This window comes from Protofrankia sp. CiP1_Cm_nod1, from assembly GCF_920888515.1.
Lineage (GTDB): Bacteria > Actinomycetota > Actinomycetes > Frankiales > Frankiaceae > Protofrankia.
The window spans coordinates 1-57,587 of record NZ_CAKKTM010000451.1 but is presented as its reverse complement, the minus strand read 5'-3'; the positions used below and the strand labels follow the sequence as shown (position 1 = coordinate 57,587).

The following is a 57,587-nucleotide window of genomic DNA, read 5'->3' as shown; positions in this document are numbered from 1 at the left end:
CTGGTATGGATGGCCGTTGCCCGGCTCGAAGTACCAGGCCTTACCGCCGGTTGGGTCCTGAAGCAGTTCCCGGTACTCGTCGAGGTCCGACACGCAGGCGAAGCGCAGGGTGGGCTGGACTCCCCGGCTGTGGTACTCCCGGCGCACCGTCGCCACGAACATCGCGCCGTCGCCGGCGGTTGGACCCTTCTCCCACGGGGTCAGGCTGACCGAGATGCGCTCGTCGAAGTGCCGTTCGCCAGTGCGCAGCACCTGGGTACGAAGATCGCTGTAGACGTCGTCGGCCAAGGCTTGGTCGCCGAGCTGGATGGCCAGGGTGTTGCGGACAACCCGGTCAAGGGTCTGCGGCGAGGCCACGTTGACCAGGGCATCGGGCGCGAAGGCGAAGCCGTCGATCACGGCGTCGCGGATGGCCGAAGCCTCTTCCTTCAGGACCTTGCGCAGGCGTTCGTTGGCCCGTTCGTCAGCGTCCCGCTCGTTGATGTACTCGAAGGCAACGACGATCAGGCCGCTGGCGAAGAGGGTGGAGCCGAGGTCGGCAAGTAACGGCAACTCCAGCCAGGACCAGGACCGGAGGGCCACCGGATCGTATTTCAGGATCATCAGGGCAACGCCGACGAACATGAAGCTGACGGCCAGCAGGGTCAGCTTGGTTTTGTAGAGGCGTTGCAACGGGCTTTGCATAATTATGAGTTAATTATACCAAACTCTGATTTCATTAAGCTACTATTCGGATACTCGGAGCTACGTATACTCGGACGACGCGAAGCCCCGAGCCGGGCGGTCCGGCTCGGGGCTTCGCCGTAGGTCGCACTCCCAGCGTCAGCCGCCGGTACCGCCACCGCCGCCTTCGCCACCGCGCCTGGTGAGCTGAGCCGTCATGGTTGCCTCCTTTGAGTTCACGGGGTGCGTCAGGACGATCTGGCGAGGCGGCTTGACGGCCAGCCTTGCCAGTCCGGTCGCGGCCGGTTGAGCCGCAACAGGTGGCAGCCTAGACGCAAGGTCATGGGACGTAAATGCATGGGATGTATCGTCTCTGGATTCAGAGGTTCTAGGCGTATGTGCTTGGGTCGCCATGGTGACCCCACCGATCTCGGCAGCGACGCAGGCCTTCGGCGCGCGGGTCCGGACCCGCCGGCAGGAGCTTGGCCAGAGCCAGGAGCAGCTTGCCGACGAGGCCGGCCTGCACTGGAGCTTCGTGGGCCAGGTGGAACGCGGTCGGCGGAACATCTCGCTGCACAACATCCTGAAGCTGGCGACGGGGCTGAAGATCGATCCGGGCGAGCTGGTGCGGGGGTTGAGGCCGCCGGCGGAGGAGTGACGATCTTTAATGGTTGATGGCGGAGCTGACATCCGCCGGTCGCTGGGTACGTCGTGGTGATGAGGTACGGACAGGGGGGCGGGCTGGACGCGGCTCTGTTGACGGTGCGGATGCGGGCGGCCGAGCGGTTCGCCGCCGGTGACAAGACCATCGGCACCGCCCTGTTGGACGCGGTCGGTAGCGAGGTCTACCGCCTTCAGGGCGACGTTGCGCACGGACACCATAGGGTCAAGGGCTGTACTCGACCGACCCCCGACCGGGTGCGGCCGGATGACCGCACCGTTGAAGATCCGTTATCCCCGGTCAGCCCGGGCGAGAATTCAATGTCGGCGCCAGCGAGGTGGCCCTTGGCACAGGAGGTTCCGCCAGGAGATCCAGGGGCGCTCGTGATTCGTTGAGCTATGAGATCTTCCAGAGGGTCGCCTCGGTAATGAAGTCGAGTGTGTCGCCGCGAGCCACGACATTGATGATCTTTACCATCGCCAGGTTGTCGTCAGTGGTGAGGGTGCAGAGCACCGTGTTCTTGGGGAGCATCGTCGCTAGATCCTTTCCGACAATCCGCGACTGCAGAACGTTGGTCTCGGCCCCCGACTTGCACGCCTGCGGCGTCGTGCCGTCGCTCTTGCCGGTGGGTGTCAGAAATGTCAACAGAGAGCCTGACTCTCCCGTCACTTCCACCGCGTCGGCATATTCGATCTCGGACGCATTTTGGTCCCCGCTTGCGTAGCCGGGTCTGGGCGTGATCTTCGGAATGTCCAGGTTCACATCGCTGTACTGCCGGGAGCTTGGCGCACGGATGATGAGTGACTTGCTCTCGAAGATCACGGTGTAGTGGTCCGTGGCGGTGGCGGTCTGGGACGTGGTTTCGGCTGCCGCATCGGTGGGGCCGGCGCTTGGCGCCTGGGACTGGCTCGTCGTTAGGGCGTTCCTGCTCGTGCTGCCGCCCGTCGCCTCAGGACTCTTGTTTTCGCCTCCCGCCAGCTTCCAGGTGGCGGCCACCGCCACGATGACGGCCAACACGGTGGCGCTGAGGAGCAGCGGCGTCCTCCGCCCCCGGGTTGGAGCCGGCTTCGGGGCCGATTGCCCTGCCGGAGCCGATCCGTGTTGTGGCTGCTGTGTCGGGTGCTGGGATGGTTGCGGGATGTAAGTCGTCTCGTATCCGGGGCCTGCGGCTGCAGGCGGAACCTCGGGCTCGGGCAGATGGAGGGAGGCCTGCTCACGGCGCGTGATCTCCGTAGCCAACGGGTCGGGGAGCCACCCGGCGAAGTCCCGCAGCGGCCAACCGTAGGCCGCTTCGCACAGCTCGGCCAGCTCGGCGGGCGTGGGCCGCAAGGCCGGGTCGGCGGCCAGGCAGCGCTCCAGGATCGATCGCAGCGGTTCCGGGTAGCCACTCAGGTCCGGGGGACGGAATTCGGTATTGGCGATCTTAGTGCCGAGGGTGTACGCGGCACCTTCGCCGTAGGGATGGCGGTTGGTCGCCGTGACTGCCGCGATCAGACCCAACGAGAAGATGTCGGTGGCGGGCGTGAGGGGCTGCCCGTTGGCGTGTTCGGGTGACATGTACTGGGGAGTACCGACGACCCCACCGCTGCGGGTGAGCTGGGTGGCGTCGGCGGCCCGCGCGATACCGAAGTCGATTACCCAGGGCCCTTGGGAGCCGAGCAGGATGTTGCCTGGCTTCAGATCGCGGTGGATCACTCCGGCCGCGTGCACCGCGCGCAACGCTTCTGCCGCGCAGCCGGTGAGTTGCAGAGCTGTGGGTAACGGCAGTGGCCCGTACGCAGCGAGCGCCTGGTCGAGTGACAGACCCGGCACGTAGATGGTGGCAAGCCACGGCAAGGTCCCGGTTGTGTCGTGGTCGACAACCGGGACGATGTGATACCCCTGCACCCGGCGTGCTGACCGGATCTCCTGCTCGAAGCGGCGGCGGAACTCCGCGTCCTGCGCGTACTCGCGGCGGATCACCTTTAGGGCGACCGGCTGGTTGCCGCGGGTACGCGAGAGGTAGACGGAGCCCATACCACCCTCGCCGATCTTGGCGAGCAGTCGGTAACCAGCTACTTCGCGCGGGTCGTCGAGGCCCAGCGGACTCAGGTAGCTTCTGGCGTCGGTCGTGCTGATGCGATCATCCTCCCCCGTGACATCTCCGAGGGGAGATGGTATCGGTGACCGATGCAGAAGCAGGAACCACCCTGAACCGGCAGTGGTCGATCTCGTTCGAGGTTCGGGTTTACTACCGATTCCGGTAACTACCTACAGGACATGATCCAACACCCGGCCATACCCAACACTCAGCCATACGGGGGCTTGATGGAACGTAACCTGGCGACCTCAGCGGACCAGGCCGACTACCTGGTTGACCTCTCCAACGTCGTGCGTCAGCAGTCGATCGGAGGACCGGGGCTACGATCGCTGCGTCGACTCCACCTCGTGGTGCAAGCATTGGCGAAGCTCACTGGGGATCCCAACGTCCTCGTCTATCTGATTGCCGACACCAGCCTGTTGAGCGGCCACCGGGAGTTCACAAGTCAGGCGGACGTCCGCCGGCTTCGCCGCTGGGTCACCGACGGCCTGGTCGAGGAGGTCGATGATGCCGACGAGCGGGTTCTCGAAATTGCCGGCATGACCGGTCTTCAGGTCATCAGCAGTGACCATTATGTCGACCACCGCCTCGAGCACACCTGGATTCAGGGGAACACCTGGCAGTTCCTCAAACCCGAGCCCGGATCGGGCGGCATCGTCACATTGGTCTTGATGGACATGGGTGTCCGTACACCAGCCGAGATCTCCCGCCGTATGGAACTCTCCGCTCTTAAGAAGCAGGGTCTGCTGGATGGCTCCCAGACCCCCCTGATCGACGTACTCAAGCGAACCTGGCGCTGCCCGGAAGCCCGTTGTTCGCTCTATGATATCCGCCGTGGCGATCGGGTGTTTCTGCCCCGCATGCGACAGGGCGTGCCCACATGTGAGGTGCACGGCACGCCCCTGCTAGACGACGGTCCGCGCCCAGGCGCCGCGCAGCTCAAAGCCGTTGTCAACGGTGCTTGCGTAGGCCGCTACACCCTGAACGAGGACTCCGAGACTCGCGTAGGACGTAACCCTGCTCCGTCCGGCATCTCCCTGTACAACCTGCTGGATTCGACGGCCGCACCGAGGGTCAGCCGCGAGCACGTGGTCGTCTCGGTCAAAAAGGGCATGGTTCTGATCCGTGACATCAGCAGATACGGCACCCGGATGCGGACCGCCGGCAAGCGGGGGCGGCTGGGACCCTGGGAACCATTACCTCCGCAGGTTGACCGGCGCTTTCATCCCGGTGACGAGGTCGAACTTGCTCCCGGTGTGATCATCACTCGCAGTGGCCGACGTTTCCCTCCCGAACTTGCCGACGCCTGGCGGACCCCGACCCCTCAAACCTCTCTCCCGCCGGGCGCCGCCGCAACCACTCGGTTGAATTAACCTCGGGCTCCACCTCGCTGGCCGCACCGCCTGGTCAAGCGGCGGCGACCCCCACAAGGGTTCACGGTGCTACATTTACCTGTCGATCGCCGACAAGCAGCAGGAGCTCGGGTCCGTCCGACCAACTGTCCACGGCTGCGTGCCTGAAGGGATTCGGCGAAGACCGTGCTCCTGCTCTTGCGGTGGACGGGCCACTGTGTATCGGGTGCCTCTCTGCGCACAATTGCGAGGAACCGCAACCTGCTGCCGTGCCAGCCACCGCCGGATGGTGGGCACAGCGCTCGGTGCGAGTGTGTCAAACGCAGCCGAAGACTTCAGTCGGGCGGCGCGGTGAGCAGGCACGCTGAAATCTTGGAGTTCGCCAGCATGAACGCCGATTGTGCAATGGATCTTTCGGTTAGACAACGACCAGGCAGCACACGCTGCGGCCGAGGCGGCCGTGGCCCGTCTCGCCGCCCTTGACCGGGTATCGCCGCGCAGCCGACCGGCTACAACACCCCTGCCTGCCACACCCCCAACGCCGCCGCCTGCTCGTCGAAGGCGCGCACCACCGGGCTGTCCTTCCACAGCTCCAACTGCCGCCGTACACCCCGCAGTTGTGTCGCCAGCCGGGCCGATCGGTTACGGACGGCCAGCTCGCCGGCCCATCCCAGGGTCCGGGCCCCCTCCTCAACCTCACCCTGCCGGATGTAAGCGGTCGCCAGGTCGACCGTCGTCATGGCCAGGTTGCGCACCGACACCGCCGGATCCATGGCCGCCAGCGACGGCCCGATGACGGCCACTGCCTCAGCGGGACGCCCCAGCCTCAGCAAGCACTGACCACGGATGCCGGCCAGGAAAGCCTCGTCGTACCAGTCAACGAGCGATGGCACCCGGTCAGCGGCGGCCAGAGCGGTTTCGGCACGGTGCAGTTCCTGCATGGCGGCGTCGTAGTCGCCGGCCGCCGCAAAGGCCCGGGCAGCGATGTCACCGGCGTTGGCCCGCAGGACGTGGTCCGGCGTGCGCCAGGCCCAGGCCACAGCCGCCGAAGCGTGGTCGACGGCCAGGCGGGGCCGGTCCTGCCAGATGGCGGTCTGGGCGAGGTTGCACAGGATCAGCGCGCCGAGCTCGGTGTTGCGGGCGGCGTGGGCGGCCGTCCGGCCTTCCTCGAAATGCGGCACGGCGGCATCGAAGTCGCCGAGGTCGAAGATGAACCAGCCGGTGGCCCGGCAGAGCCCGGCGTAGACCGACAGCAACCGGGGACGAAGATCGGACGGGCAGTCTTCGAGCAGATGCCGGGCCAGCTGGCGCTGGTCCAACACCGTCTGGATCGCGGCCTGCGGCCCCAGAGCGGCGTCCTGGCCCAGGGCGCGGCGCAGGACCTCCTCGATGTGGCCGATAATCACGGCGTCGACCCGCGACGGGTTGCCCAGCGCGCCCAGCAGCCGATCCGGTTCCAGCGACAGGGGCTCGGGCAGCAAGGGGACGGCCGCCGCAGTCGCGGCCCACCCGACGGACAGCAGGAACTGGCGGCGTTTCACGGTGTCGGCCCAGGCTTGCAGGACCCGCACCAGGCCGTCATGGGCGAGCGGATCCGGCCGGACGGCCGGTTCCCGGCCGTCCGTGGCTGGTGCTGGCGGCTCGTTCCAGGGCTCCCCCAATGCGGCGGCAACCACTTCCTCTGGCAAGTGTAGGTTGCGCAGCGTATTCGCAAGCCCCGAATGTTCGGCTGCCACGGCCATCGGGACGTTCGTAGCGGCTGGCAGGACGTCGCGGCCGGTTATTCGGCGCGGATCCCTGCCGCCGTGCCAGTCCTCGGCCAAGCGGCCATGAGTGCTGGTGGCTGCTGGCCCATCCGTCTCCCGGCGCCGATCCGGCAACCTGAACCACAACAACGTCTCGGGGATACGTAAGACCTCGGCCCAGCGGATGAGCTTGACAAGATCAGTGATCGGTGCGCCGCTCTCGATGCGGCTGAGCTGGGTCTGGGTGAGGCCCATCCAGCCGGCCACGGTGGCCTGGGTGAGCGACGGGTGGTGGTAGGGGTGGCTGCGGTAGGCGGCGATCACCCGGCCCATGTGCCAGGCATGCAGGGCGTCGCGTAGCTGCTCGGACGACTCCCAGAAATCCGGCGGCACGTCCGGCGCCCGGATGATCCGGTCCCGGACGGCTCGCTGGCAGGGGGCACACAGCACGCCGTGGTTGTCACGCGCCAGCCGGGCACCGCAGCGGCAGTAGCGGCGCCGAGTTGCGGCGTGGTCCATGGGCCTGGTTCCCGTCCGGATGGAAATAGATCATCTGTTCTGGCAGCGCAGTGTATCCGTCACTTTGCGTGCCAACCATCCCCGGCAATATGCGTCCGGCGCATGATCCGGAAACCCGCTGCCCCTTGGGCGGGAAGACCTGGTCCGCCACGGTGTGCCCCAGGCGCCCGGGGCCGGGTCGAGCCCGTCGTTCCCTCCGCTCCCCGGCCTCGGGCGTCAGCCACGGACCGGAATCGTGAAGATCGGCTGACGGGAGGACGCTGGTGGGATGGGTGAGCGGAGGCTGCGAGTCGTGGCCGGAACCGCCGGGCGGGCTGCCGTTGCGCAGCATCGAGCTAGGGCTGCAAGGCGCGCTGGAACGGATGGAGGCGGTTGAAGCCGGCCTCGGCCGTTGCGCCGGCAATTGGCCGGGCGGGCCTTTGGAGCACGCCGCCCTGCTGGAACGCGCCGAGGCGGTCAGCGGGGAGCTGCGGTGGTTGCGGGAGCGGCTGGCGAAGCTGGCGGGCCGGATGGAGCGGGCGAAACAAACCGATGGTCATCGCAGCCGGAGCAGCACACACGATCACGAACCGGCCGACGATACAGCTTCCCTCACCCGACGATCATGCATGAAGCCGTGGCCAGGAACGGCGGCCCGGTGGGCTGAGCGGCCTGGCGGGAGCTGTGGCCGTTTCGAGGGGCCGGTGTGATGGAGGAGCGCTTCTCGCGACCGGCCAGGCCGCGACACGACGAGGACTCGGCAGCGCGTCCTGCGATGTACGGTTACATCAGCCTGCAGCACGACGACGAAGACGAGACTGCGGCACTGCGTGACCGGCTGACGGTGTACGCCGAAGCCGAGGGCTTGGCGCTGGTGGAGATCTACATCGATCGGAACGTCAGGCCGGGACAGATCATCCGGCCGGGGTTGACGGTGTTGCTGGACGCGGTGCTGCGCACCGAGGGGTGCGGGGTGTTGGTACCGACGGTGAATCATTTGTCACCGGCGTCTGCGGTGCGGCGGGCGGTCGAGGTGGAGATCGAACTGCTCGGGGGCCGGCTGATGGTGGTGGAGCCGGAGGGCGAGGTGCCGGATGTCGGTGGCCTGGTTCCTCCACCGCAACAGTTGGATCAGTGTGGTGCCCGCCAAGAGAAATGATCGATTCTGGCCGTCCAGGCTGGGTTTCCCTACCGGCGGACGTGCTCTGCCGGGGAGGGCAATTCCGGGAGCAGATCGACCAGCCCGGCCCACACCTGCCTGGCGCTGACCGGCACCAGTCGGACCGTCACCTGAAGGTCGATGTCCTCGGCGCGCAGCGGCTCGGCCGGCGCTTCCCGCCGCCAGAACCCGGCCGGGCCGGCGTCAATAACGACCAGCGAGCGCAGCTGGAGATCTTCGGGGGCTTCCGGCGGTACCGCCGGCCTGCCACCCCAGCTGGCCGTCACCCGCCAGGACAGCTTGTACCCGGACAGGACCGCGGCGAGCTGGGTGGTGTCGGCCTCGGAGATCGGCGGCTGATGCCGGCGGCCGGCTTCGCGGATGACGGTGACGGCCTCGGGCCGGTCAGCGGTACCCACGGCGTCCAGGGCCGTGAACGCCCGGTCGATCACTACCTCAAGGGCGTGGTGTGGTGCGGCCGCTGCGAACGGCGGCTGATCATCGCCCGGGCCCAGGGCCGCCACGGCGGGCAGTATTTTTACTACTTCTGCCGCGGACGGCAGGAGCGTACCTGCGATCTGCCCTACATCGTGGTGGAGCGGATCGAGGAGGCCGTGCTCCGGCACTACTGCCAGGTGCGCATCCCGGCCGAGGTCGGCGACCGGCTGCGGACAGCCATGGACCAGACCGTCGCCAGTGGCGCGGACAACACCCGGCAGCTGCGGGCGCAGTACGCCAAGCGCCTCAAGGAGCTGGATGCCCGGGAGGACCGCTATCTCGACTTGGTGGACGATCCGGACTGGCCGCGGGAGAAAGTCAGCGGGCGGATGCGGGCCATCCGCGACGAACGGGCCAGTTTGAAGCGGCAGCTGGACGACACCGATGGTGAGCTGCAGGTGGGCTACCAGGTCGTGACCGACATGCTGGAGCTGCTGGCCGACCCACAGGAGCTGTACCGGGTGGCCCAGAAGCGCACCCGGGCCATTTTGAACAAGGCGATCTTCACCAAGCTGTTCATCGACTTCGAGGGTGAGGGGCCGTATGTGACGGCCGACGAGCTGACGGAGCCGTTCGAGACGGTGGTGTATTTGCGGCGGGAGGCACGGGGCGGGGTGGTGATGCCTGGTGCCGGGGGTGAGGTGGAGCAGGTTGCCCGCGAGTCGCTCACTGGCAGCGGGGACGGCGGGATGCCAGCCGCACCGGAAGATCCGGAACTGGCCGGCGAGGACGGCCGGGATGCTGTTGGCAGCGCACGGTTGCGGCGGCGGTTTGCGCTGACCGGTGGGCGGTGGTATGAGCGACGGGACGACAGTGGCGTCCTCCTTGCGGAGGATGCCATGATCGATGATAAGGTTACTGTCCCGGGCTTGCTCGGCCACTCTTTGTGGGGAGTGGGTTCGAGTAAGACCGGGATGGTGGAGGTGAGGGGACTCGAACCCCTGGCCTCCTCCGTGCGAGGGAGGCGCTCTACCAGGCTGAGCTACACCCCCTGGAGCACTTGCAGCTTACAGCAGACCGGACGGATGTGGTGGACGGCCCCCGCTGAGCAGTTCCTGCCCCGCCGCGGCCGGTGCCGGGGATGGCTCACCCTTGCGCGCCCTGGGTACCAGCGGGGTCAAGGCAGGGCCGGCGGCCGGGTCCGCCTCGCACATCAGCCGGGTGAAGAAGGTTGCCGCGGCGGCGGGCCGCAGGAGCCCTGCCTCGTGGCCGCGCCAGCCGTATTCCCGGCCGCCGTCGAGGACGGCCCGGAAATCCGGTGTGTCCTCGCGGTCGAACACCATGCGGACGCTGTCAGAAATATGTCCGTTGCCCACCTGGATACCGGTATGCGTACCATTATCCGTGTTCGGAAGGGAGGGGGCCGGATGTCCGGAGGACCAGCGTCCGGATGAGGGGCTGTCCAGCGGGTAGTTTACCCAGAGTGACAAACCTTCCTCTGGGATCCATCGTGGATCCCAGAACGGCAGCTGCCACATCGCGCGGCCGGGGCGGAACAACGACAGTTCCACCCGCACTCCACGGCACCGTAGATGGAACCCGACCCCGTCCGGACGTAGTCCACGCAGTTCAACCGGTACGGCGCAGCTACGGGGGCACAGCCGGAAGCCCGCGGCCCGCAGGCTCGCGGTCCACTCCTCGAACGTCGGTTCCCGCGAGCCTGAGCTGCCCGGCGTCGTCCCGTACCGCTGACCGCGGTGGTCATTACTCACTGTGACGCCCCTTTGCGCTCACGTTGGTGATGACAGGCGGCGGAACAAGTCACGGAGAGACGTCCGTGCTGCCGGCGGGCCCGGCTTTCAGCAACCGCGTCGTATGCTGGAGCGCATCGGGCAAAAACAGCCACAGCGAGTCGAATCGGGCGATTGCGAACCGTACGGACAGGATTTTCCCGAAACGAACTGGACTTCTCCGGCTAACAAGCCCTCGCGTGCATGACCGGTGACGCAAAGGCGGTCATGGACGTCGGAAGAAGAAAGCGGACGTCAGCGCACGCGAGGGCGCGGACAGCAACATCCCGTGTTCGTGCGCGTGACAGCCCCGGCAGGCAGCTCGAGAAGCTGGGGCGCGCGCATGGTCACGGAGCCATTATGCACAGCGCACCCCAGCACGAGTCCATATGATCTAGGCCAGTTCCATCGCGGTTGACAGCGCCTCCCGCGGGCTGTCAAGCCACCCGCCGCCGGGCCGCTCCGGCCGTGTAGCCGCCGGAGCCCGCAGGTACGAGCCCAGCCGCGTGCGCCCTCTGTACTTCGGCCGCCAGCCGCCGCCCGGGCAGCAGCACAGGCCCCAGCGCAGGGCCTTCAGCCAAGGGTCGGCACCTCTACGACCCGTAGACCCGCATGCCTGGCCTTGTCGACGAGGTCGTCGGTCACCGACGCCCGATGTGAGACGACCGGGCGCAGCACCAGTGCGACGATCTCCTCGTCAGGGGCCTGCCGCAGCTGCGCCGCGCGCTCAAGCAGGCGTGTGTTCGTCCGGTGGTAGACGCCGGAGTCCCTGACCTCGTCGAGAATCTCCAGTTCGTCCGGTTTCAACGAGCTGATCAGCTGGTCGTACCGGAGGCACCACTGCGGCCCCCGGTCCTCGACCGACGTCCGCCTGAACGTGGGCACGTCGAAGGGCAGCACCACACGTACGGGAAGCCCCTTCGAGCGCGCGGCCGCTAGTACCACCAGGTCGGCTCCGGACGCCGCCGCGCCGACCAGCAGCCGTGGACGCAGCGCGTCGAGCGCTTCAGCGGTCCGACGTTCGACGTCGGGGATGTCACGCTCACGGAACCGCGGCGGGCTGGTGGCATGGCTGTCGATCTGCACACCGCCGAAGACGACGATCTTCGAGGGTGTGCCACGGTCCCGATCGGTCATGATTCTTCCATCTGTTCACCGGATACCCGGCACAAGGGTGCCCGGGGATCGAGGGTATCCGCCGATCGCGCAACCATCAGCGGCCACATCTCACTGCCGCCCCAATGGTTCACTGCCGTCCCAACGGTCACCTGGGCAGAAACGGGTGCCACGGGCAGCGGGGCGTCCCCAAGACGGCCCCGCGCAGGACAGCGGCCCCGTCCGGAACGACATCCGTCGGCCCGGCGGCCGCCTCGGCAGGGCAGCCGCGCCGGTGAGGATGTCGGGGCCGCCGGTGGGGCCGCGGCATCCGGTGGGGGATGCCTCGGTGGTCAACCGGTCAGCTCCCGACCGCGTGCCTGCGCAACAGTTCGTCGGCCTCGCCCGGATCGTCGCTGCCCGACGCGGGCTGCTGCGGGCCAGGTGCCGGTGTCGATGCCGGACCGGTCGATGCCGGGCCAGCGGTCAGACCGCCATGTGTCCCTGGGGGGTTGACCTGCACTCGACCCGGCCTGGAGGTGTTCGGGCGCCCGGCCGCGCGGGCAGCCGGGCGGGCACCGCCCACCGGCCCGGGCGCCTGCCCGAGGTCCGGGGCGCCATCCGTCTCAGCGGCATCCGCAGAGCCGTCGGCATCCGCGAAGCCATCGAGGTCGGCATCGGTGACGGCATCGAGGTCGGCATCGGTGACGGCAACGTTCCCAGCGGCCGGGGCGTCGGCCACGGATCCGTCGTCAACGGATCTGTCGACAGCCGTGCCGTCGATGACGGCGCCCTCAAGGATCTGCCCTCGTGGGGAGCCACCGGCCGCCGTGATCCGGGCGGTGGCAGCGGCGGCGCTCCGTGAAAGATCCACCGTCTGCGCGTTCGCCATCGCAAGATCGTCTCTGGGGGTGCCTCGGCCGGCGGGCGCGCCGGGGCGAGCCACGGCCTGGTCGGACAGCCGGAACGGCTCGCTGCCGGACACCCAGGGCTCGCCCGCGTCACCGCCCACGCCACCGCCGAGGCCAGTGCCGGCGGCACCTGGGCCGGGCATCCGGTAGCCGTACCGGACGGCGCGCTCGGCGGCGATCCGCCGGTCCAGCGCGAAGCGGGAGGCGCGCAGCCGCCGGTCGGCCTGGGCTGCCCTGCGCAGGTGCACGACATAGCTGACGACGGCCGCGTCCGCCAGGATCTGGACGGCGATCCACACGCCGCCCAGCAGCCCGGCGAGCAGCGCGGTCACCAGGATCATGGCCAGCAGGACGAACAGCCGCCGCCTGCGCAGCTGGATCAGCGCCCGCCGGTCGGCGTTGGTGCCGGCGGCGGCATGCGGACGAGGCGGGGAAGCCGGCGGGCGTGCCACGGGAACACCGCGCCACTCACCGCTGGGGCTCCCGCCGGACCCGTGCGTGGCCCGCGCCGACCCGGGAGGCCGAGCCGACGTGGCGGGCCGAGCCGACGTGGCGGGCCGGGTCGGCCCGGTCACCTGGATCGGCTCACCGTCGTCCGGATCGTCGTCATCCGGACCAGAAGAAGCAGCCGGCCGCATCGCGAGCTCCCTGTCCGGCCGCGACGCCCCTCGGCGTGACAGGACGCGCATCGCCGTAGTGAAACGTTCCGCCGATCGCTGTTCCAGCGTGCTGTCATGATGCCTCACCCACATAGGGATAAGCACGAAACCCCAGACCGCGACGATCGCGAGCCAGATCAGCGCGCTCATGACAGCGTGTCCGGAAGACGGCATCGGAGCGCGGACCGCGAAGCGCCCGTACGAGCCTCAGGCGGCGCGGGCTGCCGTACAGGCGAGTTGACCATGGACGGTGGCCTTCCTGCCGACTCGGATATCGAAGATGACGTTGGCGGACCCGGGCCCCGCATGTCGACCGCGCCGAAATACGAGGGGCTCCGGCGGCCCGATCATGGGCGTTCGCGCCGCCGGGAGGATAGGGACGCCCAGCGGCGCGACGCCGCTATCCTCAGGCGCTCCGAGGAACGCTAGTGAGCGAATACCGTCCGGTCACCGACCCGAAGAGCGCGTGTCGCGGCATCGCAGCCCACATCACGTTCACGCTTAGTAACTGAATTGAGGCCGAGAAAAGCTCATCGAGCCAAGCTCGATCGCGAAACGGCGACGCACACACCACAAAAGGATCTTAACGGACAGACAAACCATGACAACCATCCCTACGTGTGGCCGACGTCACATCTGAAAGTAGACGCATGACTACTCTCAGTTAATGTCGAGTAGGTGTTGTTGATCTCAGCTATGTGGCGCGCGGACGCTGTGCCAGCGGTTCAGCAGCCCTTCCGGAGCGTCCTCCGTGGTGATGGCGTAGCTGATGTGGTCCCGGTAAGCCCCGCCGATCGCCAGATAGCGCCGGTGGAACCCCTCCTCGCGGAACCCGAGCTTTTCCACCACCCGCCGGCTCGCGGTGTTCTCCGGCCGGACGTGCGCCTCCAGCCGGTGCAGTGCCACCGCGGTGAAAGAGTGATCCACCACCAGCGCCAATGCGGTCGGGGTTATCCCACGGCCGGCATACATACGGTCAACCCAGTAACCGACATGGCCGCTGTTCAACGCGCCACGGACGATCGTGGAAACGGTGATCTGTCCTACCAGCCGGCCCTCGAACGTCACGGCGAACGGCAGGGCCTGACCGACACGCGCCTGCTGGCGCAGCCGCCGCACCATCTGGATGTAGACCCCGACGGTCTGGCGCCGCGCCCACGCCTCGTCGGTGGCGGGCAGCGCCTTCGCCGTCGCCTCCCACGGCGCGAGCCAGTCGCCGTTGCGCAGCCGGATGTCGACCCAGGTGGCAGCCTCGCGCAGCCGCAGAGGACGCACGGCCACCGGCCCGTCCGTGAGACTCGCCGGCCACCCGGGCGCCCTCATCCCCTCTTCTCCCGCGGGCTCCGGCCGGCGCCCGCCGCGTCACCGGCATGATCGTGGGAGCCGGCGTGACGGTGCTCCCCGCCGCCCCTGATCTGCGCGACGGCGTGCCCGGCCACGCCGGCGAGCACGGTCATCCCGTCGGCGACGCCACCGGTGGAGCCCGGCAGGTTCACCACCAGCGTCCCCTCCCGCACACCGGCGATCCCGCGGGAGAGGACCGCCGTCGGGACCGTCTCCCGGCCGGCCGCGCGCAGTGCCTCGGCGAGCCCGGGCACCTCACGGTCGATCACCAGCCGGGTCGCCTCCGGCGTGACGTCCCTGGGCGCGAGACCGGTGCCGCCGGTGGTGACGACCAGATGGATCCCGGCACGCACCGCCGCCGTCAGCGCGGCCACGATCGCGTCGGGCTCGTCCGGGACGACGACCACGTCGTCGACGACGAAGCCGATCCGGCCGAGCGCCCCGGCCGCCAGCGGCCCGGACCGGTCGGCGTACCCGCCGGCGTGCACGCGGTCCGAAACCGTGATCACTCGGGCACGGGCACCGGCCGGTACCCCTGACGACCCGGCCCGCACTCCCGTGTCCGGCGGTGCGACGACCGGGTGGCGCCGCCAGTCACCCGACCGTCCACCGGTCTTCACCAGCAGCTGGATGTCGGTGAGCGTCGCGGCCGGATCGACTGCCTTGACCATGTCGTGCAGTGTGAGCCCGGCCACCGCCACCGCGGTCAGCGCCTCCATCTCCACGCCGGTGCGGTCCGCCGTCCGGACGGTCGCGGTGATCTCGACACCATGGTCGTGGACGTCGATGTCGACCCGGACCCCCGACAGCGCGATCGGATGGCACAGCGGGATGAGCTCGGACGTGCGCTTGGAGCCCATGATGCCCGCCACCCTGGCCACCCCGAGCGCGTCCCCCTTGGGCACGCCGGCCCCGCGCAGCAGGTCGACGACGGCGGGCGCCACCCGCAGGCAGCCGCGGGCCGTCGCCGTCCGCGCGGTCACGTCCTTGGCGGAGACATCGACCATCCGGGCGGCGCCGGTGGCGTCCACATGGGTCAGCTTCGGCCCGTCCGGCTCGGTCACCCGCCCACCTCCACATGCCGCCGGCCGGCCGGTGGCACGCCGCCGCGGCGGCTCGCCACCGTCACCTCGTCGTCGAGCAGCAGCGCGGTCAGCTCCCGCCCGGCGGGCAGCTCACCGCCATCCGCCGGAACGATCAACAGCGCGTCCGCGGCCGCCAGCGCCGACATCTGGTGGGCGCCCTGGCCGCCGGCGAGATGCGCCACGGGCGGGCGGCCCGCGCCGCCATCGGCCAGCCGGACCCGCAGGTACGAGCGCCGGCCCGCGGCGGCCCGCACCGGCTGGGCCGTCGTGACCACCAGCGTCGGACGGTGCACGGACGCAAGCCCGCGCATCCGCCGCAGCGCGGGCCTGACGAACAGCTCGAACGACACCAGCGCGCTGACCGGGTTGCCGGGCAGGGTGAACACCGGCACGCCGTCGAGCACCCCGAACCCCTGCGGCATCCCGGGCCGCATGGCGAGCCGCTCGAAACGGACCGTCCCCGCGGCGGCGAGAACCTGCTTGACCACGTCGAAGGCGCCCACGCTCACCCCGCCGGTCGTGATCACAGCGTCGGCGTCGGTGCGGACGTCGTCGAGCAGCGCGGCGAACGCGTCCGGGGAGTCGGGCACGCCGGCGAACCGCCGGACCCGCGCGCCCGCCTCCCGCGCCGCCGCCGCCACCGCGTGGCTGTTGGAGTCGACGATCTGCCCGGGCCCGGGCGTCCCACCGGCCTCGACCAGCTCGCTGCCGGTCGACAGGACCGCCACCCGGGGACGCGGGTGGACGGTGGGCGCCGCCACGTTCAGGGCCGCGAGCAGGCCGATCTGGGCCGCGCCGAGCAGCCGCCCGGCGGGCAGGACCAGGTCGCCGACGGCCACGTCCTCCCCGGCCCGCCGGATGTTCTGTCCGGGCACGGGCGCGCGCGCCACGGTGACCCGGTCCATCCGGCCGTCGGTCCACTCGACCTGGACGACGGTGTCGGCGCCGGGCGGCAACGGCGCCCCCGTCATGATCCGGGCGGCGGTGCCGGGTGCCACCGGCGCCGGGGTGCCCGGCGCGGCCGGGATGTCCCCGGTGACCGGCAGGGTCACCGGGTGGTCGGGGCCGGCGCCGGCGACGTCCGCGGCGTACAGGGCGTAGCCGTCCATGGCCGAGTTGTCGAACCCGGGCAGGGCGGTGGCCGCGTGCAGGTCGGCGGCGAGCACGCAGCCGTGGGCGGCGCCCAGCGGCAGCGGCCGTGCGGGTAACGGGCCGACCGCGGCGAGGATGTCGGCGAGGTGCGCGTCCACCGACTTCACGTCGATCGCCTCACACCGGTCGCCTCCACCCCGCCAGGCCCGCCAGGCCCGCCAGGCCCGCCGGCCGTCTCACACCTGTCACCGGCCGGGCTCTCACGGACCGGGATCGGACTTGGGGCCGCCGGCGGAGACGTACTCCTCCAGCCACGGGTACAGCTCCCCGCCGATGTCCGGCCGCTCGCAGGCGAGCCGGATCACGGCCTTGAGATAGTCCACCCGGTCACCGGTGTCGTAGCGGCGCCCGGTGAAGACCACCCCGTGGACGGGCTCGCCCGCATCGTCGCCGAGGTGGGCCAGCGTCCGCAAGGCGTCGGTGAGCTGGATCTCGTTCCCACGGCCGGGTGGTGTCCGCCGCAACACGTCGAAAATCGCCGGTGACAGGACGTACCGGCCGATGATCGCGAGGTTGCTGGGCGCCTCGTCGGCCGAGGGCTTCTCCACCAGGTCCCGGATGCGGACGGTCTGGTAGCGCTCCCCCGCCGGCCCGACGGCCGTCGGGTCGACCGTCGCCACCCCGTACAGCGAGACGAGTTCCTCCGGAACCTCCATGAGGCCGACGACGCTGCCGCCGAAACGCTCCCGCACCGCGAGCATCTCCACCAGCAGCGGATCACGTTCGTCGATCAGGTCGTCGCCGAGCAGGACCGCGAAGGGCTCGTCGCCGACGTGCCCGGCCGCGCACAGCACGGCATGGCCGAGCCCCCGCGGGGCCTGCTGGCGGACCGAGTGCACCTCGGCGAGTTCGGCCGACGCGCGGATGCGTCCCAGCCTGGCCGTGTCACCCTTCCGTTCCAGGGCCGCCTCGAGTTCGGTCTCCCGGTCGAAATGGTCCTCCACCGCCTTCTTGGTGCGGCTCGTGACAAGAAGCACATCCCGTAGACCGGCGCGGGAAGCCTCCTCCACCACATACTCGATGGCCGGCCGGTCGACGACCGGCAGCATCTCCTTGGGCAGGGACTTGGTCGCCGGCAGGAACCGGGTGCCGAGGCCCGCAGCCGGAATCACCGCCTTCTTTACTGACATGGGCGAAACCATAGCCGCTCGGCGAAGGCGTCGGTGGTTTCCATCGCGGCCGCAGCGGTTCCCGCCTACGGCTTCCCTACGGCTTCCGTATCGGTGGGTGGAAACGGTCGCTGCCGTGGCGGTTTCCACCCACCGGAGTGCTGTCGCAGGTGTTCAGGGCTGGCCGGCCAGCTCACGGCGCAGGCCTGCCAGCTCGCGGCGCAGGTTGGCGCGGGCCATCGGCTCCCAGTGGCGGGACGCCCACGGCGTGGCGTAGACGCGCTGTTCGAGCAGCGTGCGCAGCACGGCGGCCCGGCCGGAGGCCCAGCGCTCCGGGGAGACCCAGGCATACTCCCGCCGTACCCTGCGGGCGTAGACGTCGTACGCGGGCGCCGGCCGGGCCAGCACCCGCAGATCCGCGTCGTTGACCATGGCTTCGTCCGGGCCCGCGGACAGGTGGGCCGCGGTTGCCCGCACCAGCCGGTCGACGTCGGCGGCCACCGGCCGCGGGCAGCCCAGGGCGGTCAGCGTGGCGGCCGCCAGCTCGCCCGACCGGGCCTCGTTGTCACTCGTCCGCGTGTCGTAGACCGCGTCGTGGAAGAAGAGCGCGAGCCGGCAGGCGGGCAGCGCGGACGCCGGGTCGTCCGCTCCGCCCGGCCGGGCCCGTCCGCCGGCCCGTTCCCACCCGCCGGCCCGGTCACGGTCCTGCTCCCGGCCGCGCTCCCGGTCGGCCGTGACGAGCAGCCGCAGCGCGACCAACGTCTCACTCACGTGACGCAGCGTGTGGTAGAAACGGCCGGGCTCGCAGTAGCGGAGGACAAGATCCTCGAACGCGGACGCCCGTTCGGCGGCATCCGCCCGCGCACCCGCCGACAGCAGGGCGGCGTCGAACGACCGCGCCAGTGACGACAGCACCACCGTGTCCACCGGACCTCCTCCACCGCCATTGGGCGCGGCCCCGTTGCCTCGCAGCCGTGACTCACCAGCCGTGACTCACCGTGCCCATGAACGGACTTCGATTCGACCATGGGTACGTTCCGTGCATTTACACCCCAGAAGTAACCAAGTCAACCAACAAATGATTATAAAAATAACATTGGAACAACATCCTTATATCATCAAACCAAAAACGGATCATAGCGGCGCCGCGCGCACGACAATCACCTCGGCCAGAGATCGACGCCGATCCGACCACGGACGCGGCCGGGATCCGCATGCCGTCCGTATGCCGCGTCCGTACACATCCCGGCAGCGGCCCCGGCAGCGGCCGGCGGAAGCCCTCGGCTCTCAGCCGTCGGACGGGCCCCAGCCGCCGCCACCGGGAGTACGGATCGTGACGACCGACCCGGCCGCCAGCTCCAGGCCCGCCTTGGACGGCAGCCGCACGCCGTCCACCTCGTTGCGCCCCACCGCGCCTGGCCCGCCACCGGCGGCGCCCTGCGGGGCGTGCCGACGGCGGTCGGTGAGCAGCGACAGGGCCGCCTCCTGAAGCACCCGGATCGAGCGCACCAGCCCCGCGCCACCAGGATGCCGACCAGCCCCGGCGGTGGCCATGTCGAGCTCGTAGCGTTCGACCCGCATCGGGTACTCCAGCTCCAGGGCCTCGATCGGGGTGTTCAGGGTGTTGGTCATGCCCACGTGCACACCGGACGGCCCCGGCCCGCGCGCGGACGCGCCCTGGCCGCCGGCGAGCGTCTCGTAGTACGTCCACCCCCGCCCGCCGATGATCAGATTGTTCATCGTGCCCTGCCCCTGCGCGGGCAGGACCGGGCCGTCGCCGGGCTCACGCCGCCCGGCCCCATCGGCCGCGGGCCCACCGGCCGTACGAGCCGTGCCGGCCGTGCTGTCCGTACGAGCCGTGCCGGCCGTGCTGTCCGTACGAGCCTCACGGGCCGTGCCGGCCGCGACGGCCTGGGACAGGGCCGCCAGCACCGTGTCGGCGATCCGCTGGGACGTCTCGACGTTCCCGGCGACCACGGCGGACGGCCGGCGCGCGTCCACCAGGGATCCGGGCCGCGTCAGCACCTCCAGCGGGGCGTAGGTGCCGTCGTTCGCCGGGACGTCCTCGGGCAGCAGCACCCGCAGCGCGAAACAGCAGGCCGACCGGGTGACGGCCCGCGGGCAGTTCACGTTGCCGGGCACCGCCGGCGAGGTGCCCGCGAAGTCGACCGTCAGCGCGTCGCCGTCGATCGTCACCGCCACCCGGATCGGGATGTCGTCATCGGTCACGCCGTCGCCCTCGACCTCGCCGGCGGCGGTGTACCGGCCGTCCGGCAGCGCCGCGATCATCGCCCGGGAGCGCCGCTCGCCGTAGGCCAGCACCTCGGCGAACGCCGTCAGCACGACGTCCAGGCCCCGGCGTTCGATCAGCTCGGCCAGCCTGGTGCCGGCCAGCTGGTTCGCCGCGGCCTGGGCCCGCAGGTCGCCGCGGCGCAGCTCCGGCGTGCGCGAGTTCGCACAGATCAGCTCGAGGATGTCGGCACGCCACTCACCGTCGGCGACCAGCCGCACCGGCGGGATGATGAGCCCCTCGGCGTAGATCTCCCGCGAGTCGGCCGGCATCGACCCGGGGCGCATGCCGCCCATGTCCGAGTGGTGCGCCCGGGTCGCGGCAAAGGCGATGATCTCGCCGTTCGCCGCCAGCGGTGACACGAGCGTGACGTCGGGCAGGTGGTTCCCGCCGGCGAACGGGTCGTTGAGCACCCACACCTCGCCAGGCCTGGCACCGCGGGCGGCCACCGCCCGCACCGACTCGTACATGGCGCCGAGGTGCACGGGGACGTGCGCGGCCTGGGCGATCATCCGGCCGGCCCGGTCGAAGAGGGCGGCCGAGCAGTCGCGACGTTCCTTGATGTTGGACGAGTAGGCGCTGCGGACCAGCAGCGTCCCCATCTCCTCGGCGATCCCGGCGAGCCCGCTCACCAGCACCGACAGCGTCACCGGGTCCACCCGGCCATCTTCGCCCGCTATCCGGGCGCCTGTCACGGATCGGCCGGCCACGGCGGCCGGCCGGCCGGCCGGGACCAGCCCGCGCGACCGGATACGCGGTTCCCGCCACGGCCCGCCCACCGGTGCCGCCGACATCCGCAACATTCGCCAAATATTCGCTAAATACTCGCCAAAACATTGCCCTTCGCCCGTCCTGATGCCACCGGCGGCTTCGAAAAGGTCATTTTGTACTGTTTCACCGGCGAGTACGAAGATTTCCCGTGTGCGTACCTCCCGGGCCGGGCGGGCACTGGTACGGTCGGGCCTCGTCCCGGTCGGCGTGGGGCCGGCGGGCGGCGGCCGGGAACAGAACGGCCGGGCGCGGAACAGCCGGGCACAAACGACAGGGAACAGGAACGGCGCTTTGTCGAGCGGACCAGGACTCCGGACGGCGCGGCTTCCGGCGCGGCCGGCAGGCTCCCGCGCGTGTCCGGCCGGTCGGCGCCCGGGCCGTCCGTCCGATCACCACATCGCCACCGTCCTGGCAGGCCGGCGGGTACGGCGCGGCGCCAGCTCACGGACTGACGGGGCCGCGCGGCGCCGGCCCGCGGCCGGGCCGCGGGGAGAGCATGGCGAGTGGCGGGGAATTCCTGGGAACCGGAGACTTCTGGCAGCCGGAGGTGGGTATGCGCAAGTTCGTCATCATGGGCGTGCAGGGCAGCGGCAAGGGCACGCAGGCGAAAATGCTCGCCGACGACCTCGACCTCGTCCATATCAGCGTGGGTGACATTTTCCGCTGGAATGTACAGAGCCATACCAAACTGGGCGCCCAGGTCAGACGCGTCGTCGCCAGCGGCCATCTGGTCGGCGACGACCTCGTCGAGTCGGTGGTCCGGGACAGGCTCGCCAGCCACGACTGGAACTACGGCTTCGTCATCGACGGCTTCCCCCGCAACGCCCGGCAGGCCGAGTTCTTCCTGGAGAGCTACGACATCGACGGTGTGATCTACCTGGACCTGCCGGACGAGGAGGTCTACCGGCGGGTGCTGGCCAGACGCCTGTGCTCCCGGTGCGGGCTGGACTACAACCTCATCGCCAGCCGTCCCCGGGTGGCGGACACCTGCGACGTCTGCGGCGGCCAGCTGCTGACCCGTTCGGACGACAACCCCGAGGCGCTCGAGGTCCGGCTGCGTGAGTACCACGCCCGGACCAGGCCGGTGATGGAGATCTTCCAGCGCAAGGAGTACGTGGCGATCGTCGATGCCCGGCACCCGGCCGTCGACGTCCAGGCCGAGATCCGTGAGCACTTCGACCTGCCCAAGCTGTCGTAGCCCGGCGGCTACCGGCACGGAGCCGCCGCGGAGCCGTCGCGCGGTCGTCGTCGCGCGGTGCGCCACGACGTCCGTCCCCACGCCGTGGCGCAAGGGATACGGTACGGCCGGCGGGTCATGCTGGATTCAGGCGCGTCCTGACCGACCGGCCGGGACGCACACGCGATGCCTCACCGTATCCGGTGCACGACGTCAGGTAGTCCTCGAGAGGAGAGCGTTTCCGCTATGGGCAACGAGCAGCTCGTCCGGCCCGCGCCGGTCAGCGGATTCCCCGAGTGGCTGCCCGAGGTGCGGCTGGTCGAGCTGCGCTGGCTCGACGAGATCCGCCGGGCCTTCGAGCGCTACGGTTTCTGCTCGGTCGAGACCCCGTCCGTCGAAGCCCTCGACGTGCTGCTCGCGAAGGGGGAGACCTCCCAGGAGGTCTACACCCTGCGCCGGCTGCAGGCCGACGACGGCGACGACGGCGACGCCCGGCTCGGCCTGCACTTCGACCTCACCGTGCCGTTCGCCCGGTACGTCGCGCAGCACTTCAACGAGCTGGTCTTCCCGTTCAAGCGCTACCAGGTGCAGCGGGTCTGGCGCGGCGAGCGCCCGCAGGAAGGCCGCTACCGCGAGTTCACCCAGTGTGACATCGACGTCATCAACGTCGACCGCGTCCCGCTGTACTTCGACGCCGAGCTCCCCCGCATCGTCCACGAGATCCTCACCGGGCTCGGCATCCCCGCCTGGTCGGTCAACATCAACAACCGGAAGGTGCTGCAGGGCTTCTACACCGGGCTCGGCATCGGCGACCCGCTCGGCGTCATCCGGGTCGCGGACAAGCTGGACAAGATAGGCACCGCCGGCGTCGAGAAACTGCTCGCCAGCACCCTCGGGCTCACCCCCGAACAGATCACCGCCTGCCTGGACCTCGCCCACATCCGCGGCGGCGACACCGGCGTGGCCGACGACATCCGCCGCCTCGGCGTCACCTCCGACCTGCTGGACGAGGGCCTGGACGAGCTGTCGTTCGTCCTCGACGAGCTCTCCGACCTGCCCGCCGGCAGCATCGTGGCGGACCTGTCCATCGCCCGCGGCCTGGACTACTACACCGGCACCGTCTACGAGGGGAAGTTCGTCGACTGGCCGGACTACGGCAGCATCTGCTCGGGCGGCCGCTACGCCGACCTCGCCGGGTCGTTCATCCGCCGGCACCTGCCCGGCGTCGGGATCTCCATCGGGCTCACCCGGATCTTCGCCAAGCTCCTGGCGGAAGGACGCCTGGAAACCGCCGCGAGCTGCCCCAGCGACGTCCTGGTGGTGCTCCCCAGCGACGCCCGCCGGGCCGAGGCGAGGGCCACCGCCGCACACCTGCGCGCCCGCGGCTACAACGTCGAGACCTACCACGAGGCCGACAGGCTGGGAAAACAGATCCGTTACGCGTCACGCAAGGGCATCCCGTTCGTCTGGTTCCCACCCTTCGAGGACGGCAAGCCGCACGAGGTCAAGAACATGGCCAGCGGCGAACAGGTCACCGCCGACCCCCAGACCTGGCACCGCCCCTGACCCAGCACTGCCGCCTGACCTCTGACCCGGCGCAGCCCCTGTTCAGGCGGGCGCGGTGAACGCCCGAAGCTCGCCGCGCAGCCGGCTGAGCTCGTCGACGAGCACACCGTCCCAGGTGTCCGGCAGCCCCACGCCGTCGACCTTTACCTGCCTGCTGAGCCCTTCGCGCAGGCCACGCAAGCACTCCCGCAGCTTCTCCGCGGACGGGTGAGTGACAGCCCGGCCCGTCCGCGCGGCCTTTTCCTTCCCGTGCGAGGCCGGGCTGTCATTGCGATATCCAGCGATCCTGCCGGCTTCGGGAATACGGTTCTTGAGAGCGTTCCACCCGTTTTTGCCGTTCTTGCCCAGCGTTCCCTCGCACAGCACGGCCGCCCGCACGGCACAGCCCCAGGGATCGCTCTCCGCCAGCGTCTCCATCAGGCGGAGCCGGGCTCGCAACAGCAGGAAGGGCAGACGCTCCGGGCCCTCCGGCAGCCCGATGGATGCCAGCCACCGCGGGTCGAGCGTTGCGGACGGCCCGATGAAAGCCAGCCTTCGCGCTCTGTCGGCGAAGGGCCGCAGCCGCTGGGCGGAGCCCTGGCCGAGCAGCGCCACCGCGGCGCTGACGTCCAGGCACTCGAGCGCGGAAAGCGCGACCCGGGCCAGCTCGGCGTCACCGGCGACACGGTTGAGCACGGCCTCCCCGTCGATCTCGACGATCGACTCGTCCGAACCCGCACCGGAACGACGGATCTCCGCCAACCGGGTGGGGCAGGCGGCCGACAGGCCCCATTCGATACCCGCGAGCGTCAGCCCGAGCCCCTGTGGCTTCCGTCCGGAGCTCACGACGACCCAGACCTCCTTGACCGTGTCGAGATCGCCTTCCGCCTGGAGCGCGTCCCAGGTGTCCAAGCGGATGTCATCGAGATCGCCGAAATCGATCCCACTTTTCAGGAGGATGCGGCAATCGATGTTCTTCCCACGCGCCTTTGTCTCCCACAGCCGGCCGACGGGCTCGGTCTTTTCGGACACGAGAATCCGGATGACCGGCGTGACGTTCTTACAGGCGGCCTTCTGGATGAGCGCATCCAGGCGGGGTGTCGGCGGGTCGTCACCTTCGACCGAATCCATGCCCATCGCAAGAAGAATAAGGGCACGCCGATCATCGAGATAACGCCACCGCGGGTAACCGAGCTCCACGATCTCCTCGTCATACCTGGGCAGATAGCTCTGGGTCTCGAGAAACCGGTCGATGATCCCCAGATCCCGCGGATTGGTCCGGTTCACGTGCACCAGATCCTTGGCCGCCATTTCGGCGTCCCACACCCGCGGCTCGAGCAGCAGGTCGAGCGCGGATGTCGGCACTTCCCGCTTGGCGCGGGCGGCGCGCAGCTTCCTGATCTCATCTTTGGACAGCTTGCTCCGCGGTTCCTTCTTCTGCGCGGCGCGGATCTCCCGGTCGGGAAAGCGACGCCTGATCAGATCATCAAGATCGGCGTCGACGCCGGCCGCGCTGTCCCGGGCCGCGAGGTTACGGACGCGGGCTTCCAGCCACGCGCGGAAGAGCATGCCGTCGACCACCTCCCGCCGGTCGATCCGTTCCAGCAGGACCCGGGCCAGTTCCTCCTCGCCGGTATCGTCCCAGCCGGCGCCACCAACGCCCTCGGCCACCAGAATCTGACGGTTGAGGCGGCGCTTCCACAGCTCTTCATTGTCCTGATCATGACTGGCCATGGACGCATAGAACCGGTGCCGGACGAGCCAGCGGTCGTCGTTCTCGTTCGCGCTCGGTATTTTCTCGCTCGGCAGGATGCGGTGGCCACCACGCTCGGCCAGGAGCACCAGATGCGGCTCCACCTCGCTTTCGAGCGCCCCGATCACCAATCCCATCGCCGCGTTGGTGGCGCCGCCGCCGAAAGTGATGTCGACGTGCGGCGGCACACCGGCGTCATGAAGCTCTCGCAGCCGCCGGCGTATCACCGGCCGAGTCCCCGCGAGATATGGTCCGTGGGCTTCGAGAATTTCGACGGCCCCCGGTGGAAAACTGACGCCGTACAGGCTGTCGGATTCCAGCAGCTTCTTGATTGCTTCGCCGAGCGACAGTGTCTGGCCCGAATCAGCGGGCTGGCCGGCACGGGGCCTGGTAACAACGAGAACGACCCGGTCGTACTGTGGGGCGCCGGCCGCGAACACCGCGATCAGCGGTGTTTTTCGCGCCGGGTCGACGCTCGTCGTCAACAGGCGTCCGGCTTCGTCCGGGCCGGCCGCGACGAGCTCGGCGAGCCGTTCCCGGAACTGCTCTCCGGATGACGCGCCGAGGTCGGCGGCCCCGACGAGATGGACGAGGATACGGCAGGCGCTCATGGTCTGGCGGTCGGTGGCCATCGCGTCTCGCCCTTCACGGTTGTGGGTCGATCTGTCACCTTCCCCTGACGGACGAGGCGGCCTGTCGTCCTGTCCGTCCCCGCTGTCCGTAGCCGCCCCGTCGTCCGCGTCGCCTGTCGTCTACGTCGTCCGTCAGGTATGGACGGGGACCGCCGGTCCCGGTCCTGGCGCTTTCCGGGGGCGGGGCCGGCGGTTACGGGACCCGAGCGCCGTTTACCTGGAGCAAGCACGGTTACTTTGGAACGGCCAGACGCGGGCCTGCCGGTCTCGTCCGTCAGAGGTAGGTGGAGGCCGTCCCCGGAGGGGTTGAAACCCAGCCGCGGGCTTCGTCCGTCAGGGGTGAGTGGACGGGCAGCCGTCGTCCCGGCGCCGGGACGACACACCGGGCACGGCAACACGCGGAGCGCACGGAAGGACCAGCAGATGGGCGTCACCTGTCACGTCGTCCTCATCGAGACGTCGGGGAACCAGAGCTTCATCTTCGAGACCACGAAGCGGCGGGAGAACGTCGGCGCCTCCGAGCTCATCTACCGGCTCGAGCGCTGGACGCTTGACGCGCTGCGGGCCGAGTTCCCCGGCTTCGGGCGGGACTGGCAGATCTCCGCCGGCCGGGACGCACAGCTTCTGGTGGCCGCGGCCGGCAGCGCCAAGGTGGTCGTCCGCGACCCGGACAGGGGAAGAGCCCTGGTCAGCAGGGTGACGACACGGGCGCTGCGGGAGGCTCCCGGTCTGGACGTGTGTGGCGTGGTCGGCGAAGGGTTCGACTGGGACGGCGTCCACCGGGAGCCGGGCCAGCGGCCGGTCAGCCTGCTCGCCGGGCGCTGCCGCGAGGTCCACGAGGCACTGCCGCAGGTCCGGGCTGACCGGCCCGGCCCGGCAGGCCGCTTCCCCCGCATCCCGATCGTGGACGAGTGCGCGGCCAGCGGCCTGCCCGCCCACGACGTGATCAGGGAGGGTGAGGGCCCGCGGTCACGGCAGCCCCGGGCCCGCCCGTCCATAGCCAAGCGGGAAGCCAGGGACGCCGGATTCCGCCGGCTGGCGGGCGACGCCGGCATCCCGTCGAAGAAACTAGAGAAGATCGCCGATCATCTGGAGGGCGTGCCCGACTGGGTCGCCGTCATCCACGCGGACGGCAACAGCCTCGGCCAGCTGTTCACCGGCCTGGGCACCACGGGCGACGGCGACACGCCGACCAGCGACCGTTACGCCGACGCTCTCGGGCCGTTCTCGAAAGCCGTCGACGCGTGCACCCGCGAGGCGTTCCGCGAGGCGCTGGAACACTGCCGGCAGGTGCTCCCCCACGGCCATGCCGTCGACGGTGAGGTACCGGTGCTGCCGCTGGTGCTCGGCGGTGACGACCTCACGGTGGTCTGCACCGGTTCCGTCTCGCTGGCCTTCACCGAGGCGTATCTCGTCGCTTTCGAGAAAGCCACCCGCGAGAACCCGGTCATCCAGCCGCAGGCTCCGGACGGGCTCACCGCCTGCGCCGGGGTGGCCGTCGTCAAACCGCACTTCCCGTTCTCCGCCGCCTACGACCTCGCCGAGGAACTGACGAAGGAGGCGAAGAAGACGGTCAAGCTGTACTCGGTGGGCCAGGAGCCGCCCGCGGACAGCCCCGACAGCCCCGACAGCTCCGACAGCCCCGCGGAACCGGGCGCGTCACCGTCGGCGCCCGGGGAACCGCGGCAGCCCCGGATTCGGCCCCGGTTCCAGCCACGGGCGTCCGCGTTCTCCTTCCACGTCCTGTACGACAGCGGTGGCAGCGATCCGGCCCACCTGCGCGACCGGATGCAGGTCGCGCCTGGCGCGGCCGACATCGCGGCCGAACCCGACCCGTGCAGGCGGCGGAAACTGCGGGCCCTGCTGTACGCGCAGCCCTACGTGGTCACCCGCGACATGCGTGAGCCGTGGACGGTGGGGCGCCACTGGGACGACCTCGCCCGGCGCGTGGCCGCGCTCACCGCCGCCTTCGGCCCGGCCGAGGGAACCGACGGACTCGACGGCACGGCCGAAGTGGGTGACCGCAAGCTGCCGACCAGCCAGATGCACGACCTGCGGGAGGCGCTGTTCCTCGGGCAGGACGCCGCTGACGGCCGGTTCCGCCAGCTGCTGGCGCGCTACCGCGACCGGGGGCTCGATCTCTTCGCCGGCCCCGGCTCCCCCAACGGCCCCGGCTCCCCCAACGGCCCCGGCTCCCGCGACAGCTCCGGCTCCCGCGACGGCTCCGCCGCCGGCACGGCCACTGCTGGCGGCGACGAATCGCTGTTCTGGCGGATCAGCGATCAGGGACTGCTCGACGGGCAGCCGCACCAGGTCACCGGACCGCCGGTCACCGGGCTGCTCGACGCGATGAACGCGGTCCAGCTCATGGGCGACCTCCCGGCCCGGCACAACCACACCCAGCGAGACGACCGCCACCGCCTCCCGGCGGGAGCGGACGGCAAGCCGACGACGACGGGGACATCGGCATGACAGGCCCGTACGACACAACCACACACCCGGCGGGCACACACCCGGCGGGCGGCCTCACTCTCGAGCTGACCCTGCACATGGACAGCGACTGGCACTGCGGCACCGGCCTGGGCATCCCCGGCGGGGTCAACAAACTGGTCAACACCGACCACGACGGCCTGCCGTTCGTGCCCGGCAAGACCCTGACCGGCGTCTGGCGGGACGCCTGCGAGCTCGCCGCCGCCGCGCTCGACAGCTCCCCGGCCCCGCTCCCCGCCCCCGCCGCGCCGACCGGCGCGACCGGTGGCTGGCACGCCTGGGTCGAGTTCCTGTTCGGCAGCCAGCCGGCCCTGTCCGTGGGCGGCCCGCCCAGCGAGGAACAGCCGCGCCCGGCGGCCCTGTCGGTGCGGCCGGCACGGTATCCGGCGGCGCTCGCGGCGGCCCTGCGCCCGGACAGCCGGCGTGCACTGCGTGACGCGGCCACGTTCGTCCGCCCCGGGGTGAAGATCGACCCGGACACCGGGCGGGCGGCGGAGAAGTTCCTCCGGTTCGAGCAGATGGCGCGCTGCGGCGTCCAGCTGACCGCGCGGGCGACGCTCGCGGGCTGGTCGGGCTCCCCCCGTCCGGACGAGGCGGGGCATGGGACGGGCCGGGAGGCGGGCCTGGACGACGAGGGCCGGTGGGCGGCCGCCGCGGTGCTGCTGCTCGGGGCGCGGCTGGTGGAGTCCGTCGGCGGCAAGCGCCGGCGGGGCGCGGGCCGCTGCCGCCTCGATGTCACCCAGGCCGAACCCGTCGCGGCCCCAGCCGGATCCGTCGCGGCCCAGGGGCCGGCGCCGCTGCCAGCGCTGCCGGCGCCGCTGCCGACGCTGGAAGACGTCGCAGCCTGGCTGCGGGCGCGCGACGGTGTCGCCCCGCCCGTCCCCGCCGTGCCCGAGGAGCCGGCGGCCCCGCGCGACCCAGCGCGTCCGGACCGGGCCGACTGGGAGATCATCGCTCTGCGGATACATCTGGACACACCGCTGATCGTGCAGGAACGCACCATCGGCAACGCCGTGCGGTCGCTGGACTTCGTGCCCGGATCGGTGCTGCTGCCCGGCGTCCTCCGGCGGCTGGCCACGGCCGGCGGGGCGGCCGGCGGGGCGGCCGGCGGATGGGATCCCGACGCGCTCGCCCGCGCCGGTGACCTCGTCGTGACCAACGCGACCGTCGACGTGGCCGGCGAGCGGGGCCGCCCGCTGCCCCGGACCTGGTTCCACGCGAAGGACGACAAGACCACTGCGGTCAACCGGCTGGTCGAGACGACATCGGAAGCGGGCGCCGCACCCAGGGCGTACAAGGGCACCTATGTCGGTGCGTCACCCGTCGACCGTGTCAGCACGGCGCCTGTCGGCACGGCGCCTGTCGGCACGGCACCGCCGGAGCCGGGGGCGGCGCCCGTGCCGGGACCCGCGTCAGCGCCCGCGTCGGACGACCCGAACCCGCCAACGATCACTATCCGTGAACGGAATCTGACGATCCATACCCACAACGTCATCGACGACCGGCGGCAGCGGCCCACGGCGGACGTGGTCGGCCTGTACACCTACGAAGCGCTCGCCGCCGGGTCGGTGCTGCGGGCGGAGGTCCGGGTGCGTGCCGGCCTGCTGCCCGTGGGAGCGCACGCCGCGCTCGCCGGCGCGTGGGCGCTCGGACGCTCCGCCAAGGACGACTACGGGCAGGTCACCGTGGCGGTCGAGGGCCCGCCGACGCCGTGGACGTCACCCCCGATATCCACGACGTCCTCAGCGGTTACGGCGTCTCCGGCAACCGCGACGCCACCGGCATCTCCAGCACCGGGCGTGCGGGCCACCGGAGCGGACGCCATCCAGGATGGGACGATCATCGTCTGGCTGCTGTCGGACGTCCTGATCCGGGACCGGCGGCTGCGCCCGTCGACCGACCCTCGCGAGTTCGCCGACCAGCTCGGCGCCAGGCTGGGGGTGCGCCTGGAGCTCCAGGAGGCCGCCTCCTCCGAGCGGCTGATCAACCGGGCGACGGCGGTCCGGCGGGCCGAGTCGTGGCAGCGGAGCTGGGGCCTGCCCCGCCCGACCCTGCTGGGGCTCACCGCCGGCAGCGTCCTGACCTTCGGCGTGCGCGGGCGGCTCTCCCGCGAGCGGCTCGACCAGGTGCTGGCCGCCGGCATCGGCGAACGCACCGCCGAGGGCTTCGGCCAGCTCGCCGTCGACGACCCGCTGCTGCGGGCACGCCCAGGCCGGCTGCGAACGTACCCGCCACCACACAACGAACCGCCGGACAGCGAACCGCGGAACAACGAACCGCCGCGGACGCCGGTCGTCACCGTGCGGGATCCGGTCGCGCGCGAGACCGCGCGGGTCATCGAGCGGGAGGCGTGGCGGGCGCACATCCGACGTGCCTCGGCCACCATCGCCGCGGACGCTGATGGACGCCGGAACGCCCTGGGGCTCACCTCCGCCGGGAGGGACACCGAGCGGGTGAACCCGACCCAGCTCGGCGGGCTGCGCGCCGTCCTGAGCCGGCTGGAGGAGGACAAGGAGATCGGCTACTGGCTGAAACGCCTGGCCGAACGCTGGTCAGGCCAGGCATACCAGCAGGCGTATCAGCGGATCGACCCGCTACTACGGAAGCGTTCCATGGTCTGGGCGCTGTTCGGCCTCGGGCCGTACGACGACTCCGGCCCCTCCAGCTCCTCCGGCTCCACGGCGCCGCCCTGGCTGGCGGAGATCTGGGCGCTGCTCGGTATCAGCATCAGCCCGGACGGCCCGAACCGCCCAGCCCGCGATCTGACCATCACCGAGGACGGGGCGCGGGAGCTGCGCGAGGACACCAAGCTGTGGGCGGAGGCGGTCCGCACGCTCGTCACGAGCTGTCTGAGCGCCCACCACCGGGCGGTGGCCGGCGCGGACCCGTCAACCACCTCGGACGGCCAGCTCCACGACGGGGTGACGGCATGACCGCGTCGAACAGCGCGGCCGGACCGGTTCCGGCCGCACCCGCCGGCCCACCGCCGGTCCCACCCGCGGCCCCGGCCGGCAGGCGGGCCGGGCGAGCCGGACGGGCGATGGTCCGCCGGCTGCGGGTCCACGGCTGGCTGCGGCTGGAGACGCCGCTGCACGTCGGAGGCGTCGGCGACGACCCGTCCGTCGACCTGGCGCTGGCCGTGGACGGGCTGTCACGGCTGTACGTACCGGGCACCAGCCTCGCGGGCGCGCTGCGCGCCTTCGCCGGCCGCTCGATCGCCGACCGGCTGGTCCTCGACGACATCTGGGGCAACGTCCCGCAGAACACCACCCGGGCGAACGGTTCCCGGCAGAGCTCCGGCAACGGCTCCAGCGGTTCCGACGACGGCTCGACGAGCCGGATCGTGGTGCACGACGGCCTGGTCACCACCGGCACCGATCTCGGCTCCCCGTTCCCACCGTCCCGGGTCGAGGCCCGCACGGGCATCGGCATCGACCGGGTGCTGGGGACCGTCGCCGAGGGCTTCCTCTACGGCCGGGCCGTGCTCCCCCGCGGTGCCTACCTGCGGCTGGGCATCGACCTGGAGTCGCCCTACCGGGAGCGGGACGCCGACCCGGCCACGGCGATGCTCGGCACCCTGCTGCTCGCGCTCGCCGGGGGCCGGGTCCGGCTCGGCGCGGCCCGCACCCGCGGTCTCGGCTCCGTCGTCCTGGCCGGCGAACCGGAGATCGTGGAGCAACGCTTCGACAGCATGGACGGCCTGCTCGGCGCCCTCGGCCTGCTGCCGGCGACACCGACAGCGTCGGGGTCGGGGCCGCCGGCAGTGACGTCGGCGGCAGCGGCGGCTCCAGCCGGAGCGCCCGCCGCGCTGACGCCGACGGATCTCGGCGGCAGGGACCCGGACGCCGATCTACTCAGGGTGACCATCGTCTGGCGTCCGACGTCCCCGGTGATGGTGCGCTCCGCGGTGGACGGGCTCTCGATCGACGCGCTTCCCCTGGTCAGCGGAATCGGCTGCGACGAGGTAGCGCTCGTCCTGCCCGGCAGCTCGATCAAGGGCGCGCTACGGTCGCATGCGGAGCGCATCGAACGGACCGCCCGTGCCCGCGACGCCGCCCATCCTCTCGACGTACCGGCCGGGCCGCAGCGGTCGGCCCGGTTCCGGGAACAGCTCGACGACCTCGCGGCGGTGAACGCCCTGTTCGGCTCCGCCGGCACGGCCGTCGGCGGCGACGGATACGGCGACGGCAGCGAGGACAGCAGCGGGGACGCTGGTGGTGACGGCCGCGGCACGCGGGCGACGCGCGGTGTCGGGGCGCTCGGCGCGGACGACTGCTACTCGGAGCAGGCCATCCCCGCCGATCTCTGGCGCGCGCTGAACGGCGCGCACGTCACCGGGCTGAGCAAGCCGTCCGACAGCGGCCCGACCCGGTCGTGGGACAAGGCCCGGGCCCAGGTGCCGCCGAAGGTCCGGGAGCGCCTGCGGGAGCTCGGCATGGACCAGGCCGACCATGTCGCCATCGACCGCTGGACGGGCGGCGCCGCGGACAAGCGCCTGTATAGCACCCTCGAACCACACCATGTCACCTGGCAGGACCTGCTCCTGACCGTCGACCTGCGACGGCTGAACCGCTTCGATACCGCACCGGCGGGCTCCGGCGACCCGGCGGGCTCCGGCAACCAGGCGGGCACGGCCGGCGAAAGCGCCGGAAGCGGTACGAAACGCGGGAACGACGCAGGCAGCGGCGGCCAAGGAAACGGCGGCGGCCTGGCACGGCCGGCGCTCGCGCTGCTGCTGCTCGTCCTGCGGGACCTGCGAGCCGGCCGGCTCCGGCTCGGCCACGGCGTGAACCGCGGCCACGGCGACATCATCGTGGAATCGGTCAGAATCAGCGGTTTCCCCGGGCTCTCCGACGCGGAACGTGATTTCGACGACCTGCTCCGGGAGCCGGCGGTCGCCGCCTACACCCGGAGCTGGCAGGACTACCTCGATCGGGACCACCTCGATCGGGACCGTCTCGATCAGGAGCGCCCCGACAAGGACCGCGCGGACGGGAGGCCGCTGTGACAACCCACACCGCCGCCATCATCACCCTGCACACCGGCAGGTCGACGAAGATCTCGCTGCCGGACGCGATCCGCCAGGCCAACATCGGCGACGCCGTGGCACTGCTGGCGAGCGCGCGGAAGTACACGGTGGCCAGGCTGTCCGGCGGCCGGCTGACCATGCCCGGCAGCCGCTCGTTCGCGGACGGGGCCGGCGTCGCCGGCACGTCCACCGAACGGGAACTGCCGCTGCCGACGTCAGGCCCCGCCGCCGTCTTCGAAGCGCGGATCTTCAACCGGGACGCGGAGCTGCGCTGGCTGCACGAGCGTGACGGGCTCGGCACGGCCGTGCTCCTGTCGGAGTCACCGGCGCTCTGCCAGCCCCCCGGCTGGCTGTTCGGCGAGCCCGGCGAGCCCGATGAACCCGATGAGCCCGATGAGCCCGGCGAACCCGACAGGCCCGTCGCCCCGCTGACAGCCATCGACAGGATCAACAACAAGTACCTGCTGTGGGGCCGACCGCTGCGTCCGAACGGCTCACAGAACCCGAACACATCACAGGCCTCGGACGTTCCGCGGAACGCGGACGCCACGGGCGGGCCGCTGTGGGTACGCCTGGCCGAGGCCCGGATCGGCCTCCTCGACGTGCCGGTGCCGCGCGCTCCCCGCGAGGACGAATGCGTCTTCCTGGAAACCATCGAATACGTGACGACCGACGAACACGCGGCAACCGACGGAAACGCGACGGCCAGGCCCAGGCACGGCAACGCCTATGTCGCCGAGGAACGGCTCGTCGGTCTGGCCTCCGCCCTGCCGTCCGAGCGGTCCGAAGCCGACGACGACCCACAGCGACCCGACCCTCTCCCGGAGGTGACCCGATGAGCAGCAGCTCCGGCGTCATGACCTGGAAGACCAGCCCGGACGGCACCCGCCGGCTCGTCATCATCGAGGACAGCGGGAGCGAGCGGCGTTTCAACCGCCGCTTCCTCGACCCAGCGCTAACCACGCTGAGTGACGACGATCTGGCCGGCCGGCCCGTCGAATACGACTGGTCAGGTGGCCAGGCCAAGCGCGTCCGGGACAAGGGCGCCTCCGTGACAGCCCCGCCCAACACGGCCGGCGGCGAACCCGCCCCGACCGGAGCCGAAACCGCCCAGGGCGGATCAGCGCAGGGCGGATCGCCACCGGGCGGATCGCCGCGGGACAGGTCGGGGCCGGCCCCCGCGCCCGGCCCGTCCACACGCCCGCGGCCGGCGGCCCAGCGGGTCACCCGTCAGCCCCCACGTCACATGGCGCCGACACGCCCGTCCCGGCGCACGGCCGGGGACTGGCAGACGGGCGCCGCCGGCATCCCGGGCGAGACGCGGCAGCGCCCGCCCGAGCCGCTGAACGCGTTCGTCAACCCGTACGGGTTCGTCCCGGCGCCGCACCGCGACGAACGGCACCAGACCCTCGGCGACGTCGGCGTCCCCACCACCGACCGTGACCGCCTGCCCGGTCACGACCGGCTCCACGAGGACCGCTGGTCGGGCACGATCGGCGTCACCCTCACCGTCGGCACGCCGCTGCTACTGCTGGACACGCCCTTCCTCAAACGTTCCCAGGACACCGGGCACGCCACCTACCCGGTACTGGAACGGAAAGTGCCCGCATCCGACGGCCGTGAGGAGACCCGGCCGCACCTGCCTGCGACCGCGGTGAAGGGCATGCTGCGCAGCGCCTACGAGGCGGTGACGAACTCCCGGTTCGGCGTGTTCACCGGCCACGACAGCCGTCTCGGCTACCGGATGGCGGCTACGGAGGGGCTCAGATCCATCCCAGCACGGGTGATCGGCAGCGGTGACACCGCAAAGATCGAACTGCTGCCCGGAACTACACCCCTAGGCAGCCTGGGCCCTGGAAGAAGAAGCCGCCAGGGCCCACCCATGCACGCGGCCTGGCTGCCGAGCTACTGGCCGCAGGACAGCTCACGTAACGTTCGCGGCCACAATCACGCCTCCCGGGCCGACATCAACATCATGATGCCGGACGGTTCACGGCCCAGACACGGCCAGCCGGTCCGGGCGCGCATCCAGCTCGTTCAGCACTATGACAAGAAAAAGGGCGAGCCCGACTTCCAGCTCTGGTGGGTATGCGCGCTCGCCGAGCCCGGCCAGCAGCCGGGGCACGCGCCGCTGCCGACATCGACGTCCCGATACAGGCCGATCGGCCCGGACAAGGTCGTCGATGGCTGGGTGTGCGTGACCAACCGCAACATCGACCGCAAGCACGACGAACGGGTCTTCTTCTTCGATCCCCGCAACGACCTGCGGGAAACCTACGAGCTCGACAAGCGGCTGCGGGACATCTGGCGCGACATCATCTACAGCTATACGGCGGCGCATCGTCCCGGCGAACTGAAGGAGCCCGACCCCAAAAACCCGGGAGCACTCGTATCGAGCCGTCACCTGGTCCCCCCAAAGGGCATGGAACCAGAGAAAATTACCGACGGTGACCTGCTCTACGTCCGGCTGGACGCCCGCGGTGAGATCGACAGCCTGTATCCGGTGACGATCGCGCGCGAGCTGTTCAGCGTCCCACCGAGCGAGCTGCTGCCCCCGTCGCTGCGGCCCGCGGACTCGATCAGTGAGCTGTCCCCCGCGGACCGGGTGTTCGGCTGGGTCCGCACCGAGGACCGTCCCGGAGCCGGGCCCGACGGCCGGCGCGACCCGGCTGGCGCCTGGCTCGGCGCCGTGCGCATCGGCCCGGTGCGCTGCGACCAGGCGTCGGACGCGCCCGCCGAGAGAAAAAGCCTCCCGCCGCCGGCCGGCGGGCCCGCCGTGGAGCGTTTCCGGGATCCGGGCCTGCCGCTGGCGATTCTCGGCCAGCCCAAACCCGGCCAGGGCCGTTTCTATCTCGGCACCGAACGCAACGGCCATCCCGCGCCGCTGCCGGCCGGGCTGCCCAAGGGGAGCTGGTTCGTCTCCGAGGGCCGAATGCTGCGCGGACGCAAGGTCTACCCGCATCACGCCGGCCTGCCCGACCGCTACTGGCAGGACCCGGCCGCCGACCGCACCCAGAGCCTGGACGGCGGGCGCTACCAGGAATACCGTCGACCGCGAAAGTCCGCGGTACCGGAGAACAATTCACGCGCGAACCCGCTGAACCGCGACGGAACCGCGTTCGCCACCCTCACCGGCGGCGGGGAGAAGGACGAGAACCGCGACGACCAGAACCGGTCGATCGAGGGCTGGGTCCGGCCCGGCACGACGTTCACCTTCAGCGTCGACGTCCGTAACCTCACCGGGGCCGAGCTGGGCGCGCTGCTGTGGCTGCTCGACCTGGGCGCCGGCGAGCCGAGCCGTTTCCACCGGCTGGGCCTGGGCAAACCGCTGGGTTTCGGCAGCGTCCAGCTCACCGTCGACCCGGCCCGCACAGACCTGCGCACCGGCGAGTCGTGGGCCGAGTACTACCGCTCGATCATCCCGGACGAGCCCGTTTCCGACGGTTTCCCGGCCGCGGCCCGAGAAACCGTCGGCGAGTTCCGGCGGGCGGTGGCCGGCGGCGATGACGAGCGGTTCGAGCAGGTCCCGCACATCCGGGCTTTCCTCGCCGCCGCCACCGGAAATCCGCTCACGCCCGTGCACTACCCAAGGGTCCGCCCGAACGGCCTGCGCACCGACGTCCCGGTACCCCCCGACCCCCGCGGCCGCTCGTTCGAATGGTTCGTCCAGAACGAACGCCAGGGCCGCGATGTCCAGGGCGCCCGCGGCGTCAGTCTCCCCGACCTCGGCGCCGCATCCTCTCCCCAGCCTCTCTCCATCTATCCCGGCAAGGATCAGCCCAGCAAGGACCGCTGACGACGGGGACGACAACCACGGCCGCGATCCTTCCCGGCCGCCAGCCGTACCGTGCGCTCCGCACAGTACGGCCCCACCCCACCCGAAGTATCGGCCGATCACGAGATTGAGGGAACAAGTGGCTGTGATAGCAGCCGTTTGCACCCTCAATCCCATGAGCGGAGCGGGATACGACCGGTGGCGCTCCGGCCGCCCGGCGCCGGGGTGTGCGGTCGGGCCCGGCGTGGTCTGCCGGTGACGGGCGGGCGGCGGCAAGGGCGGGATGGCGGCGGCGGTGGTGTCATGGGCTGAGTTGTTACGGGCTGACGGCGCTGTCGCACGCTGACGGCGGTAGCCAGCCGGGGGCGTCCGGCTGGGAGGAGCGCTACCGTCGGTTACTGAAGTCATGTCTTGCGGGGGCTGGAGGGAGGGGATGCCGGTGAGTACGGCTGCGGGGCGGTTGGCGGCGTTGGCTGGCATTCCGCTCGTCTCCCGGCACGTGCAAGGCACTTTCGGGCCGGCGACGCTCCGGCTCGCCGGGGCCCGCGCGGTGCTGGACCTCGACGACGGCGGCAGCCCTCCACTGCGCCTGACCTGGACGGACGAACCCTGCCAGGCAACGGATACACCTGGCCGGACGACGGGCAGGCCGGGCCGGACGACGGTGGGCCGCCAGCTCGCGGACCTGCTGCGCACCAGGGGCACGGCCGTGTTCGCCCGGCCCGACCTGCTGCGGCTCGCCCGCCGCAGGAAGATCACCGATCTGCCGATAACGGCACCGGCCGCACCGCGATCCGTGCAGGCAACCACGGTCCGTGACGGCGTCCGCCTTGAGATCACCTCATGGCCGGACCCCGCCGCCGGGACCCGTGTCCCGCGGAACACAGCCCCTGACAGCCATGACCGCGGCCTCCGCCCGGCTGGAACCCGCGTTCCGCGGAACACAGCCCCTGACGATCAGGCCTCTGAGCCCCAGCAGGCTGGGGCCCGCGTTCCGCGGAACACAGCTCCCACGGCATCGACAGTCCCCGGCGCTGGGCACGAAACCGAGCACGGGCCCCGAACAGCCCCGACGGTTCCAGCTCCGACGGTTCCAGGTGGCGCGCCGGCAGCCCCGCTGTCGGCAGCGGGAACGTCTACGGCCCACGATCCGGATCGTGACGCTCGGGATGCCCACACGACCGGCTTCGGGGCATGGGCCGGGACACGGGCCGTCGTGCTGTCCACGGCACAGGCACGTGACCTCGCGGACCTGCTGGAGGCATGGGCCGCCCTGCCGCCCGGCTGACGGCCGGGTCCAGGTCCGGGTATGTGACGGCCAGGTATGTGACGGCGCCGGCTGTGCTGTTTCTCGGCATCACGCCACCCCGTAGCCGTCAATGCCACGCAGCAGGACGTCGACCCAACAGACACCGGCCCCGGCGACGAGGCGCGTGAAGCGGCCGACTTCGGCTTCGGCCTCCTCCTCGCCCAGCCGCAGATGCCGTCGGAAGGCCGCGACAACGTCGGCCTTCTTGCCGTACGCGGCATCGACAATCACCTTTAACAACCGAACTGTGACGGCATTGAGTACCGGTTCACGAATGACACCGGCCTCACGCGCGGCACCAGGCTCACGAGTGGCACCAGGCTCACGAATGGCGTCGGAACCCGGGGCGGGAGGAGCCGCGCCAGGTCCCGCCCCGGGCATCCGCGCATCCGGACGGCTCTTCGGCCACGTCCCTGGCCGGCCGCTTTTCGGGTGGGTCTTCGGCTGGCTCTTCGGCGCGGTTCTCGAAGGGACCGCCTTCGGCCGCGGCCCCGGATTCTCCCGCCGGCCATAGCCATCGCCATGCGTGTCGGGATGCGTGTCGCCATGCGTGTCGGGGTGCGTGTCGCGCACCCGCCCGTCATCGCTGGGACGAACAGGCGGCAGGAGTTCGGCGATGATCGCCTTTCGTGCGGTGTCGGCGTCCGCCTCGGCCGCGCAGGAATCCTCGACGGACGGCACGTGATCGCCGATACATTCGTCCGGGCCGGTCTCATCCGGAACCCCGCCGGGCCGTCCGGCGAGCGGACCGGCAACGGCCCGCGCGTAGAAGTCGGGGTTGCACCGGCGCAGCAGCGCGAGCGAGCGCCGCAGCCGCTCGTCGGTCTCCCGCTCGCTGAGACCGAACCTGAGCTGCATTTTCGGCAGCGAGAACGGGTCGGTGATCTCGTCCCGGAGACCAAGCAGGAAATGGATGAGAATGTTCTGGCCGACGGGGTCGGCGCGCAGCGGCGCGGCCCATTCAGCGGTGCTGATCGCTACTTCCGGACGGGTCGGCAGGCCGCGTTCGGCGGCCGATTCCCGGCGCACGGTCGGCACGATCCGCCCGGCCGTGGGGAAGTGGACGAGCTGCGCCCACACCGCCCGCAGCCAGCCCGGCGGCTCCGGCGAGATTCCCCCGGGGAAGGCGGGGTGGCACAGCATGGCGCCGTGAACGGCGGCCTCCTGCCATTCGGCCTCGGGCGTCACAAGATGGTCACGGACGACGATCAGCTCACGAACTTCCTGACCGGCATTCGAGCCGCCGGCGATCGTCGGTACGTCGCCCATGAGAGCGGCACGTATCCGGCCGAAACCGTCCATGAGCCGAGGCGTCCACTGGTCCATGCAACGCTGGCAGAGCGGGCCGGGTATCGGGTGGGCGGCGTCGAACATGGGTGGCCGGTCGGGACGGCAGGCGCACGTCCCCGGCTTGGCCCGGTGGACATCGCGGACGATCACCGCCCACAGCGCCGGGCCCACCAGCTCGCGGAAGGCCGCGAATGCGTTGTTGTCGTCCTCGTCCGCGATGTCGGCGAGTGTCAGGGCAGCCATCGGTCCTCCTGTGTTGGGCACGCTGAACCACGGGTGGTGATCCGGCAACAAAGCGACGCCACGAAGACGCCACAGCACTCGGATGCTCCGAGTGCTTCACAGGGGACCGGGACCGCGAAGATCCTGGTCATCGACCACACGCCGCGCGTAGTGGCCGGTCGGCAACGTACTGGGGCTCGTCAGCCCCTGTCAACACCCACCCATTCCGGACGGGACGCCCCGGCCGCCGGCCCCATGGGCCCTCGCCGTCCGGCCCAGCGCCATCGGGTTCGGCGCCGCCCAGCGCCAAGCCCCCACATCCGATCGTCACCCGAGCTCCCTCCGCACGTCAGAGCCACAAGCGAACACGGGAAGCGCACGATTGTGCCGCTTTCGGCTCTGCCCCCGACCGCCCTCCTGCTGGAGAACAGGTCAGATTAGGGCATGCCCCGTCACGCCCCGCGGCAGGGTGCCCACGACACTCCCAGTCAATCCCCTGCGCACCATCGCAAACACAAAGAGCAACGAATCGGGCCATTTTCACGATCACCGAGGACGCGCGGACGCTCTCCTCTGAGAGCCGTAGGCAGAAACCGCCGCGGTGACAACAGCCACCACCTACGCCCCCGGACCCCGTAGGTGGAAACCGTCACGATAACAACCGGAATCACCCATATCTTCCGCAGTTCCGCAATCGCCCTCCGGCCGCCGGGCCGGCTTCCGCCCGACACGGAGATCCGGCCCCATGGACCGAAAGCACCGGAACGCGGAAGTCCGGATTCTGTTTCAAGCCGATGCGGAAAGCCGGTGCTCTACAGCTCAGGGTGCACGGCGCATTCCAGATGCTGAACTAGTTTCAATCCGATGCGGAAGGCTGGGGCGCTGCGACAGTACCACCGGTCCCGGGGGTGCTGACCCGCGCTTCCCACCGCTCCGTCGTCCGTCAGGGATGGGTGGGTCGTGTCGATGCGGTACGGGCGGGGTGGGGGCGTTGGCGGGGCCCGGGATGGTGTGGCCGCTCCGGCGGCCTACCGTGAGATTCAGGTCGGGTCCTGGGCTGTGGCACGGGCAGGCCGTGGCAGGCCGGGACGCCGAGGATTGGAGAGGTGAGCTGTGCCCGCTCGCGTTGTCGTGTCCGTCAGGCCGGTGTCCCCGAGGGCGTTGCCGCCACCGTACACGGGGCCGGCGGTCAACGCCGCCGTGCTCGCGGCCGTCCGCGAGGAGTTGTCGCCCGAAGCCAGCGCGTACCTGCACGACGGGCCGCCGCCGCGGCCGTTCGCGATCACCCCGCTCCTCGACGAGCACCAGCGCGCCCCCGGCCGGTCGTCGGCCAGGGTCCGTTTCGAGGTCGGAATCCTGCTCGACGAGATCACCAGCTCGATGCTCGCCGCTCTCCGCAACCGCGACCGGTGGCGTTTCGGCTTCACCGACTACGTGACCGAAGCGGTCGAGCTCGCCGGGGGCGAGCCGTACCCGGATCTGCTCGCCGCCGCTCCCCCGGCGACGTCCTGGGCGTTCGGGCTGGTCACGCCGGTCAGTTTCGCCACCGGACGCGATGACGGCGTGCGCCGCCAGCGCATCCTGCCCGATCCCGAGCGCGTGTTCGGCACGCTGGCCTACCGGTGGCGGGCCTGGGCGCGGGATCTCGCGCCGTTACCCTCCGACATCGATGCCACGATCAACGGCCATCTGGAGCTCGTCGAGACGACCCTTTCCAGCGCCGAGTACGTCGTCAAGATCGGGGCGCCGAAACGCCGCGGCTGCGTCGGGTTCGTCCGCTACCAGCTTGCCGCGCCCGCGGACGTCCCGCCGCGGACGCGCGCCGCCCTCAACGCCCTGGCCCGTTTCGCCTGCTACGCGGGCATCGGCGACCGTACCCCCAGCGGCATGGGCTACGTCGTCGCCGACCCGGACGGCCAGCACCGCATCCGGCGCCCGGAGCGCGTCAGGCGTACGGACGGCGCGCCGTCCCGCGCGCCCGCGTGACCGCACCGGCCCGGGGCGGGGCCCCGCCCCGGGTGGTTGCGGCGGTCGAGCTGGGAAATGCTGCAAGATACAGGTGAGAAGGGAGCGACCGTATGACCGACACGAAGACAGCCTGGGACGACGTGGCAAACAGTCTCACCACGCTGGGGCAACGGGTGAAGGCGCACTTCGACGACGTCGTCGGCGAGCGTCCGTTCGACCGCAGGGGAGTCGACGAGGCGCTCGCCGAGCTCCGCGCGACCCTGGACCGGGCCTACTCCGCGGCCGGCCAGGCTGCGAAGGACCCGACGGTCCGTGAAAGCGCATCGAAGATCGGCTCATCGTTCGTGGACGCACTGTCCAGCACCTTGATCGACCTGGGCCAGCGCCTGAAGAAGCTCCGCCAGTAGCGGAACCTGATCCAGGCGAGTTTGTCGTTGTGCACGCTTTCCGGTCCCGCGGGCGTACACAACGGCAAACTCGCGGCGATCTTCCGCGGCCGGCGGGCGGCCCGGATGGTAAAGGGTGAGACCTGCGGGTAGCGTGCTTCGCCATGGATCCGGTACGGGTATTTCTTCTGGATGATCACGAGATCGTCCGGCGTGGCATCCGGGAGGTACTGGAAGATACCGGGGAGATCCGGGTCGTCGGCGAGGCGTCGAGCGCGACCGAGGCGCTGCGCCGCATACCCGCGTCCAACCCGCAGGTCGCGCTGTTGGACGCGCGGCTGGAGGACGGCAGCGGTATCGACGTGTGCCGGGACATCCGCTCCGCGCACCCGGAGATCGGCTGCCTGATCCTGACGTCGTACGACGACGACGACGCCCTGTTCGCCTCGATCATGGCGGGCGCGGCCGGCTATCTGCTCAAGCAGATCAAAGGCACGGATCTCGTCGGCGCGATCCACACCATCGCCTCGGGACGTTCCCTGCTGGACCCGGCCGTCACGCAGAAAGTGCTGGCCCGGCTGCGGGAGGGCCCGGCCGAGGACGGCAGGCTGGTGACTCTCAGCGACCGGGAACGGGAGATCCTGCTGCTGATCGCCGAGGGGCTGACCAACCGGCAGATCGCCTCCCGGGTCCACCTGTCCGACAAGACCGTGAAGAACTACGTGTCCGCGATTCTCGACAAGCTCGAGCTGACCAGCCGCACCCAGGCGGCGGTTTACGCCACGAAACTCCAGGGGCAGCAGAAAGAGCAGCAACAGGCCGTCCAGAAAAAAGCCGCCCAGAAGTAGGCCCGCCGGGCAGCGCGGAACACGGACGGGCCGCGTACGCGGGCGGCGGCCCAGTCCCAGTCCCAGGCCCAGTCCCAGGCCCAGTCCCGCCGGCCCGGATCGCGTTTCAGATCACGTTCACGCGGCGTTGGACGGCCAGGAGCGCCTCACTGATCGGCACCGCGGTCTGGATGACGCTGGCGGTTGGCCACGGTTGCGCGCGGGCCGCCATCGCCTGGTGGACGGCGAGGGTGGCGTCGGAGGGGTCCTCCCCGGCGGCGGCCCGGCGGGCGATCCGCGCGGCAGCCACCTCCGGGGAGGTGACGCAGCGCAGCTCGACGAGTTCGCTGCTGGTCTGCTCGGCGAGGCTGGCGGCGGCGGCCCGATGCCCGGCCGTGGACCACGACGCGTCGAGCACCACGTTCTCCCCCCGTTCCAGGGCGTGGCCGGCCCGGCGCAGCAGCTCGGTGTAGGTGGCGTCGGTCGCCTGGGCGTCGTAGGGCCCCTCGAACAGGCTGGCGGGCACGTGCTCGCCGGCGGGCAGGCCGGCCAGTTCCTTGCGGACGATGTCGGAGCGCAGCAGCACCCAGCCGTCCTCGGCGTCGGCGAGCTTCCCGGCCAGGGTGGACTTGCCGGTGCCGGGCAGGCCGCCGATGAGGACGAGCCGGACCCGGCCGCGCCGCAGGTGCGACAGCGCGATCCTGGCGAGCCGGCGCGCCTGCCGGGCGGCCTCCGGCACGCCCTGGCTGGCCCGGATGCAGGAGACCTTGGCCCGCACCAGCGCCCGGTAGGCGATGTAGAGATGCCGCAGCGACGGCGGGTGCGTCTCTCCGGCGAACTCCCCGTACCAGGCCAGGAACTTCTCGGCGGCGTCGGCGGCGCCGAGGCGCTCCAGGTCCATGGCGAGGAAGGCGACGTCGCCGAGCACGTCCCCGAGCCGCAGCCGGCGGTCGAACTCGATGCAGTCGAGCACCCGCGGGCCGTCGTCGAGGCAGTAGATGTCGTCCGCGAGCAGGTCGCCGTGCCCGTCCCGGATCCATCCGGCGCGCTGCCGGCCGGCCAGCAGCGCCGCCCGGCCGGCAAGGTAGCGGGGGGCGAGCCGGCCGATCTCGTCGATGACACTCGCGTCGATCAGCATCCCGCTGAACGGCGCGATCCCGGTGAGGCTCTCCCGCCACAGCCCCTCGAGGGTGGCTGGGCTGCCCGCCTCGGCGATCTCGGCGGAGGTCGGGCAGCGCTGGTGGAAGGCGGCGAGCAGCCGGGCGAGCGCGCGTAGCTGCCCGTCCACCCGCCGTCCCATGGCGATCATGCTGGACAGGCGCCGGTTCACGGGCATCCGCCGCATCACGACCATGTGGTCCACCAGCGTGCCGGCGCTGTCGCGGATGTCCGCCACGCCGAGATAGACGTCGGGGGCGAGGCGGCGGTTGAGCTCGACCTCGGCCCGGCAGGCCGCCTCCCTCGCCTGTCGGGTACGGAAGTCGAGGAAGCCCAGGTCCAGCGGCTTCTTCACCTTGTAGACGCGGTCGCCGGAGAAGTACAGCGTCGCGCTGTGCGTCTCGATCGTCTCCAGGTCGGCCAGCTGCGCCATGGTCAGCCGCGGGCCGGTGAAGCGGATGTCGGTGAACCGCGGGCTGTCGAACTCGGGGCGTCCGACCTGGAGATACATGTACGGACGCGCGTGCGGGCCCGTACGCTCCGGCACTGTCGTCCGGCCATCGACGGTCATGACACCTCCAACGTCAGAACATGTGGCGGCGGCAGGCGCGATAGTGATCATCCGAGTCGGCCGGACCAGCCGACCGGCACCGGCCCCGGGCACGCCGCCGCCGCCCGATGTCCATCCTGAGCTGGGAAGAAGGTCGAAACGACCGTCGGAAGTTTCTTCGGGGACGGGCCGTTCGGACCCCGCCACCCGGACCTCCGGCCCACGGCTCCCTCCGGATGGCGCTTCCCCGGACGGACGAAGCGTCCCAGGCGGCTCACGCATCCCGCACGGTCCAGCATCATACGAGCATGATTGATGACGTTGAGTAAGATCAGCCGGCCTGACCGGCTGTGGTGGGAACTGTGGGTGACTCAGGTCAGGGGTACGGACCAGCGCAGGTGGGTACCGCCTTCGGGCCCCGCGGAGAGGTCGAAGGTACCGCCCAGATCTTCGGCTCGGCTGCGCAGGTTCGCAAGCCCGCTACGACGCTCCGTGCTCCCGATGCCCACACCATTGTCGATCACGTCCACGTCGAGCCGGCCCCCGGCGGCCCGTACGACGACCTCGACGCTGCTGGCCCGGGCGTGCCGGGCCGCGTTCGACAGGCCCTCCCGCACCACGGCGAGCAGATGATCGCCGGCCGCCGCGTCCACCATCGTGTCCAGCGGGCCTTCGAACCGCAGGTACGGCGCGAAGCCGAAGGCGTCGCTCACCGCGTCGACGACGGAGGAGACCCGCGCCCGCAGGCCGGAACCGGCCGTCGCCCGCCGGCCCCGCAGCTCGAAGACGGTCGAGCGGATCTCACGGATCGTCACGTCCAGGTCTTCCACGTACGTGGCCATCCGGCGGGCCGGCCCTGGCCGCTCCTCGGCGGCGGCCAGCCCCTGCATGCCGAGCGCGACGGCATACAGCCGCTGCATGACGTGGTCGTGCAGGTCACGAGCGATCCGGTCCCGGTCCTCCAGGACGACGATCCGCTCCCTGGCAGCCCGCGCCTGGGTGATCTCGAGGGCTGTCGCCACATGCCCGGCGAACGCCGCCGCCATATCGAGATCACTGTCCGTGAACGGTGTGGCCCCGTGCCGCCGGCCGAGCACCACCGCCCCGTTGGCCACCTGGGAGCCGGCCAACGGGACGATCATCAGCGGGCCGATCCCCTGCGCGTAGGGATCGTTGCCACTGGCCTCGGCCGCGGCGTCCGAGACGAGCAGCGGCGCGCACATCCGCACCGCCTTGCCCCCCAGCGAGTCGTCCATAGGGATCAAGGTGCTCTGCAGCACACCGGCATCGTCACCGTCGGCAACCTCAACGGTCAGGTGCGACGAGGACTCCCCGCTGAGGAGGATCGCGGCCACGTCCGCGCCGGCGAGCTCCCGGGCCCGGCTGACAATCATGTTCAGTGGCCGCTCGCCGTCACCGAGTACGTGGCGGGTGATGTCCGCCGAGGCCTGCAACCACCGCTGGCGACGTTGCGCCTGATCGAACAGCCGGGCGTTGTCGATGGCGATCCCGGCGCTTGCGGCCAGCGCCAGGACGAGTTCCTCGTCCTCGGCCGTGAACGTCCGGCCATTGCGCTTCTCCGTGAGATAGAGGTTGCCGAAAACCTCGCTGCGGACCCTGATCGGAACACCGAGGAAGGTCCGCATGGGCGGATGGTTCGCCGGGAAGCCGACGGCCCGGGAATTCGTCGCGATGTCGTCCAGGCGGAGCGGCTGTGGCTGCGCGGTGAGCAGGCCCAGCACCCCCTGCCCCCGCGGCAGCTGCCCGATCTTCTCAACCAGTGACGGCTCCATGCCGACATGGATGAACTGCTCGAGATGTCCTTCTCTGGCGATCACCCCGAGGGCGCAGTACCGGGCGTCGACCAGCTGGCAGGCCTCCTCCACGATGCGGCGCAGCACCACCTCCAGGCTGAGGTCGGCGATGACCGTCCGGGTGGCCCGCAGCAGGCCGCGCAGCCTGCTCTGCGTCTCGATGACGTCCTGCGCCCGGTCGACGAGCTGGGTGAGCAGCTCATCGAGCTCGAGGCGGGCAGCTGCCGGGAAGGCCAGCTCTCTCACCGACTCCGCGGACGGGTCACTCGGCAGGGACGCGGATGTGCCGGAATCCAGCGTGCCCGTGGAGATCTTCCCCGTCTCCTGGTCGTCCATACCTCAGACAGACTAACGGACGTACGCCAACACCGACGAGCCCCCCGGAGTGATCGATCCACGAATTCCGCGTCCCCGCGCGGGCGCCCTGCGCCTCTGTATTCCTTGCGGAGCGGCACCGGCGGTGCCCGCCTCCCGGATATTCGCACCGAACTGGCCGGACGCGTCGAATACCCGTTTTGTTATGATGTGACCAGCCGCCAGGAACCAGCCGGTGCCCCGGCGGGCAAGCCGGTGACATGCCCATGCGCTCCGTTCGGGCCAGGCCGGAGAACTGGTGGGAGAACTGGTGGGAGAACTGACGGAGAACCGGCACGAGGCTGCCCCCCGGGCCATCTGCCCGGACGCGGCGGTGACATTTTTCGGCATGGCGGTGACGGCGTTTTCCACCGGATAGACAGCCCCGTCCAGGCGCTGTGCCGGAGCGGTAATGACATCGGCCGCGTCACGGCCCACCGCGACCGCGATCTGGTCGTCCGCCACGCTGCCGCGAGAATGCCGCGCGACAACCGTGAAGAGGTCGTTCACGAGGGCGCCGGGATCTCTGCCGGGGATGCGTGCCAGCTCGTCGGCCAGCCGCCGGAAACCGAACTGGTTCCCGGCCGGGTCGCGCGCCTCGGTAATGCCGTCGCTGTAGGCGCACAGCACGTCCCCCGCAGCCAGGCGGGCCCGCTCTGTCCGCCACGTGCCACTCCCGCCGCCGCTGCCGGCGGGCAGGATGGTGGCGACGAGAGGCCCTGTCGGCGCCAGCGCCACGAGCCCCGCCCTTCCCGCTCCGTTTTTTCCATCCCCTCTTTTTCCATCCCCTCCCGCGCCCAAGCCGTCTCCGGCGGTCAGGGCCTCCCCTTCCGTACCCGGGTCCAGATCATCCGGGTCCAGATCATCCGGGTCCAGATCATCCGGATCCAGGGCACCCGGATCCACGTCGCCCACCCTCACGTCGCCCGCGCGCACGTCTCGCTCGCCGCCCGGACTCCGGATGATCACCGGTTGTGGGTGCCCGGCGTTGGCGTACTCGACAAGGCCGGTTTCACGATCCACTGTTGCGACGAACGCGGTCGCGAACATCTCACCGGTGTCACCGAGGCATCGCTGCGCCCACCGGACCGCCTCGCCCGGGGTGCTCCCGGTGAGCAGCGCGGCCGCGAGCAGCTGCTTGACCAGCAGCGCATGCACGCCGGCGACCGGGCCGTGCCCCGCCGCGTCCCCCACCGTGAACCCGAGACGGCCGTCGGGCAGCTCGAAGATGTCGTACCAGTCGCCGGCGAGCAGGCCCTCCGCCGGGATGATCCGGCTCGCGATCCGCATGCCCGGGATCTCGGCCACGGACGCGGCCAACGCGTCCCGCAGCGCCGTCACCGTCGGTCCCTGTTGGCCGATCGTGGCCAACACACGCAGACGCATCGCGTCCAGCCCCTCTCCGAGCTCGGCCAGTTCGGCCGGGCCGTCCCGCGGCACAGCCTGGTCGTAACCGCCACCGGCAAGTTCCCTGACCGCGCGCAGCAGCCCGCGGACCGGCGCGAGGACCGACCGCCGGACGCCGACGACCATCACGGCGACGACCAGGAAAACCAGGAACACGGCACCCAGCGCGCCGGCCAGCAGCTGCCACCCGGCCCCGTCGGCCTGAGCCGACAGCCGCGCCTGGTGGCGCAGAATCTCCTGCTGTATCGCGGCCAGCCGGGTACGCATGGCGTCAAGGCCCGAGTTTGTCGCGGCAGCCGCCTCCGCCGGATGAATGACCACCGTGTTCTCGGTACGAACGGCGGCCACCGCGGGATCCGCGTGCGAGCTCCAGGCCCCGTGCGCCTCCGTCACCTGCCGCACAAGGCCGGACAGCCGCCCGAGACCGGCGACGGCGGCGGACAGCTGGTTGATCCTGGCCGAAATATCCTGGGACGCGACCAGCGGCGGCTTGAGAAGCTCGGGCCGGCCGGTCGTCAGATAACCGCGCCAGCCGCTGTCCTCGTCGGCGAGATGGTCCAGGAGAACAGCCACATCCGCGGCGGCCGGCTCCAGCCGGTCATGCTGGACGGCGGTGGCGTCCGCCGTCCGGACCGCGGCTGTCAGCGCGGCCCCGAGGCAGCCGAACGCGATGGCCAGCGTAATGGCCACCACAACGACCACCTTCCTCTTCATCGCGTTCTCCCCCGCGCCGACGGCCCTCTGTCAAGCGGTGGCCCTGGTGGTGAGAACCGCTGGGCAGCGGCGGAACGCCGGCTACCGGCCTGGGCCGCCCGTACGGGCCCGCGCCGCCGAGCGGCCCGCGCCCCCACGCGCCCTCACCTGGTTGTGGCTCCGGCCGCTCCACCAGGCCCTCTCCCAGCCTGGCGGAGCCGTCGCGGCTGTGACAGGGACCTTCGGCAGAGGCGGTGGGGTCTGTCCCGACCCGCCTTGACAGGTGCCATGACCTGGCCGGTAGGCAGGCAGCGCGATCTGGCCGGTCGGCCCCGGCGCCGACCGGCGCACGCGGCGGACGAACGGCGGTCATCCCTGGCATGGACGCGGTGGCGGCCACCGCGACGGAGCGTGCGCGGACGCGTCGCCGGCTACGGCGAGCCCCTGCCCGCCGCCACGAGGCGGCCGGAGGGCCCTCAGGATCTGAACGGATCCTTCATCTGGTGGCCGCCGGATGACCTGGTCAGCGCGTGGTACCGAGCTACGGCGTCCGTGCGGTTGGCCGCGCCGAGCTTCCGCAGAATGTGCTTCACGTGCGATTTCACGGTGCCTTCGGTCACGAACAGGCTGCTCGCGATCTGTGCGTTCGTCTTACCCGAGGCAAGGCTGCGCAGCACCTCGCACTCACGGGGGGTCAGGCTGGCGAACAGCGCGTCCTCGGGATATGCCACCGGCGTCTCCCGGAAGTTCTGCCCCGACGAGTACGCGCCCAGCGAGCGGTTCGCCGGCTTCTCCGAGTCATCGCCGATCTCCATGACGTCCTCGGCGATGTCGTCCACGAGGTCGTTGACCGCGCACACATGTTCGTTGAACATCGACCGCATGAACCGTAGCCGCCGGAAGAGCGCGTTTCTCTCGAACGCGACACCCACCCCCGCGGCGAACATGCCGATCAGGTCCCGGTCGAACTCGTCCACCCCGCCGCGCTCCACCTGCCGGTCGGCGTGCAGCAGCCCCACCACCTTGCCCCAGGAGATCACCGGGGCGGCCACATAGCCCTTGGTGTCGACCACGGCAACCATCTCGGTGTGGACGCGCGAGCTCGACTGGGGGTCGCGTACCAGGATCGGGACGCGGCGCCGTGCCATCTCGCTCTCGACCAGCGGGCCGGTCAGCGGCCGAGGGTTCGCGATACCGACCTGCACCAGCGTCTGGGCGAGCTGCTCCTCGCCCTCCATGTAGGCCGTCCGCGCGACCCAGACACCCTTGTCGATACGTGAGAACAGAATTCTGGTGAAACCCAGCCGATGGGCCTCCACCGGCGCCCGCTCCTCCAGAGCCGACAACGAGGAGGCCCCACGTAAGTGGCAGAGCGCCTGCTCGACGCCGAACATCCGCGCCGTCTGCCGCGCCAGCGTGGCCTCCATCAGCGCGACCCGGGCCAGCCCCGACTGCAGAAGAACCTCCCCCAGCTGCCGGACCGCGGAGTCCCTGGACGACTGGACGGCAAGGTTCATATATTCGGCCGCCGCGCACTGCGCCGCCCGCAACGCCGCGTCGGCCGCCTTCGAGTCACTGCTGGTGAAATTCGAATACGTCACGCCGTCGTCAAGAACCCGCTCGGCGGCTCTCAGTATCTCCCTGGCCCGCTGGACGCCGTCCTCGACTGCCAGCGGCCCCGGGCCGGCCATCTCCCCGGCCATCTCCCCGGCCGTGTCCCAGTCGGGTATGGCCGCGTCGGCCGTGCCCGAGCCCATCGCCATCATGCCCGGGCCCGACCCGTCGTCCAGCACGCGAGCATGGACACCACTGCCCATTCCCGCCTCCTCTTCGAGCTCTTCGAGTCGCAAGATCCCCTGCAGTCTCGAAGCCATGCGCCAGAGAGCTGGACGCGCGGCTGGCCGATCCTCCCTCAGCCTTCCGGCGACCGGTGTGGCACGGCTTCGACCCGTCACGCAACGGACGGTCGATGATCGACATATCACTCGACTTTGGTCGATACATTAGACCAATGGGCCAGACTGGTCCAGGCACGATGTGCGGCCGCTTCGCCGAGCGTCATGCGCTCGGCACGCCCCACCGAAATAGTCGATCATATCGCCGTGCACAGCCGGATGGAGGGTGGCCCTCGTCGGCGGGCGCCTTCCGCCAGGAAGATCATAAAGAGCATGTCGCCGGGTAGACCCACCGGGCCAAAAAAAACATACCAGCAGGAAACGCCCGGGCCGGCCGGTTTCGCGAGCCCGGCCTACAGGCCCAGCGACCTACTGATGATTGTCTTCATGATCTCGCTCGTGCCGCCGTATATACGCGTGACACGGGCATCCGCGTACAACCGGGCAATAGGGTATTCCAGGATATAGCCGTAACCACCGAACAGCTGCAGGCAGCGGTCGACCGCCCGGCCCTGCAGTTCGGTGCAGTAGAGCTTCACCTTCGCCGCGTCCACCGGGCTCAGCTCACCGGCGACGTGCTCGGCCAGCGCGCGGTCCACCATCGCCTGCGCCGCCTCTATCTCCGTGGCCACCGCGGCCAGTTCGAACTTGGTGTTCTGGAACTGGCTGACCGGCTTCCCGAACACCTGGCGTTCCCGGACGTAGGTCACGGTCGCGTCCAGCGCGGCCCGGGCCGCGGCCAGCGAGCTGACCGCGATGCTCAGCCGTTCCTGGGGCAGACCGCGGGTCATCTGCTCGAAGGCCGCCCCCTCCTCCCCCAGCAGGTTCTCGACCGGCACCCGCACGTCGGTGAACGACAGTTCGATGGTGTCCTGGATCTTCAGGCCGATCTTCGCCAGGTTGCGGCCCTTCTCGAAGCCCGGCGTGCCGTCCTCGACGACCAGCAGGCTAAGCCCCCGCCGCCGGTCGGAGCCGTCGCGTGAGGTTCGCGCCACCACGACCACCAGGTCGGCGAGCGCGCCACCGCTGATGAACGTCTTCGCGCCGTTGAGCACATAGTGATCGCCGTCCCGGACCGCGGTCGTGCGCACGCCGGCCAGGTCCGAACCGGCGCCCGGCTCGGTCATACCGATCGCCGCGAACAGGTCACCGCTCACCAGGCCCGGGAACCAGCGCCTGCGCTGCTCCTCGTCGGCGTAGTCCAGGAAATACGGAACCACCACGTCCAGGTGCACCTGTAACGTCCCCAGCGCGACCAGCGCCCGGGCACACTCCTCGTTGATCACCGCGTTATAGGTGAAGTCCGACTGGTCGCCGCCGCCGTATTCGGCCGGGAAAGCCATCCCCAGCACCCCGAGCTTGCCCAGGTCCCGGAAGAAGTCCCGGGGGACCGCGCCGGCGGCCAGCCAGTCGTCGAAGACGGGCACCACCTCGCGGGCGAGAAACTCCCGGAGCAGCTGACGGAAGCTCTCGTGGTCGGCGGTGAAACCGGTGCGCCGCATTTCCGACGTCCTCTCATGATGTCGTGGACAGCACGGTAGCCCCACCGGCCTCACCCGTCGCGAACAATCGACGACACCGAAGGGCCCCGGCCAGGTCCGCTGGCAGGGCGTGGGACAGCCGGGGGAACAATCCGGTATATACCGTAGCAAAACAGCCGAAGCCAGAAACGACAGTGCGATCAGAATTGGGCAGGAACAGGAAACAGCGGGGGCGTGGGAACGGCTGCCGGGCACCGCTCCCACGCCCCCGGGCCCGCCCGTGGTCCCACGGACGGCTCCGTGGCCTTCCGGGCTACGAGGTGTTCACTACAAGGTGTCCGCACAAGGTGTCCACCGCGCGCTCGGCTCAGCCCCGTTCGGGCGTCCAGGTGGCGGGCAGCCGCTTGACACCGTTCATGAAGTTGGACAACAGCATGTCGCGCTCGCCGACCCTGAGATCCTTCATACGGGTGTATATCTCCCGCACCTCAGTCTTGATCATCTGCTTGGCGAGCATGTGGCCCAGGCAGTAGTGCGGGCCACCGCCGCCGAACGCCTGGTGCGGGTTGAACTTGTTGACCCGCCGCACGTCGAACGTGTCAGGATTCTCGAACATCTCGGGATCCCGGTTGCTGGATATGTACCACATGACGACCTTGTCGCCCTTTTTGATGGCCTCTCCACCGATCTCGGTGTCCCGTGTCACCGTGCGGCGGAAATGCATCAGCGGCGGTTCCAGCCGCAGGCACTCGTTGACGGCGTCGTCCGCGCGCCTGTCGAAGTCCGCCAGGACGTAGTCGAGCTGCTCGGGATACTGCTGGAACAGCGCGAGCACGTGGGCCATCGAGTGCCGGGTGGTGTCGTTGGCGGCCGCGGCGAGCAGCGCGAAGAAGACACCGAGCTCCTCGACGGTCATCTTGTTGCCCTCGTACTGCGCCTGGGCGACCCAGCTGAGCAGGTCGTCACCCGGGTTTTCCCTGCGTTCCCTCGCCAGCTCGATCGCAAGGGTCGCCAGCTTCTGCGAGGCGTCGGCGAACACCTGGAGCGGAGAGCCGATATGCGCGTACTCGGGGTCGCTCCAGCACGCGAACTGTTCGGCCGCGTCCATCACGTACTGGATCTGTTCCGGGTCGGTGATCCCCATGAAGGTCGCGAAGATCCGGCCGGGCACCTCCTTGGTGATCAGCTGGCAGAGGTCCCCCTCACCCAGGGGGGCGACCCTGTCGATGACCTGATGAACGATCCCGCCGATGTCCTCCGACATCTTGAAGATGTTCTTCGGCGTGAAGGCGACGCTGACGATACCCCGCATCTCGGTGTGCCGAGGAGCATCCGTCACGATGAACGACAGCATCGTCTCCAGCTGCGGGAAGTCGTCGACGAACACGCCGTCGGCGGAGCTGAACAGCTCCGTGTCCCGGGAGACGTTCTGGATGTCGCGGTACTTCACCACCGACCAGAACCCCTGGGCGTTGTTCAGGTTCGGGTCCAGAGAATCGGGTGCCTCGTGCCAGCTGACCGGCTTGTTCTCCCGTAACCAGCGGAATGCCTCGTGATGGACGGACCGGGGCTTGGCCCAGAACTCGAGCGAGCTGAGCCGCGTGTCGACGGTGCCATCAGTAATCGTCATGGTAGCCCCTTTCTCAGGCATGTGCTACAGGCCTGACGGTAATCTTCCGAGCTTCGCCGCACTCCCCTCGTAGGAGTCAACCTGGTGCCCCTATCGAGATAAATTCCCGCGGGAGCCACCGCGCCGCCGGAGCCGTCCGGCGCGGACCGGGGACCGGGGAGTGCGCTCAAAACCACGACGAATTCTCGCCGTTCAGTTCAACCTGCTCCGACAACTGTGGCCGCGACCGCCGAAACACCGTCGCGCACCGGCACCTAACGGATGGAGCCGGCCGGGCGTCATACGATCGCCACGGCCGGCTCCTCTGGTTCTTCCATCAATTCTGTCCAGTTTTCGAGGAAGCCGGTCAGAAACGAATCAGACCGCGGATGTTCCGGCCGTCCAGCAGGTCCTGGTATCCCTCGTTGATGTCCTCCAGGGAATATTCCCTGGTCACCAGCTCGTCGAGCTTCAGCTGGCCACGGTTGTACAGCTCAAGATAGCGGGGAATGTCGTGCTGCGGGTTCGAGGAGCCGAACAGCGCGCCGCGGATCGACTTCTCGTACAGCGTCAGCTCGAACAGCGACCCACTGATCGAGAAGTCCGTGGGATGCCCGATCGCGGTCACCACCACCCGGCCGCGCTTACCCACCAGGCTCAGCCCCTCGCCGACGTACGCGCCCTCGGCGACGTCCGTCGTGATGATGCACGCGTCCGCCAGCTGCCCGCGGGTCAGCTCGCTGACCAGCTCCCGTGCCGCGTCGACGGTGGCGGCCGTGTGGGTCGCGCCGAACTCGACAGCCTTCTGCCGCTTGAAGTCGACGGGGTCCAGCGCGACGACGGTCCGCGCGCCCGCGGCCCTGGCCCCCTGCACCGCGTTGACGCCGATACCACCGACGCCCATCACGACCACGGTGTCACCCGGCCGCACCTGCGCGGTGTTCACCGCGCTGCCGTAACCGGTCGGGACACCGCATCCGATCAGCGCCGCCTTGTCCAGCGCCGCACCCTGATCGATCTTGACTATGGACGCGACCGGGACGACCGTGTATTCCGAGAATGTCCCGAGAACGCACATCTGCCCGATGTCGTGACCGCGCGTGTGGAATCGGTAGGTACCGTCCAGCTGGGGGCCGAGAATAATCGCCGCCCCGAGATCGCAGAGATTCGTCAGGCCACGCGAGCAGTATGAGCAGCGCCCGCAGGAGGGCAGGAAGCTCAGGACGATCGAGTCACCCTCCGCCACCTCGGTCACGCCCGGCCCGACCGCCGCGACGACACCGGCGCCCTCATGCCCACCGACGACCGGGAAAGGAATCGGGATGTCGCCGCTGACCAGGTGGTAGTCCGAATGACACAAACCGCTGGCGGTGAGTTTGACCAGAACCTCGCCCGCCTTGGGCGGATCGAGTTCGATCTCCTCGACCTGCCACTTCTCCCCCAGCCCCCACAGGACGGCGGCTTTGGTCCTCATTCCGGCGACCTCCTTCGACGGTGAAGGCTCCGTCTCGAGCGCGCCAGCCGGCGCCAGCCGAATGCTGCTGGCACGCTCGAGACGCCTGCTCCACAGGATGACCTTGTGACGTGGGTAACAGTACTCCCGCCGCACCCCCGACGGATCTTCCATATGAGGTGTTTCAGTACCCCTACGGGGAGAGGACGACATCGGGGGATGACAACCCGCTTATGATCATTACGGTCGCGGTAGCCACCCGGCCGAGGAGGGCCGGACCGACGACCGCGTGGGCCACCGCCGACGATGTCGCAGGCCGGCCGCCGGAGCCCACGCGCGGGCGGGCGGCGGCTGCGGTAGCCACCCGCTGACGGAACCGACCGGACAGACCTTGAGCAGATCACGAACGACCGGCGGCCCGGTATGCCCGCGCTCCAGTATGCGCACTACACCATTCACCGAGCGTCATCTCGCCGAAAGTCGTTCGAGCAGGCGGAAGCGCTGGCACGACCGGGATCGTGCCCCTGGTAGGAATCGAACCTACGGCCTACCGCTTAGGAGGCGGTCGCTCTATCCACTGAGCTACAAGGGCAGGGCTACAAGGGCAGGGCTACGAGGAGCTACAAGGGCGGGCCTGGTGTCACGAGAAGGCCTCCGACGGCACCCCAGCTTACGCATCATCCGTCGTCCCGGTCGTACCCGGTCGGCTATGCGAGTGGACCAGATGGGACGAGTCACAGGGCCGGCGGAGCCTGACCTGACCGTCTGTCACCATATGTCCCGCCGTCGATCGCTACCGTGACCGCCGCTCATACCAGCGCTCACGGCGCACGGGCACCGGCAGCGCTCGGCGCGGGCCGCGGCGAGCCACGTCCTGCCACGCACCCAGCCGTGTGACCAGGCCCGGTGAGGGACGACCGGGACGGGGCCGCCCGGGCGGTCAGCCGAGCTGTTCGGCCAGCTCGACGAGCTCCTTGCATTTCGGGCACACCGGGAACCGCTGGGGATCACGCACCGGCTCGAACCTGTAACCACACAGCGCGGTCACGCGTCCGCCTTCGATGGAAGCCCGGACGATCTCCTCATGGCGCGCATAGTGGGCGAAGTCATTACCCTCGTCCGTACTGCCGTGAGTTGTCTCCGGTGCGATCTGGGTCGAGCTCATACACCGAAGTGTATGACCCGCACCGGGAGACCGATCCGCCGATCCCGCCAGCCGTTTCCCGGCCGGGCTCCCGGCGGCCGGAACAGGCCCTGAAGCCGGTCGACGCGCAACCGGCACGGGCAGCAACCAGCACGGGCAACCAGCCTGGAAACGGCGCGGACAGGGCGGCCCGCGTACCTAGGTGGGTACGCCTTCACAGGCGTACTCTTGAGGCTGGATGAAGGAGCCCGGTGACTGGACTGATCGACAGTACCGAGATGTACCTCCGTACCCTCTACGAGCTGAGGGAGGAGGGCATCCCGCCACTGCGCGCGCGTCTGGTGGAAAGACTGCACGTCAGCGCACCCGCGGCCAGCGAGTCCACCTCACGGCTGGCCAGCGAGGGCCTGGTCGCCCTCGCCAACGACCGCACCGTGCAGTTCACCGAGAAGGGGCTGGTCCGCGCGACAGCGGTCATGCGCAAACACCGTCTCGCCGAACTGCTTCTCACCGAGGTGATAGGTCTGGACTGGGCCCTCGTCCACAACGAGGCCTGTCGGTGGGAGCACGTGATCTCCGACGAGGTGGAGGCACGGCTCACCGCGATCCTTGGTGACCCGGAGAAGTGCCCGTTCGGGAACGTGATCCCGGCAGGCCCGTTCGACCGCCCGGTGGGGCCGCGGCCCCTGGCGCCGCTGAGCCTGCTGGCCGCCACCGACTTCACCAGCGCCGGGACGGCCTCGGTCACGGTCAGCTGGATCTCCGAACGGCTACAGACGGACGAACGGACCATGCGCCAGCTCCGGGACGGCGGGGTGCTGCCC

General features: G+C 70.2%; 36 protein-coding genes, 2 tRNA genes and 2 pseudogenes. 16 read left to right on the top strand and 24 right to left on the bottom strand.

Features of this window, described 5'->3' with window-relative positions; genetic code table 11:
* Positions 1-684: pseudogene (locus NBX02_RS20890) on the bottom strand (hypothetical protein); the annotation flags it as partial.
* 391 nt (positions 685-1,075) lie between these two features.
* Here NBX02_RS20890 and NBX02_RS20885 point away from each other — a divergent pair.
* Positions 1,076-1,321, top strand: a complete 246-nt coding sequence (locus NBX02_RS20885) for a helix-turn-helix domain-containing protein (RefSeq protein ID WP_250285568.1) — start codon at positions 1,076-1,078, stop codon at positions 1,319-1,321.
* Positions 1,322-1,720: 399 nt separating this feature from the next.
* Here NBX02_RS20885 and NBX02_RS20880 read toward each other — a convergent pair whose 3' ends face one another.
* Positions 1,721-3,367, bottom strand: a complete 1,647-nt coding sequence (locus tag NBX02_RS20880; RefSeq protein WP_445548561.1) for a protein kinase domain-containing protein — start codon at positions 3,365-3,367, stop codon at positions 1,721-1,723.
* Between the two features lie 264 nt (positions 3,368-3,631).
* On the opposite strand from NBX02_RS20880, the gene NBX02_RS20875 reads away from it, so the two are divergent.
* Positions 3,632-4,777, top strand: coding sequence for an FHA domain-containing protein (locus tag NBX02_RS20875; RefSeq protein WP_250285570.1), 1,146 nt, complete (start codon positions 3,632-3,634; stop codon positions 4,775-4,777).
* A 488-nt stretch (positions 4,778-5,265) separates the two neighbouring features.
* Here NBX02_RS20875 and NBX02_RS20870 read toward each other — a convergent pair whose 3' ends face one another.
* Positions 5,266-7,020: a helix-turn-helix domain-containing protein gene (locus NBX02_RS20870; protein WP_250285571.1), complete on the bottom strand. Its 1,755-nt coding sequence runs from the start codon at positions 7,018-7,020 to the stop codon at positions 5,266-5,268.
* 688 nt (positions 7,021-7,708) lie between these two features.
* Between NBX02_RS20870 and NBX02_RS20865 the strand changes: the two genes are divergently transcribed.
* Together NBX02_RS20865 and NBX02_RS23425 are read left to right on the top strand one after the other, a co-directional pair.
* Positions 7,709-8,158 (top strand): recombinase family protein, encoded by a 450-nt coding sequence (locus tag NBX02_RS20865; RefSeq protein WP_250285576.1) that lies wholly within the window; start codon positions 7,709-7,711, stop codon positions 8,156-8,158.
* Positions 8,155-8,727 (top strand): annotated as a pseudogene (locus tag NBX02_RS23425) (zinc ribbon domain-containing protein); the annotation flags it as partial. The gene NBX02_RS20865 and the pseudogene NBX02_RS23425, both read left to right, overlap by 4 nt.
* 844 nt (positions 8,728-9,571) lie before the next feature.
* Here NBX02_RS23425 and NBX02_RS20855 read toward each other — a convergent pair.
* The 10 genes from NBX02_RS20855 to NBX02_RS20810 all read right to left on the bottom strand — a co-directional run bounded on the left by NBX02_RS20855 (position 9,572) and on the right by NBX02_RS20810 (position 20,690).
* Positions 9,572-9,648, bottom strand: a tRNA-Ala gene (locus NBX02_RS20855).
* Between the two features lie 15 nt (positions 9,649-9,663).
* Positions 9,664-9,936, bottom strand: a complete 273-nt coding sequence (locus NBX02_RS20850) for a hypothetical protein (RefSeq protein WP_250292660.1) — start codon at positions 9,934-9,936, stop codon at positions 9,664-9,666.
* A 1,023-nt stretch (positions 9,937-10,959) separates the two neighbouring features.
* Positions 10,960-11,523: a hypothetical protein gene (locus NBX02_RS20845; RefSeq protein ID WP_250285574.1), complete on the bottom strand. Its 564-nt coding sequence runs from the start codon at positions 11,521-11,523 to the stop codon at positions 10,960-10,962.
* 319 nt (positions 11,524-11,842) lie between these two features.
* Positions 11,843-13,201, bottom strand: a complete 1,359-nt coding sequence (locus NBX02_RS20840; RefSeq protein WP_250292658.1) for a gephyrin-like molybdotransferase receptor GlpR — start codon at positions 13,199-13,201, stop codon at positions 11,843-11,845.
* 540 nt (positions 13,202-13,741) lie between these two features.
* Positions 13,742-14,374, bottom strand: coding sequence for a GNAT family N-acetyltransferase (locus tag NBX02_RS20835; RefSeq protein WP_250282144.1), 633 nt, complete (start codon positions 14,372-14,374; stop codon positions 13,742-13,744).
* Entirely contained in the window at positions 14,371-15,459 is a 1,089-nt protein-coding gene (gene moaCB / locus NBX02_RS20830; RefSeq protein WP_445548560.1) for a bifunctional molybdenum cofactor biosynthesis protein MoaC/MoaB, read from the bottom strand. Before moaCB ends, NBX02_RS20835 begins: the two co-directional genes overlap by 4 nt.
* Positions 15,456-16,739, bottom strand: a complete 1,284-nt coding sequence (glp, locus tag NBX02_RS20825; protein ID WP_250282146.1) for a molybdotransferase-like divisome protein Glp — start codon at positions 16,737-16,739, stop codon at positions 15,456-15,458. Before glp ends, moaCB begins: the two co-directional genes overlap by 4 nt.
* A gap of 93 nt (positions 16,740-16,832) precedes the next feature.
* Positions 16,833-17,762 (bottom strand): UTP--glucose-1-phosphate uridylyltransferase GalU, encoded by a 930-nt coding sequence (gene galU / locus NBX02_RS20820; protein WP_250282147.1) that lies wholly within the window; start codon positions 17,760-17,762, stop codon positions 16,833-16,835.
* A gap of 153 nt (positions 17,763-17,915) precedes the next feature.
* A complete protein-coding gene (locus NBX02_RS20815) occupies positions 17,916-18,668 on the bottom strand; it encodes an HD domain-containing protein (protein ID WP_250282148.1) in 753 nt (250 codons plus the stop codon).
* 360 nt (positions 18,669-19,028) lie between these two features.
* Complete coding sequence (locus tag NBX02_RS20810) at positions 19,029-20,690, bottom strand: hydantoinase B/oxoprolinase family protein (protein WP_250282149.1); 1,662 nt, start codon at positions 20,688-20,690, stop codon at positions 19,029-19,031.
* Between the two features lie 665 nt (positions 20,691-21,355).
* Here NBX02_RS20810 and NBX02_RS20805 point away from each other — a divergent pair.
* Together NBX02_RS20805 and hisS are read left to right on the top strand one after the other, a co-directional pair.
* Positions 21,356-22,000 carry an adenylate kinase family protein gene (locus NBX02_RS20805; protein WP_250282150.1) on the top strand — a complete coding sequence of 215 codons (645 nt, stop codon included), beginning with the start codon at positions 21,356-21,358 and terminating at the stop codon, positions 21,998-22,000.
* Between the two features lie 225 nt (positions 22,001-22,225).
* Positions 22,226-23,545 carry a histidine--tRNA ligase gene (gene hisS / locus NBX02_RS20800; RefSeq protein WP_250282151.1) on the top strand — a complete coding sequence of 440 codons (1,320 nt, stop codon included), beginning with the start codon at positions 22,226-22,228 and terminating at the stop codon, positions 23,543-23,545.
* Positions 23,546-23,587: 42 nt separating this feature from the next.
* On the opposite strand, the gene NBX02_RS20795 is transcribed toward hisS, so the two are convergent.
* Positions 23,588-25,909 carry a hypothetical protein gene (locus NBX02_RS20795; RefSeq protein WP_250292655.1) on the bottom strand — a complete coding sequence of 774 codons (2,322 nt, stop codon included), beginning with the start codon at positions 25,907-25,909 and terminating at the stop codon, positions 23,588-23,590.
* Between the two features lie 423 nt (positions 25,910-26,332).
* Between NBX02_RS20795 and NBX02_RS20790 the strand changes: the two genes are divergently transcribed.
* The 6 genes from NBX02_RS20790 to NBX02_RS20765 all read left to right on the top strand — a co-directional run bounded on the left by NBX02_RS20790 (position 26,333) and on the right by NBX02_RS20765 (position 38,491).
* A complete protein-coding gene (locus NBX02_RS20790) occupies positions 26,333-28,381 on the top strand; it encodes a Cas10/Cmr2 second palm domain-containing protein (RefSeq protein WP_250292652.1) in 2,049 nt (682 codons plus the stop codon).
* Positions 28,378-31,332, top strand: coding sequence for an RAMP superfamily CRISPR-associated protein (locus tag NBX02_RS20785; protein WP_250282161.1), 2,955 nt, complete (start codon positions 28,378-28,380; stop codon positions 31,330-31,332). The genes NBX02_RS20790 and NBX02_RS20785 overlap by 4 nt, the downstream gene beginning before the upstream one ends.
* A complete protein-coding gene (locus NBX02_RS20780; RefSeq protein WP_250292651.1) occupies positions 31,329-33,407 on the top strand; it encodes an RAMP superfamily CRISPR-associated protein in 2,079 nt (692 codons plus the stop codon). Before NBX02_RS20785 ends, NBX02_RS20780 begins: the two co-directional genes overlap by 4 nt.
* Positions 33,404-34,267: a type III-D CRISPR-associated protein Csx19 gene (gene csx19 / locus NBX02_RS20775; protein ID WP_250292648.1), complete on the top strand. Its 864-nt coding sequence runs from the start codon at positions 33,404-33,406 to the stop codon at positions 34,265-34,267. The genes NBX02_RS20780 and csx19 overlap by 4 nt, the downstream gene beginning before the upstream one ends.
* Entirely contained in the window at positions 34,264-37,224 is a 2,961-nt protein-coding gene (locus NBX02_RS20770) for a TIGR03986 family type III CRISPR-associated RAMP protein (RefSeq protein WP_250292645.1), read from the top strand. The genes csx19 and NBX02_RS20770 overlap by 4 nt, the downstream gene beginning before the upstream one ends.
* A gap of 418 nt (positions 37,225-37,642) precedes the next feature.
* A complete protein-coding gene (locus NBX02_RS20765) occupies positions 37,643-38,491 on the top strand; it encodes a hypothetical protein (protein ID WP_250292641.1) in 849 nt (282 codons plus the stop codon).
* 69 nt (positions 38,492-38,560) lie between these two features.
* Here the strand turns inward: NBX02_RS20765 and NBX02_RS20760 are convergent, their stop codons facing one another.
* Complete coding sequence (locus NBX02_RS20760) at positions 38,561-40,045, bottom strand: hypothetical protein (protein WP_250292639.1); 1,485 nt, start codon at positions 40,043-40,045, stop codon at positions 38,561-38,563.
* Between the two features lie 1,092 nt (positions 40,046-41,137).
* Between NBX02_RS20760 and cas6 the strand changes: the two genes are divergently transcribed.
* The 3 genes from cas6 to NBX02_RS20745 all read left to right on the top strand — a co-directional run bounded on the left by cas6 (position 41,138) and on the right by NBX02_RS20745 (position 43,226).
* On the top strand, positions 41,138-42,010 hold the full coding sequence (gene cas6 / locus NBX02_RS20755) for a CRISPR system precrRNA processing endoribonuclease RAMP protein Cas6 (RefSeq protein ID WP_250292635.1): 873 nt from the start codon (positions 41,138-41,140) through the stop codon (positions 42,008-42,010).
* 92 nt (positions 42,011-42,102) lie between these two features.
* Positions 42,103-42,399 (top strand): hypothetical protein, encoded by a 297-nt coding sequence (locus tag NBX02_RS20750; RefSeq protein ID WP_250282172.1) that lies wholly within the window; start codon positions 42,103-42,105, stop codon positions 42,397-42,399.
* Between the two features lie 143 nt (positions 42,400-42,542).
* Entirely contained in the window at positions 42,543-43,226 is a 684-nt protein-coding gene (locus tag NBX02_RS20745; protein ID WP_250282174.1) for a response regulator, read from the top strand.
* A gap of 106 nt (positions 43,227-43,332) precedes the next feature.
* On the opposite strand, the gene NBX02_RS20740 is transcribed toward NBX02_RS20745, so the two are convergent.
* The 9 genes from NBX02_RS20740 to NBX02_RS20695 form a co-directional block, all read right to left on the bottom strand.
* Positions 43,333-44,934, bottom strand: a complete 1,602-nt coding sequence (locus tag NBX02_RS20740) for an AAA family ATPase (protein WP_250292632.1) — start codon at positions 44,932-44,934, stop codon at positions 43,333-43,335.
* A 350-nt stretch (positions 44,935-45,284) separates the two neighbouring features.
* Positions 45,285-47,063, bottom strand: a complete 1,779-nt coding sequence (locus NBX02_RS20735) for a sensor histidine kinase (protein WP_250292629.1) — start codon at positions 47,061-47,063, stop codon at positions 45,285-45,287.
* Between the two features lie 12 nt (positions 47,064-47,075).
* Positions 47,076-49,202, bottom strand: a complete 2,127-nt coding sequence (locus NBX02_RS23420) for a PP2C family protein-serine/threonine phosphatase (RefSeq protein ID WP_445548559.1) — start codon at positions 49,200-49,202, stop codon at positions 47,076-47,078.
* Between the two features lie 455 nt (positions 49,203-49,657).
* Positions 49,658-50,998, bottom strand: coding sequence for a LuxR C-terminal-related transcriptional regulator (locus tag NBX02_RS20720; RefSeq protein ID WP_250281250.1), 1,341 nt, complete (start codon positions 50,996-50,998; stop codon positions 49,658-49,660).
* Between the two features lie 431 nt (positions 50,999-51,429).
* Complete coding sequence (locus NBX02_RS20715; protein ID WP_250281249.1) at positions 51,430-52,578, bottom strand: acyl-CoA dehydrogenase family protein; 1,149 nt, start codon at positions 52,576-52,578, stop codon at positions 51,430-51,432.
* Positions 52,579-52,924: 346 nt separating this feature from the next.
* Positions 52,925-54,187, bottom strand: a complete 1,263-nt coding sequence (locus tag NBX02_RS20710) for a cytochrome P450 (protein WP_250281246.1) — start codon at positions 54,185-54,187, stop codon at positions 52,925-52,927.
* Between the two features lie 346 nt (positions 54,188-54,533).
* The gene (locus NBX02_RS20705; RefSeq protein WP_250281244.1) at positions 54,534-55,640 is read right to left on the bottom strand and encodes an NDMA-dependent alcohol dehydrogenase; all 1,107 of its coding nucleotides are present in this window, start codon (positions 55,638-55,640) and stop codon (positions 54,534-54,536) included.
* Positions 55,641-56,138: 498 nt separating this feature from the next.
* Positions 56,139-56,211: transfer RNA gene (locus NBX02_RS20700), tRNA-Arg, on the bottom strand.
* A 348-nt stretch (positions 56,212-56,559) separates the two neighbouring features.
* Positions 56,560-56,784, bottom strand: coding sequence for a DUF3039 domain-containing protein (locus NBX02_RS20695; RefSeq protein WP_047223755.1), 225 nt, complete (start codon positions 56,782-56,784; stop codon positions 56,560-56,562).
* A gap of 230 nt (positions 56,785-57,014) precedes the next feature.
* Between NBX02_RS20695 and NBX02_RS20690 the strand changes: the two genes are divergently transcribed.
* On the top strand, positions 57,015-57,587 hold a 573-nt coding region (locus NBX02_RS20690; protein ID WP_250292627.1), incomplete at its 3' end, for a metal-dependent transcriptional regulator.

What these genes read in the sequence shown, in the direction of transcription:
- NBX02_RS20790 (WP_250292652.1), top strand. Translation starts at nt 26,333, where the DNA reads ATGGGCGTCACCTGTCACGTCGTCCTCATCGAGACGTCGGGGAACCAG.
- NBX02_RS20720 (WP_250281250.1), bottom strand. Translation starts at nt 50,998, where the DNA reads ATGGGCAGTGGTGTCCATGCTCGCGTGCTGGACGACGGGTCGGGCCCG.
- NBX02_RS20875 (WP_250285570.1), top strand. Translation starts at nt 3,632, where the DNA reads ATGGAACGTAACCTGGCGACCTCAGCGGACCAGGCCGACTACCTGGTT.
- NBX02_RS20785 (WP_250282161.1), top strand. Translation starts at nt 28,378, where the DNA reads ATGACAGGCCCGTACGACACAACCACACACCCGGCGGGCACACACCCG.
- NBX02_RS20885 (WP_250285568.1), top strand. Translation starts at nt 1,076, where the DNA reads ATGGTGACCCCACCGATCTCGGCAGCGACGCAGGCCTTCGGCGCGCGG.
- hisS (WP_250282151.1), top strand. Translation starts at nt 22,226, where the DNA reads ATGGGCAACGAGCAGCTCGTCCGGCCCGCGCCGGTCAGCGGATTCCCC.
- NBX02_RS20750 (WP_250282172.1), top strand. Translation starts at nt 42,103, where the DNA reads ATGACCGACACGAAGACAGCCTGGGACGACGTGGCAAACAGTCTCACC.
- NBX02_RS20840 (WP_250292658.1), bottom strand. Translation starts at nt 13,201, where the DNA reads ATGAGCGCGCTGATCTGGCTCGCGATCGTCGCGGTCTGGGGTTTCGTG.
- NBX02_RS23420 (WP_445548559.1), bottom strand. Translation starts at nt 49,202, where the DNA reads ATGAAGAGGAAGGTGGTCGTTGTGGTGGCCATTACGCTGGCCATCGCG.
- NBX02_RS20695 (WP_047223755.1), bottom strand. Translation starts at nt 56,784, where the DNA reads ATGAGCTCGACCCAGATCGCACCGGAGACAACTCACGGCAGTACGGAC.
- NBX02_RS20710 (WP_250281246.1), bottom strand. Translation starts at nt 54,187, where the DNA reads ATGACGATTACTGATGGCACCGTCGACACGCGGCTCAGCTCGCTCGAG.
- NBX02_RS20835 (WP_250282144.1), bottom strand. Translation starts at nt 14,374, where the DNA reads ATGAGGGCGCCCGGGTGGCCGGCGAGTCTCACGGACGGGCCGGTGGCC.
- NBX02_RS20870 (WP_250285571.1), bottom strand. Translation starts at nt 7,020, where the DNA reads ATGGACCACGCCGCAACTCGGCGCCGCTACTGCCGCTGCGGTGCCCGG.
- NBX02_RS20740 (WP_250292632.1), bottom strand. Translation starts at nt 44,934, where the DNA reads ATGACCGTCGATGGCCGGACGACAGTGCCGGAGCGTACGGGCCCGCAC.
- NBX02_RS20760 (WP_250292639.1), bottom strand. Translation starts at nt 40,045, where the DNA reads ATGGCTGCCCTGACACTCGCCGACATCGCGGACGAGGACGACAACAAC.
- NBX02_RS20745 (WP_250282174.1), top strand. Translation starts at nt 42,543, where the DNA reads ATGGATCCGGTACGGGTATTTCTTCTGGATGATCACGAGATCGTCCGG.
- NBX02_RS20845 (WP_250285574.1), bottom strand. Translation starts at nt 11,523, where the DNA reads ATGACCGATCGGGACCGTGGCACACCCTCGAAGATCGTCGTCTTCGGC.
- NBX02_RS20780 (WP_250292651.1), top strand. Translation starts at nt 31,329, where the DNA reads ATGACCGCGTCGAACAGCGCGGCCGGACCGGTTCCGGCCGCACCCGCC.
- NBX02_RS20770 (WP_250292645.1), top strand. Translation starts at nt 34,264, where the DNA reads ATGAGCAGCAGCTCCGGCGTCATGACCTGGAAGACCAGCCCGGACGGC.
- NBX02_RS20865 (WP_250285576.1), top strand. Translation starts at nt 7,709, where the DNA reads ATGGAGGAGCGCTTCTCGCGACCGGCCAGGCCGCGACACGACGAGGAC.
- NBX02_RS20715 (WP_250281249.1), bottom strand. Translation starts at nt 52,578, where the DNA reads ATGCGGCGCACCGGTTTCACCGCCGACCACGAGAGCTTCCGTCAGCTG.
- NBX02_RS20805 (WP_250282150.1), top strand. Translation starts at nt 21,356, where the DNA reads ATGCGCAAGTTCGTCATCATGGGCGTGCAGGGCAGCGGCAAGGGCACG.
- NBX02_RS20795 (WP_250292655.1), bottom strand. Translation starts at nt 25,909, where the DNA reads ATGGCCACCGACCGCCAGACCATGAGCGCCTGCCGTATCCTCGTCCAT.
- NBX02_RS20705 (WP_250281244.1), bottom strand. Translation starts at nt 55,640, where the DNA reads ATGAGGACCAAAGCCGCCGTCCTGTGGGGGCTGGGGGAGAAGTGGCAG.
- galU (WP_250282147.1), bottom strand. Translation starts at nt 17,762, where the DNA reads ATGTCAGTAAAGAAGGCGGTGATTCCGGCTGCGGGCCTCGGCACCCGG.
- NBX02_RS20735 (WP_250292629.1), bottom strand. Translation starts at nt 47,063, where the DNA reads ATGGACGACCAGGAGACGGGGAAGATCTCCACGGGCACGCTGGATTCC.